This window comes from Colwellia chukchiensis (genome assembly GCF_002104455.1).
Lineage (GTDB): Bacteria > Pseudomonadota > Gammaproteobacteria > Enterobacterales > Alteromonadaceae > Cognaticolwellia > Cognaticolwellia chukchiensis.
The window spans coordinates 115,344-173,014 of sequence record NZ_NBOC01000001.1; the positions used below are offsets into that span (position 1 = coordinate 115,344).

Here is a 57,671-nt window from a genome sequence, read left to right on the forward strand (position 1 = left end):
AAAGCCGAGCTCTTCAAAAAACGTACTAGGGACTACCATGCCTTTTAAGTGCTCTTCTGCACGACTGGCCAGTTCTTTGATTGGTGGTACATTGCTAAGTAAGCGTTTACTACCTTCTCTAAGGCCAGTATATATACTACCCGATAATAACTTCGCTAAATGATTATTTAAGGCTCCAACATTTTCGGAAATTGACATTTCATTGTCATTTAAGACCACCAACATGTCTTTTTTGATATCGCCAGCATGGTTTAAGGCTTCAAAAGCCATGCCAGCGGTCATAGCGCCATCACCTATAACGGCAACAACTTTACGGTTTTTAGCTTCTTGTTCCGCTGCTACCGCTAGCCCTAACGCTGCGGAAATTGAGGTACTTGAATGTCCAACACTGAGCACATCGTATTCGCTTTCTTCGCGCCATGGAAAAGGGTGTAAGCCTTCTTTTTGACGAATGGTGTGTAATTGATCGCGACGGCCAGTGAGTATTTTATGTGGGTAAGCTTGGTGGCCTACATCCCATATTAAATGGTCAAATGGCGTGTTATAAACGTAATGTAAGGCAACGGTTAACTCTATGGTGCCTAAACCCGAGGCAAAGTGGCCGCTACTTTTGCTAACCGAATGCAGTAAGAAATGTCTTAACTCATTGCTGACTTGCGTTAATTGCTTCTGATCTAAGGTGCGTAAATCATCAGGCGAATTGATATTAGCCAGTAACGGGTACTCTGTGAGGTTTATAGTCATATTGTTCTATTAAAATTAATGATTAATGCTTACGACAAACTATGAAAGTCGCAAAGTCAGACAAGTTCTGTGTATTGTAGGGCAAAGTGCTTAAAGCTTGAAGCGCTTGTTGATATAAGTTTTCTGCTTTTTCTCGCGCACCTTGTAAACCTATCAGTGCTGGGTAGGTGCTTTTATTGGCCGCAATATCAGAACCGCTGGGTTTTCCTAGTTCGGCTTCGGTTGATGTTATATCAATTATATCATCACGCACTTGATATGCTAAGCCAATATATTTCGCGTATTGGGCTAATTGTTGTTTATCGTTCTCGCTTGCTTTTGAGCTACACTCTGCCGCCATGATCACGGCTGCTTCAAGGAGTGCACCGGTTTTTAGCGCGTGCAAGTTTTCTAGTTCAGCTAAGCTTATTGGCTGGTTGGTTGCCGCTAAATCTAATGCTTGGCCACCACACATGCCTTGATAGCCCGCGGCATTAACTAAATAACGTAATAAATTTATACGTTTATCTGCCACAGCAGTGGAAAATTCATGATTGGCGATAATATCAAAGGCCAGGGTTTGCAAACTATCGCCGGCAAGGATAGCGGTCGCTTCATCAAACGCTTTGTGGCAAGTAGGCTGGCCGCGACGTAAGTCGTCATCGTCCATAGCGGGTAAGTCATCATGAATTAAAGAATAAGCATGAATACACTCAATGGCGGCGGCAACTCCATCAATGTCACTTTGCTCAGCACCAAGGGCTTCACCGGTCATGTAGGCTAAATAAGGTCGCATACGTTTGCCGCCAATAAGCAAGCCATAACGCATGGCAGCAAGCAGTTTTTCATCATTACTCGCTAAGTTGGCAAGTTTCGCTGTTAGGTAATGGTCAATGCGGGTTTGTATAGCATCTAGATGTGCTAATTTAGTCACTGTGGGTAGTCTCATCGGTATGAAAATTTACTAACTGGCTTTCGCCATTTTTTTCTAACAAAATATTAATTTGTTGCTCGGCGCTTTTAAGCTTACCTTGATTGTGTTTACTGAGCTGAAGACCGCGCTCAAATAGGCTCATGGAGTCTTCCAAGTTTAGCTCACCACGCTCTAGATTTTGCACTATCGTTTCTAATTCAAGCAAAGACTCTTCAAAGCTTAAATTTTCAATTTTTTTTCTCGCCATTGATGTATTTTACCGTGATAGGAACTCTAGGCGCAAACTTACCTTAGCTAGGGCGCTGGGTCAATTAATGTTGATTTTATCGTTAGGGTTAAAAAAATCCTTAACTGATGTTAAGTTATTGACAATATGGACGATAACAGAAGTACCAGCTGAAATATAATTATTCGCCTAAACAATAATATCAGGTATTATCCCTGTAGCGAGTATATCTAAGAATAATATCGGAGGCATTTGTGGATTTAGCAACGCTATTGGGAATACTAGGCGCCATAGGTTTCATTGTAATGGCAATGATCTTAGGTGGCGACATTAATATGTTTATCGATACGCAGTCGATATTGATCGTATTTTGTGGCTCAATATTTGTCGTGCTGTCCAATTACAACTTTGGTCAATTTTTTTCTATAGGCAAAATTGCGGGTAAGGCGTTTTTCTTCAAGATAGAGCAGCCTGATGAGTTAATCGAAAAATCAGTTGAGATGGCGGATGCTGCGCGCAAAGGTGGCTTTTTAGCACTAGAAGAAGCTGAGATATCAAATGCCTTTATGCAAAAGGGCGTGGATATGTTAGTAGACGGTCATGACGCTGATGTGGTGCGTGGCACTTTGCAAAAAGATATCACCTTAACCAGCGAGCGCCATGAAACCGGCATTGGCATGATGACCTCGCTGGCGGATGTTGCCCCTGCGATGGGCATGATAGGTACCTTAATTGGCTTAGTTGCTATGTTATCAAACATGGATGCTCCTAAAGCTATCGGTCCAGCGATGGCGGTAGCACTTTTAACCACGTTATACGGTGCATTTTTAGCTAACGTTATTGCCATTCCCATTGCCAATAAGTTAAAACTGCGTTTAGCGGAAGAAAAACTTAATCAAGAGTTAATTTTAGATGCCGTATTAGGCATTCAAGATGGTCAAAATCCACGCGTGATTGAAGGCTTGTTGAAAAACTATCTGGCTGAAAGTAAGCGCACCATTAGCACAACAGAAGAGTAGCGGGAGTTCATTATGGCAGAAGAATGTAAGTGCCCACCTCCTGGACTACCTGCGTGGATGGGAACATTTGCTGATTTAATGTCCTTGTTAATGTGCTTTTTCGTGTTGCTGTTGTCATTTTCAGAAATGGATGTTTTAAAGTTTAAGCAAATTGCCGGCTCAATGAAGTTTGCCTTTGGGGTGCAAAATAAAATTGAAGTGAAAGACATTCCCAAAGGTACCAGTATTATTGCGCAAGAGTTTCGTCCAGGTAAACCTGAGCCGACGCCTATTGAGGTGATTCAACAACAAACCATGGAAATGACCCAGCAAATGTTAGAGTTTCAAGCGGGAGATGAAACTTCAGCCGGTGGCCGACAACAGCAGCGCGGTACAGAGCGTGGGGGGCAATCACAAAGTACTGCCGATGAAATGTCAGCACAAGCCATGCAAAAAGCGAAGGATGAATTAGAGCAAGCGTCACAGGAACAAGTTAATGAGTTGGTGAAAAAAATAGCCGATCAACTCGAGCAGCAAATTCAAGATGGTGCCATTGAGCTAGAGTCATTAGGTCAACAAGTCATTATTCGTATTCGTGAAAATGGTTCGTTTCCGTCAGGGTCTGCTTTTTTACAACCACAATTTAAGCCGATAATTCGAGAAATAGGTTTGTTGTTAAACACTGTGCCGGGTGAGATCATGATTTCAGGTAATACCGACAACCAAGCGATAAACTCAGAGTTATTCTCCTCTAACTGGGATCTCTCAAGTAAAAGGGCGGTTGCCATTGCCCATGAAATTATCAAGGTGCCAGGTTTTGATCAAACACGCTTGTTGGTGGTTGGGCATGCAGATACGCGACCATTAGTGCCGAATACTAATCGCCTAAACCGTCGACGCAATCGCCGAGTAGAAATTGCCATCAACCAAGGTAAGGCGAAAGAAACCGAGCCAATTAGCATTCAGTAATTGCCTAGAATTTAACAAAAAAGAGCCGATATTCTTGGCTCTTTTTTATAGCTTTAGACTAAGTACTTTATCGCGTTAGCTGCTATGTGCTGAGTCTGAAATTGCATCTTGAACTGTAACGGGTATATAATGCGCGCCATTGTTAATATGGGTGTTAGTGTGAATGAAATTTATTGTTAAGTTACAGGCTGAAATTACGATTAAAAGCCGTCCGGTGCGTAAGCGTTTTACTAAGATCTTAGAGTCTAATGTTAAAAACGTTTTACGTCGTGTGGATGAGCATGTGACCACGCGCATGAACTGGGACAATATTGAAGTTAATACCCGAGATCATTCGTCAGAAAATCGTTTACGACTAATTGAGACGTTAAAATCAATTCCTGGTGTGCCGCAGTTTATTGAAGTGCAACAAAGTCAATTCACTGATCTACATGATATTTATGAGAAAACCTTAGCGGTTCATGCCAAAACGATTGAAAATAAAAGCTTCTGTGTCAGAGTTAAACGTACAGGCAAGCATGATTTTAATTCCATAAAAGTGGAACAATACGTTGGTGGCGGCTTAAACCAACAAGTTGAGTCTGCGCGCGTCAAGCTAAGTAAACCTGACGTAACTGTGCATTTAGAGATCAAAAACGATACTCTATTTATTGTCACCGAGCGTCATAAGGGCATGGGCGGCTTCCCGATAGCAACGCAAGAAGATGTATTATCTTTAATGTCTGGCGGCTTTGATTCAGGCGTTGCCAGTTACCAAATGATCAAAAAAGGGGCGCGTACGCATTATTGTTTCTTCAATCTGGGCGGCGCTGCACATGAAGTTGGCGTTAAACAAGTCAGTCATTATTTATGGAATAAATACGGAGCATCACACCGAGTAAAGTTTATTGCCGTTGACTTTGAACCTGTAGTTGCGCAAATTTTAGAAAACATTGAAAATGGTCAAATGGGCGTGGTGCTTAAGCGTATGATGATGCGAGCAGCAGCCCAAATTGCTGATAAAATGGGTATTCAAGCCTTGGTCACAGGGGAAGCACTCGGACAAGTGTCTAGTCAAACCTTAACAAACTTGAACGTGATAGACCGCGTTACACAGACCTTGATTTTGCGCCCATTAGCTGCCTACGACAAGCAAGATATTATTGATATAGCCCGTAAGATTGGCACTGAAGATTTTGCTAAAACAATTCCTGAGTATTGTGGTGTTATTTCTAAAAAGCCAACTGTCAAAGCCGTATTGTCAAAAGTGGAAGCAGAAGAAGAAAATTTTGATTTCACTGTGCTTGATAACGTGGTGGCCCAAGCGCGTGTCTTTGATATTCGTGATATTGGCAAAGAAAGTGAAGCAGAAATTCATGCGGTTGATACCTTAGATAATATACCTAAAAACGCTGTGGTGCTTGATATTCGTAGCCCAGAGGAAGAAGACGAAAACCCATTGGACATTGACGGTGTTGAAGTTTTGCATTTACCTTTTTATAAATTGGCGACCCAATTTGGTGATTTAGATCGCTCGAAAGACTACCTGCTATATTGCGATCAAGGGGTCATGAGTAAACTACAGGCTTTATATTTACTTGGCGATGGCTTTACTAATGTTAAAGTTTATCGCCCGTAAATCAGCGATATTACTTGCGTCGGCAGGTTAGCGAAACACAACCACAAAGCCCGATCCCTATCACAGGTGTCGGGTTTTTTATTAGCAGCTTAATGGGTCAGTTTATAAACTAGCGTTTAGCTTCGAGCGCTTTGATCTTTTGGTATAACTGTTGATTTTCTGGCACGCTAAGCCGATGTTTATGCGCGACTTTCATTATGTAGCCATTAATAAAGTCTATTTCAGTTTTACGTTGATTCAGAATATCTGCGCGCATTGATGAGCAATTGTCGGCGGTGTTTTTAGCGACGGTTTGTATGCTGGCTTGGAGCTGCTTGAAATCGAAAACAATGTCTTCTGCCGCTGCTACTTTGACAATTTCTGCGATAAGTTTGCTTATGGTGTCATTATAACTGCCAACAAGTAATTGGCCATTGTTGATATTTTCTAGTGCCGTTATCGGGTTGATGACGCAATTAATGGCTAATTTCAGCCATTGTTTTGCTACGATGTCATGGTTAAAGCTTAAAGTGGGTAATGCCTGCGCTAAAGCGGCCGTTATTTGCTGATTTTTTTTGGTGCTAAGTGCACCATGGAGCAAACCTAAATGGTGATGACCAAGGCCGGTGTGCTGGGCATGAAAAGGATTAAGTATTTTACAAGCATGGGTGGTTAATAACGTTAATACCGGCTGTGACAGTGAAGTTATATCGTCTAATGCCCCCATACCGTTATGACAAAATATCAAGACTGTCTCGGGCGCTATTTTATGTTTAAGTGCCGCTAACGCCGCTTGTACTTGGTAAGATTTGACACAAAAAAGCAGGCATTGGGCATCAGCAAAAGCTTTATCATCAGCAATGGTTAAGGTCTGTTGGGTGGTTTGGTTGTTTAGGTGTGTAAAACTATAGTGTCGCGGTATTTGCTGTGCGCTGGTTGAAGCTGACAAACTCACCGAGAGTGCTGGCATCTTGGCTAAATGATGATACCAAAGTAAGCCTATAGCGCCTTGACCAATAACAACAATATTCATAGTGTTGGCCGATTACTTGAGCGATTACGGTACATCAATATTGACCACCTAATGATGCCAAAAAAAGCAATACCGATCAGATCAGAAATAAAGTCACTGAGCTGCGCGCTACGAAAGCCTAAATAATATTGCCCTAATTCAGTAAGCGCGCCATAAAACGCGACAGTCAGCATGGTATTAAAAAGCGGCAGTTTTAAGATACTGTGTAGCACCCAAGTTAAGCAAAAAAAACTGATAATGTGGCCAATTGAGTCGATTTCAGTGCCACGAAAAACCACACGCCGAAAATCGTCTGAGATAAAATAAAGTGCAAAAACTAGCAGCACAATAATGCTGAGAAGGGATAAATGATAACGACTTTTCATTAGGTTGTTGGAAATAACGCTTGTTAACAATATTTGATACTTTGCATCATATCAGGGCTGAATGCGTAAAACTATCTCTGTCCTGTTCTGCAAGAGTGAGAGACGGCAGATCTTAAAACTCAACCGCTAGCGTTGGTATTGCATAAATTACTTGATAAACTAGCATTTATTTTTTTTAGATAGAGAATCATTATGCCTGCAATGGATATCGTCTCCGAAATTAATTTGGAAGAAGTAAAAAACGCTACTGAGAATGCCAATCGCGAATTAGCAACCCGCTATGACTTTCGAGATTGTGACGCAAGTTTTGAATGGAAACGACCAACTGTCACCATGAAAGGAGACTCAGAGCAAAGATTGAAGCAAATGACTGATGTTTTGCGCGGTCAACTAGTTAAGCGAAAAATCGATGCCAAAGCACTGACCCTTGGTAATATAGAAAGCTCAGGACGAAACTTTAAACAAGTTGCCACCTTTAAAGAAGGCATTGAACAACCGGTTGCCAAGAAAGTGGTGAAATTAATTAAAGATAGCAAGCTGAAAGTGCAAGCCGCTATTCAAGGTGAAAAGTTACGAGTAACGGGTAAAAAACGTGATGACTTGCAAGCGGTAATGCAGCTAGTGCGCAGCACTGACTTTGAACAATCATTTCAATTTGAGAACTTTAAAGACTAATACGCTATAGCTTATCAGGCGGCGATTAGCGTTTGTTGTTTGCATGCAGGCACATAGCCATGCAGGCACATAGCATAAGTGCACAGCAATGCAGCCGCCTATATATACTGAACCTTTTCTAAAACTAAAGACACAGTAACTCCCGCCGCTTTGGTATTTTTTAGTGACAGTAATCATGAGTTTTGCCATGTCTACATGGCCAAGCAGTTACGCATTTTGCCAGTAACTAAATCTTTACGATCTTATAGTGGTTAAAAATAAATCGCATTGTGATTTTTATCAATTAAGGCTGTTGTTTTGTTGATACTTTGAGTAAATTACCCTCATTACATAATAATAAAATGGTTTTAAATGGCTACTTCTAGAGGTGGATTCAGTTCTCGTTTAGGTTTTATCATGGCAGCAGCAGGTTCGGCTGTCGGTTTAGGTAATATCTGGGGGTTTCCAACCCAAACGGCAAGCAATGGCGGTGCTGCGTTTGTGTTGGTGTATTTAGTGTTAGCGTTTTGTTTAGCTTATCCAGCATTTATGGCTGAACTACTTATCGGCCGTTACGGACAAGCCAATGCGGTCACGTCATTACAAAAAATCTCTCGTAATTTATTTCACCAGCGTTTTGCTTTTGTGGTTGGCTTTGGCGGCATTGTTTGTGCGGCGTTGATCTTGAGCTTTTATGGTATTTTAGCGGGCTGGATGATGTCATATGCTGTAGAGCCATTTTCTCGCCTACTTGGTTTGCAGGCAACCGCCGACTGGGTTGTTAATCAATCACTGGCGCGTAATTTATTATTTTGTGCTCTTTTTATGTTTTTGACCATTTTCATTATTCGACGTGGTGTTGAAGAAGGTATAGAAAAATGGTCGAAGCGATTGATGCCGCTCTTGATTGTGTTACTGATAATCTTAATTTCCTATGTGATAACTTTAGAGGGCGCTCAAGAAGGTCTTAATGCGTATTTAAACCCAGACTTTAGTCGGGTATTAGAGCCTAACTTGTTAATCAGTGCCTTAGGGCAAGCGTTCTTTTCACTGTCGCTTGGTACCAGTGTTATGGTGATTTACGGCTCGTATATTTCTAAGAAAGAAAATTTAGTGACTTTAGGCGCACAAGTGACCTTAATTGATGTCTCCATTGCGTTCTTAGCCGGCTTGTTAATTATTCCGTCCATGTACGTTGCACAAGCGCAAGGCGTAGCGATTTTTGCTGCTGACGGTAGCTTAATCTCAGGTTCAAGCTTAGTGTTTACTGTGCTACCAAGTTTATTTAATAGTATGGGGAGTATCGGGTTATATGTTGGTTTAGCCTTTTTTATTCTGATGTCGGTTGCCGCCTTAACCTCATCGATTTCTATGCTAGAAGGACCGGTATCTTATGCGGTGGAGCGACACCAAGTAGAACGGAAAAAAGTTACAACTTATATTGGCATAGGGATTTTTATTTTAAGTGCGATTATTATTGCTAATATCAGCTTTATGCTGGATTTTGTGGCTGTGTTAGCCACCCAATATGGCCAGCCGATTATTGCCATGTTGTGCTGTATCTTTGTCGGTTGGATTTGGTTTCGTAATGACATTTTAACTGAGCTGAAACAAGGTAATGATATGGTCGAGCATTCATTGTTTTGGAAGATCTGGCCTTGGTATACGAAATTTGTCTGTCCAACTGCCATTGCGATTGTATTCTGGCACTCGTTGTAAACATAGCACTAAAAGTGGACATCAAAAAAGGAGCAAATTGCTCCTTTTTTGCTGTTAAGTACTCACCTTATCGATCTAAAGCGCTGGCCAGGGCTGCTGCCAAGGTGGCGATAACTGTGTAATAAGTGCAAGTGCTGCTGGGCTGTTAAAGCTTGCTCCTTCAGTGGGGGGTAAGCAATATTGGTAACGCTTGTTATGCAGCGTAAAAGCTAAGGCGAAGGCATGCAGATAGCCTCTATCTGAGCAAGTATGTTTATCACTATAAAGCGGATCACCCAATATCGGCACGCCAATACTGTTGAGTGCAACCCGTATTTGATGGCTTTTGCCTGAGTGTGGTTTTAACAAGTACAGGCGTCTTTTGGGGGCGATGGAAAAAGAAAAAAACTGACTGATGGCCGGATTATCTGTACTTCTAAGTAGCTTCCACATGCCTCGGCGGCTCTTAACCATATCGCCTTTGATCAGCCCTTGTTTTTTTTTCGGCTTGCCATCGGCAATAGCAAGGTAGTACTTTTCTACTTGATGCTGAGCAAACAGTTGTTGAAACGCCCTCGCTGTGGCTTGGTTTTTTGCCATAATGATCAAGCCTGAGGTCATTTTATCGAGTCGGTGCACGGGATATAGTTCGTTTAAACCCGCTTGGGCTCGCAATTGCTGCTTTAATTGTGAAAATAAACCGCTGCCAACTTTTTCTTCATCATGAAAGCTGACGTCTTGGGGCTTATCAATAACAATAAAGTCGTCTTGATCAGCAATGACAGTTAAGTTCGCAGACATACTATAAGCTTAAGCCAATGATAATATAGGCAATTAACGTAATTGCTGCACCAACTAAAGCATAAGGTAATTGCGTTTTTACATGTTGAAAATGATCGCAACCACTGGCGATTGAGGCCACAACTGTAGTATCAGAAATAGGCGAAGCATGATCACCAAAAATGCCTCCACCCAATACCGCGGCAACTAAAAACTCAATTGGTAAGCCACTTTGTTGTGCAATAGGCACGGCAATAGGAATGAGAATTGCGAACGTGCCCCAAGAAGTACCAGTGGCAAACGCCATCACAGCGGCGGCAATAAACAGAATAGGAGCCATGAAAAAGAGTGGCACTTGTACATTAATCAGGCTGCTAACATAGATACCTGTGCCTAGCGCTTTAATTGCACTACCAAAAGCAAATGAAAGGATTAAAATAGCGACAGCCGGCGCCATATATTTTACCCCTGTGATGAGTGCTTTGCCGATGCTAGACCACGACATTTGCTGATGGGCGATTACCAGCAGTATCAGCAAGACTAAAGCACCGACTACAGACCAAAATACCGAAAACGCGCCTGCGCCCCGGCGAATATCACCATCGCCGGTTAGCCAAAGCAATATAAAGGTGCTCAATAATAACGTAAGCATTGGTAACCACATCATATGGGCAGGTGCGACATGCTCAACATGGGGTTGTTGGCTGCTCACGGTTATTGATTCTGCGCTTTTCATCGGGCCGTACACTTTGCCGCTTATTGCGGTGTAATACGCTAACATTACCGCCACAATAGCATAAACGTTATAGCCTATTGTGCCGATAAGTATGCCAACAGGATCGCTAAACGAATACCCATCGAGTAAACCTAAAACATAGGCACCCCAGCCATTGATTAAAAATAAAATACTGACCGGTGCACAGGTTGAATCAACTAAGTAAGCTAGCCGAGCACGGCTGAGTTGATGACGATCAAAAAGTTTCTGACTGGCCATGCCGGCGGTAAACATGCTGAGGTTGGTATCGGTAAATATACTGGTGCCGATAACTGTAGGTAACATACTCGCTTGGCGACTATTTTTAACTAAATTCAGCGATGCTAAGTGATTAATAAAACCATTTACGGCGCCAGATTGATTCATTAACGTAACAAGGGCGCCAATTAACAAGCTAAAGCTAATGATATAAACATTGCCTTGTGAACTAAAGACCTCGCTGATACCCGTAGCCGTGCCGACAATGCCATTAACAACTTGGCCATCAACCAGCATAAAGTGACAAAGTGCCACACCAAAAAACAGCGCAAACAGTGCGTTTTTTCGCCATATAGCAATGATGATAGCAACAAGTGGCGGGAGTAAGCTCAAAGCACTGTCTGACATATATAGCCTTTTTTATTGTTTTCTTAACGATTAGTGCACTTTTAATGAAAAAAGTTATTAGCTGCCAACTTTACGCTAATTTTTCGCGGATAATAAGCATCAATTTAATCCTGCAATTGCAAGGCTCAGTGGCAGTGAGAGTTCACAATCATGACACAGAACAAGCTTAGCTTAAAAAAATTACACCAAGACGGATATAATAAGTTGCAGTGATATACTCATTTTATCAATATAATGAGAATAACATAAAGTGGCTTATTCAGTTTTTATCTCTATTGGCTGAGATTAATGGTTTGATCTTAGCGATATATGGATAATAATGATGACAAGCATTGAAAATTAACATTTCACCCATAAATAGCAGTAACTCACTGGCGTCACGCATCAGGACAAATTTTGACATTATCATTACAGCAATATATCTCGGCATTTGCTCAAAGCAAACATTTATCATCTTTGAGTCAACTGGGTCGAGGTATCGAACGTGAAGCATTGCGCGTGCTGCCACAAGGTCGCTTATCTGAGCGTCCACATAGTGCGCGCTTGGGGGCAGCATTAACCCATCCTAATATCACCACCGACTACTCAGAAACTTTGCTGGAGTTTATAACCCCGGTTAGTTTCAAGCCAGAAACAGCCATTGCCCAGTTAGAAGATGTGCAAAAGTTTACCTTAAGTCAACTTGATGGTGAGCTGCTGTGGCCGATGAGCATGCCTTGTTTTGTCGAGGATGATGATAAAATACCACTAGCCCAGTTTGGCCAATCTAATATTGGACGAATGAAAACCGTTTATCGCCAAGGTTTAAAAAACCGCTACGGCAGTATGATGCAGGTAATATCCGGCATACATTTTAATTTTTCGTTTCCAAAAAGCTTTTTTCAATCCTTGCAGAGTATTGAAGAAAATAGTGCACCATTAGAGCAATATATTGCAGATAAGTATTTTGCATTACTGAGAAACTATAAGCGCTATTGTTGGTTAATCCCTTATTTATATGGGAGCTCTCCGGCGGTATGTGGCTCGTTTTTAAAACATAAGCCAACCAAACTACCGTTTAAGAAAACCGATAAAGGTTATATGTATTTAGAATATGCAACCTCGCTTAGAATGAGTGACTTGGGTTATACCAATAGTGAACAATCGTCGTTAAAAATTTGCTATAACGATCTTGCGGGCTACTTAGATGGTGTGAAAAACGCAATTAATTTGCCCTCAGCTAAATTTGAGAAGATTGGCGTCAAAGTTAATGGTCAATATCAACAGCTTAATAGCAATGTATTACAAATTGAAAATGAATTATACGCGCCTGTGCGACCTAAATGTGTTGCCAAAGCGGGTGAGAAGCCTTCGCAAGCCCTAAAAAATAGAGGGGTTGAATATATTGAAGTCAGAGCACTTGATGTAAACCCGTTTTCAGCAACCGGCATCAGCGTTGAGCAAATTCGCTTTTTAGATATTTTTCTGACATTTTGTATGTTGCAGCCAAGTCCGAAAGGCACCTATCAAGAGCAAGCTATCACGGAAGAAAACATGAATGCTGTGGTTGTTCGTGGTCGTGATCCTAAACTGTTACTGCAAGACAACGACCAACAAAAGTCGGTTGTTCAGTGGGGGGGAGAAATCTTCGCACAAATGACAGCAGTTGCAGATTTACTGGATCAGGCCAATGACAGCCACTTATACCGTGATGCGCTGGCGGTGGAAGCGGCAAAAATTAGTGACCCAAGTTTAACACCTTCAGCAAAAATTTTAGCTGCTGTGGTTAATAATAACGAGTCTTTAACCAAAACCGCACTGCAGCGGGCGGCAGATTATCGCCAACAATTACTCGCCAACGATTATCAAGAGTTTGATGAAGCGTATTTCAAGCGCAGTGTAGCAGATTCTATGGCGCAGCAATTAGAGATAGAGCAAGCTGATACGCAAAGTTTTGATGAGTTCTTGCAAGATTATTTTCAAGACTAATTGTTGCTATCTATGGCACTCGTTCACCGAGTTCGCCAGTATCAACGCTCGTTTTCAAAACCTAGACAAAAAAAAGCGCGTTAGGGTAACGCGCTGAAAATATTAAGAAAGCAGTCCAGGGAGGTTTTGCTTTCAAAAGTTATGACTCTGCTTTGTTCTAAAAGTTCACTTTATTCACTCGTTATTTTTCATACGGATATCAAACTTGATTGCGCGTTAGCTGCCACAGCGCTGTAAGGCATTGTTAGGCCATTATTATTGGGTGTTATTATCAGCTTATCGCGCTAGGGAGCTTAAGACTTCTGAGGTGGCTGATAGTAAGCAAGTGCTCTTAGGCTGACAGTTGCAAGCTGATAACCTGTGACCCGCTTGATGAATTTTATCTAAAAGAACATTTTATTCTGAAAATGGCAAAATATTCTGGCATGATACGGTTAATTAAAATTAAATGACTGTTTTTATGTATTATTTTAAAACACTTATTATTTCAATATTGATTTGTTTAACCTTATCGAGTTGCGCCACTAGCCCACCTAAAAACCCAGAAAACCTTTGTGAAATATTTCGCGAGCATAGGGACTGGTATTTTGCTGCCAAAGATATGCGCGAACGTTGGGGGGTACCTATTCATGTGCCGATGAGCATGATGTATCAAGAAAGCTCTTTTAATGCTGATGCACTGCCACCTAGAGATTACCTGCTGGGCTTTATTCCTTGGGGACGTGTCAGTAGCGCCTATGGTTACTCACAAGCAAAAACCATGACCTGGGATGATTATATTCGAGAAACTAATAACTCGGGTGCTGATCGTGATGACTTCGATGATGCTATCGACTTTATGGGTTGGTTTATTTTTAAAACGCAAAAAATTAATAAAGTGTCGAAATGGGATGGCTATAACCAATATTTAAATTACCACGAAGGTTGGGGCGGCTTTAAGCGCAAAACCTACAAGAAAAAAGCCTGGTTAGTGAAAGTTGCCCGAAAAGTCGATCACCGTGCTAAGCGTTACTCAAGCCAATTAAAAAGTTGTGAAGATGAGTTAAATCATGGCTGGCTATGGCGTTTATTTTTTGGGTGATCGATATTGAATTCGCCAACGTAGCAGACACGCATGGTTAGTCGCTATGCGTTGCTGTGGGCTTTAAGGTTATTAGCCTAGCTCGATAAATTGCCAATGCGCCATTTTTTAAGCTAAAAAGTGGCTTATTTCAAGCGTACCCTTACGCATAAATTATGCGTTTTATCATGACACCATACCTTAATTGCCGTTCATTAATCGAACTGCATTTTTCTTGCCAAAGTGTAAAATATTTGTACTTGAACTTTGCCAAGCTAGTGGCAGTAAGGCATAGAAAACAAAAGAAATTAATTTGAAAAAATCTGCAATTTTTTGCACGAAATAGTTTGCAAAATACAAAGCCCGATGTTTAGTGGCTTTGCATTTGTTATCCACAGAAATTGTGGAAACCTGATCTTAAGATCTAAGCTTGTGTATAACATTGTGATTAACTTTCTCTGTTGATGGTTATATCCACAACTGTAAGCAAAATATCTTTCTCCAGCACGAGACGTCACCGCTGTTTTTCACTCGCAGCTAAGGAGCAATATTAAAGTCGATATTGTCAAGTGCAGGCGCAACGACGAGAGCCTTAAATACGCCTACCGATTACGGGCTTTCTTGGGGGGGGGTTAACTTTCGTCGCTTTCTTCTAGGTAAAAATCGGGTAAAATACGCACGGTTTTAATCATATTGTCTTTTACTTCGATAATTTCCAGTGGATAACCAGCGATCCTTACGCTTAAGTTTGCTTCTGGAATATCTTCTAAGTACTCCAAAATTAAACCATTGAGGGTTTTAGGGCCATCAGTTGGAAAGTGCCATGTCATCTCTTTATTGATATCACGCACGGTAGCACTGCCATCAACTAAATAACTGCCGTCGGGTTGCATGTTAACTTCATCGCTGGTGGTTGGGGTCATGGTTGTGGTGAAGTCGCCGACTATTTCTTCTAGAATATCTTCGAGTGTCACTAAGCCTTGAATATCGCCGTATTCGTCAACGACTAGCCCAATGCGCTCTTTTGCCCGTTGAAATTTTAATAATTGAACATTAAGTGGTGTTCCTTCGGGAATAAAATAAATTTCACGCACGGCGCGTAATAGGGTTGCCTTAGTGAGCTGCTCCTTAGAGACTAGTCGTAGCGCGTCACGCATATGAAAATAGCCGACCACATCGTCGATACTGTCGCGATAAAGTAAAACTCTGGTGTGGTTTGATTGCGTAAGCTGCTTTTGAATGCGCTTCCATTCATCATTAATATCTATACCAACCAATTCATTACGCGGGATCATTATATCTTCAACAGTCACGTTTTCTAAATCGAGAATACCCACCAACATGTCTTGATCGCGAGCTTTCAACAGGGCGCCAGACTCATTAACGACGGTGCGCAGCTCTTCTGAGCTCAAACTGTGTTGTTCGCGCTGCTCCGGGCTAATTCTAAGTAGGGCTAATAAGCCATTGGTGATCCAATTTACCGCGATCACAAAGGGGTACAGCACTTTTAATAATAGGGTGAGAATAAAAGAGCTCGGAAACGCGACTTTTTCTGGATAAAGCGCCGCCAAGGTTTTAGGGGTGATCTCAGCGAAGATTAAAATAACCAAAGTGAGCAATAAGCCGGAATAAAACACCCCAGCATCACCATATAAACGTTGCGCTATGATACCTGTGATTAACGTGGCAAAAATGTTCACTAAGTTGTTGCCGATGAGAATTAAACCAATCAACTTATCAGGCTTAGCGAGCAATTTTCCTACGCGCTTCGCACCACCATGGTTTTGCTTTTCTAAATGTTTAAGTCGATAACGATTGATCGACATCATGCCGGTTTCAGAGCCAGAGAAATATGCTGATATAAAGATGAGAATGCCGAGCACGACAAACAGCACATCAGTTGAGATGTTATCCAATAAAGGTTTCCTATATGAGTAAGTATTTACACGCTATATCACAGTATAAAATTTTATTGTGAAGAAGCTTTAATTTATACCTTAAAATTTATAATAAGAGAAATTCTTTTACAAATCGGCTACCAAAGTAGGCCAAGGTCAGTATGAAGGTGGCAATGACAGTTAATATTAATACCCGTTGACCGCGCCAGCCTTGCTTAAAGTGGCCCCATAACGTCACAAAATACAGCACACAAGCAACCAAAGATAAAATAGTTTTGTGGGCATTTTCTTTAGCTATCATGCCATTTAGAAAAATAAAGCCCAAAATTTCACTTAAAAGTAAACAAGAGCTACCCAATAATAAAATAATAAACAGTTGGCGCTCAACCTGCATTAACGGTGGTAAGTGGCTCACTGCTTGTAAGTTTTTGGTTTTTAATTTCATATTAATATAAGCCACTTGGAATGCGTATAAGGTGGCGATTACGAGCACGCAATAGGCAATAATTGCTAAGGTGATATGGCTTAACATCGCTAGCTTATTAGCGACTATAACCATATTGCCGATGGGAGCAATAAAAATCATACTCAGCTGCCAAAGCCCAGCAAAGCCATAAATTACCGGCAATAGTAGATTAACTTTAAAGCGCAGCGCCACGGTAGAGATGACTAAACTAATAATTAAGCTAACCAGGGATACCACATTGGGCAAAGATAAATTGAGGCTGTTTTGTGTGAATAAAAATTGTGAGCTACTTAAAACATGGAATACTATAGCTAAGCTTGCAAAAATTAGCGTAATAATTAAGTTTGGACCTTTAGGGTGAAATAGTCGCGATAAAATGGACAGGGTCGCGACGCTGTAACATATAAAGGCGGTAAAAGAACTAATAGTTGAGAATTCCACAAAACGCTCCGAAAATATTTAAAACTATACTAGCTATATCATAGCTATAGTTATTATGGCGATTCTAGCAGAATAACCACTAGACACCACGATTAATGTGTATTTTATATCAATAGTTTACGTAAAGGTTTAATTGCTAAAAACGCCAGTAGGCCAGTACAAGTTAAGCCAAGCCAATATGGCAATATTTGATGGCTATGTTGCATTTGTTGGCTAATATCAATCATAAAGTACGTTACAGCCCAATCTAATAATAAGCCAAAGCCGATAGCGGAAACGCTGATGCCGAGTAAATATTTTACTAATACCTTGGTGCCCATTTCATTTTTAATAACGCCTAGCGTTGAAATATTGGTGGCTGGTCCTGCCATCATAAAAACCAAGGCTGTACCAGGAGATATGCCCGCCATAATAAAGCCAGCGGCGATTGGCGTGGACGCTGTGGCACAGATATACATAGGTACCGACAGTGCCATCATCACCAACATAGTGATAACGCCACTGCCATAGCTCACTAAAACAGAACTCGGGATAAAGGTTTTCACCGTTGCCGCGAATAATAAGCCGATAACTAACCAGGTCATTAAGTCGTCAATTAATTGTGTGGCGCTGTAATGGAGCCCTGCGATGATTTTTTTTATGACAGAGTCAGTGGCGTGTGCTGATGCACTGGCGCAACAATTAGGCTTTTTAACTTCAGCAACCGCTTGATGTGAGGTGCAACAATCAGCACTTTTAGGTGTAAGCCCAGCTTCAACGTTGTGCTGAGGCGTTTTTATTGTCGCAACTAGCATGCCGGTAAATATCGCTGATAATATTGCCGTGATCGGGCGGTATACGGCTAAAACTGGTCCTAATAAAGCATACGAGACAGAGACGGAATCAACCCCAGTTTCAGGTGTGGCCACTAAAAATGCTGACGTGGCCGGTGCTGAAGCACCCGAGCGACGCAGTTCAGTGGCAACGGGTATTACACCACATGAACATAATGGCAATGGAGCCCCTATAATGGCCGCTTTTATTATAGCGCCATGCCCTTGTCCTAAATGACGATTAAGCGCTTTGCTGGGTAACCAAGCTTTCATTAAGCCCGCAATAAGCAAGCCAAGAAATAGCCACGGGCTAGCTTCGACACTTAATTGCAAAAAATTTTCAGCAAAAAGTATGGCGGTATTCATACAGGATCCAGATAGAGTTTCTTGTCACAGTTTATCATAAAAATTTTAGTGATTATTGATCTGTATTGTCGCTTTATTATTTTCAAACGTCGCTAACGATATAATGACAAATGCTGAAAAATAGAACTTCTTCTTTCGCTAATTTATCGTACAGGTATAATAGAGAGTAATTTTTTGCGCAAAGTTATTATTTAGGTTATTTATGTTTGAAAATCTTTCCGATCGGTTAACGAAAACACTGAAAAACATCAGTGGCCGAGGTCGCTTAACTGAAGACAATATCAAAGACACTTTACGTGAAGTACGCATGGCGTTATTAGAAGCTGATGTCGCCTTGCCGGTGATCCGTGAATTTATCAGTAAAGTCAAAGCAAGTGCGGTAGGGCAAGACGTTTCTAAAAGTTTAACGCCAGGGCAAGTTTTCGTCAAAATCGTACAGAAAGAATTAGAAGCTGCGATGGGTGAAGTCAATGAAGCACTTGACCTCAAAGCCGCACCACCCGCAGTGGTGTTAATGGCGGGCTTGCAAGGTGCCGGTAAAACCACCTCAGTCGCGAAATTAGCAAAATTTTTAACCGAACGCGAAAAGAAAAAAGTTTTAGTGGTCAGCGCCGATGTTTATCGCCCAGCGGCGATTAAACAACTGGAAACCTTGGCAACTGAGATCAATGTCGGTTTTTTCCCAAGTGACATCACGCAAAAGCCGATAGATATTGCTAATAGTGCTATCGACCATGCCAAGAAAAACTTCTTTGATGTGGTGATTGTCGATACCGCAGGTCGCTTACATATTGATGGCGAAATGATGGCTGAAATTCAAGCCTTACACACCGCCATCAAGCCGATTGAAACCTTGTTTACCGTTGACGCTATGACAGGTCAAGATGCGGCAAATACCGCAAAAGCGTTTAATGATGCGCTACCGTTGACGGGTATTATCTTGACGAAAACTGACGGTGATGCCCGTGGCGGTGCCGCGCTTTCAATTCGTCATATTACCGGTAAGCCAATCAAGTTTATGGGTGTTGGTGAAAAAATTGAAGCCCTAGAGCCTTTCCATCCCGACCGCATTGCCTCGCGTATTCTCGGTATGGGCGATGTGTTGTCGTTAATTGAAGAAGTCGAACAAAAAGTTGATCGCAAACAAGCGGAAAAACTAGCGAAAAAAGTAAAAAGTGGCAAAGGCTTTGATTTAGAAGACTTTCGCGACCAATTGGTGCAAATGAAAAGCATGGGCGGCATGATGGGCTTGATGGATAAATTGCCGGGCATGGGCAATATGTCTGAGCAAATAAAAGGCCAAATGGATGACAAAGTAACCATCCGCATGGAAGCCATGATCAACTCCATGACGCCAGCAGAGCGACAACGCCCTGAAATCATCAAGGGTTCACGCAAGCGTCGTATTGCGGCGGGCTCAGGTACGCAAATACAAGATGTTAACAAGTTGCTGAAACAGTTCACGCAAATGCAAAAAATGATGAAAAAAATGTCAGGCAAAGGCGGCATGAAAAAAATGATGCGCTCGATGAAAGGTATGATGCCACCAGGTGGTGGTATGGGCGGTGGCATGTTTGGTCGCTAGCCGACCAGAGTCAATTTTTAGTAGCCCAGTGTTAAGCGCCTTTACCAAATTAAACGTTTAAAAATGGGCTCAGTTACTCATGCAAAACCATCGCTAGGAACAGCCTATATAGGTTCATAATATTAGTTCCAATAAGCAAATAGCCACCGAAAACCTTGTGTAGTCAATCACCAACATAGGCTGTAGGGTGGCTAATAATTTTATGGTTATATGGCTAAAAGTTGAGTGCCAGGCTGTTATTTATATAACACTAAACGTATTAATTTATTGATATTGTTTTTGCTTAATATCCGATCACCAAGTGCCGTTAACATAGAGCCTAACACCACCACACCAGCACCAATATAAGCAATTAGATTTAAGTGTTGTGCTTGAAAGGCTGTTGGCCAAAGGTATTCGGCGATATTGGCAAACGCTACGGTGAGTAATGGCGTAATAGCCAAAGTGGCACTGACTTTAGCGGTAGGTAAGTATTCAAGCGATTTAGCGAATGTACCATAAGCCACTAATGTATTAGCACAACAGAAAAGTAATAACAGTAATGCGGTTGTATTGAGCGATGTAATTTGCTCTGGGTTTGCTAAAGGTAAAAAGAACACCGCACTTAATAAATAAATGCACCACATCACTTGATTTGAACTGTAGTGACGTAGCATTTTTTTCTGTAATATCGCATACGCTGCCCACGTTATGGCAGCGCCTAACATCAACAGAAAACCCAGTAAGAAATCATCATTACTGATGTTACTGTTACTGTCAAAAAACTGCTGATTGAAAAACAACAACAAACCTGAAATTAATACCGCAGAGCCCACCATTTGACCACGGCTAAAACTTTCTTTAATAAAAATCACACTACCCAACAGCATCATAAACGGCGCCATTTGTATCAGCATTTGTGCGGTTTCAGCAGGAATAAAATGTAAAGAAACGAGATACATTATATAGTTTAAGCTTAAAAATATTGCCGCAAAGAGTAAGCGCTTCATAATGCCAGTGCGTTGCAATATTGAGCTAGGCAACTTGCGCTTAACAGCGAGCAATAAGCCAACAAAAAACGCGGCAAAAATAAAGCGATACCAAGTAATGGTATAGGCATCCATCAATAATAGTACAGACTTAAGCGCTAAAGGTAATATGCCCCACATGATGGCTGTGGTCATGGCTAGCATTAAGCCTTTAGCACTGTTATTTACGAGTTGAGTCATAGTTTTCCACCCAGACAAGGGCTGTTTACAGCGCGACTGAAAAGGCGCTTGGTTTTGCAGGCGCGAATTATACCGCTATATCAGTAGCGGCGGCAATTTATTTGCAAAATAACTCATCTAAGCTGCGCTTTAGGTTGCTTTATCGGCAAAAAAGCGTAAAATACGCGAGCTTTTCTGTCGGTTGGTCGATAGAAATGTCTGGAAAATTCGTTTTAACACTTAAATTATATAGAGGACGATATGGTTACCATTCGTTTAGCTCGTGGCGGCGCAAAGAAGCGTCCATTCTATCAGGTTGTTGTTGCAGATAGCCGTAACTCTCGCGATGGTCGTTTCATCGAGAAAGTAGGTTTCTTCAACCCAACAGCAAAAGGTCAAGCGGAAAAATTACGTTTAGACCTTGACCGTGTCAACCATTGGGTTGCTAACGGTGCAGCTGTATCTGATCGTGTGGCCAAGTTAGTTAAAGATGCCCAAAAAGCAGCTTAAGTTAAATTGGTAGGTTTTAGGAGTTGATTGTGAAAGATATTGGTAAAGAAGTCACTTTAGGTAAGGTAGGCGCAGTCTACGGTATCAAAGGTTGGTTGAAAATTCATTCCTTCACAGATGACCAAGAAGCCATATTAGACTATTTTCCTTGGTCTTTAAAATTAGGAAATAAAACACAATCAGTAGAAATTACCGATTGGCGTAAACATAACAATGGTCTTGTTGTTAAAGTTGCAGGTATTGATGATCGTGACATTGCTCAAAAGCTTGTTGGTTCAGAAATATTTGTTAACGAAGACGCGTTATCAACCTTGCCTGAGGGTGAGTACTATTGGCGCGACCTTATTGGCATGACAGTAGTTACTGATAAAGGCTACGACCTTGGTCAGGTTTCTGATTTAATGGAAACTGGCGCTAACGATGTACTGGTTGTAAAAGCTAACTTGAAAGACGGCTTTGGTAAAAAAGAACGCTTAATCCCGTACTTAATGGACCAAGTTGTACTGTCAGTTAGTACTGAACATAAACAAATTTGTGTTGACTGGGACCCAGGTTTCTAGCTTGAGTAATAGTGTTGTAACAAACGATCTTAGCAATAAGAAAATGTGGATTGGGGTGATCAGCCTTTTTCCCGAGATGTTTGACGCCATTACTGAGTATGGGGTGACAGGCCGAGCGATTCGTAATGGCTTAATTGAGTTTCACACGTGGAACCCAAGAGCGTTTACTCATGATAAGCATCGCACTGTGGACGACCGACCTTATGGTGGCGGCCCAGGGATGTTAATGATGGTACAACCATTACGAGATGCTATCCAAGCAGCAAGAACTGCGGCTGAGCAGGATGGTAAAAAAGCTAAGGTTATTTATTTGTCGCCGCAAGGACGGAAATTGGACCAAGCCGGTGTACGTGAACTAGCCCAACATGACAGGCTGATATTTATTGCCGGACGTTATGAAGGGATAGACGAACGACTTATTGAGTCTGAAGTAGACGAAGAATGGTCGGTCGGTGATTACGTTTTAAGTGGTGGTGAACTCCCCGCAATGAATGTAATAGATGCTGTAGCACGTTTTGTGCCTGGGGTATTAGGACATCAACAATCAGCTGAGCAGGATTCATTTTCTGACGGTTTATTAGATTGTCCACATTACACTAGGCCTGAGGTGATGGATATTTCAGAGCATGAAAGTAAATCTGTGCCGAAAGTGCTGCTAAGTGGTAATCACGAACACATTAGGCAATGGCGCCAATATCAGTCGTTAGCAAGAACGTGGACTAGAAGACCAGAACTATTAACTAACCTAGCTCTGACAGCAGAGCAGCAAAAAATGTTAGCGGCCATTAAGGCTGAACACAAAGCTGCTGATGACTGTGAACCCTAGGAAGAAGGTATTATGAGTAATATTATTAAACAGCTTGAAGCTGAACAAATGAAAAAAGATGTACCAGCGTATAGCCCAGGCGATACGGTTGTTGTACAAGTAAAAGTTACAGAAGGTGACAAATCACGTCTTCAAGCATTTGAAGGTGTTGTTATCGCTGTTAAAAACCGCGGCATCAATTCTGCATTCACTGTGCGTAAAATTTCAAACGGTGTTGGTGTAGAGCGTGTATTCCAGACACATAGCCCAATCGTTGACTCAATTGAAGTCAAACGTCGCGGTGATGTACGTCAAGCTAAACTTTACTACCTTCGTGAGCGTTCAGGTAAGTCTGCACGTATCAAAGAGAAATTGGCCAAGAAATAAGCGCTTTTATACAAGTGCATTATTTGCTAGTTTTTTAGTAAAGCAAGATGATGAAAAAAGCCTGAATAAGCAATTATTCAGGCTTTTTGTTTTAAAGTGCCTTGCTCAATCGCCAGTGGCACAAGACTGAGTTGGCGAGTATAAAACAACCCCATCGCCTTGCTAACCATATTACACCCAGTGATTAAAAGTATTCTGTTGGCTTTTATTTGACATTTCCTTGCTGAAACATCAATATTTTAACCTTTGAAAATTAACACTATTTTTATTTAACCACTCGTCGCGATAGCTTGGTATTTAATGCAATACGGAACTTATCTGCGCTTGTGTTTGTCGTGCGTCTATAGTTTTATGTCGTCTTGTAAGTGCTCGATTCAGTGAGGGAGCTAACCCTGCGCTATGGACTTACTCGTACCACACGTATTGAAGGTTTCAATATTTAGCTGAATTTGTGCCATGCTGCTAACGCACAGTGACGTTAAGGTAGGGAAATCGCAAGTCGTTACCTTAGCAAAAGTCGGCCATTAAAATGTTAAATGGATTTAGTTTAAATAAGGTGAGATAGGACATCACAGATGACATTTATTGTTAAAGTTTTATTTATCGATATTATTTTGGGCTGGGGTAGCGTTATTCTGTTCTGGTTGGCGGCCGTCTATTTTTGCTTTTCTGGCACCAAGTCTTACGCCAATATATGGCAAGAAAAAATGCGGGCGCTCAGTCATTTCTTTATCGGCTTGCCATTTTTTATTTTTTTCTATTTGTTAATTAAAATTAACGGTGTTCCTGAATATATAGTTTACGATCATGTTCAGCCTCATGACTCGAAATATGGCAGCATCTACCCCGCGGTGAAACTTCATCCGATATTTCAGTTTAGCCAATTTGAGCAAGCAGGCGTGATAACCGAAGACTTAAGTAAATTTGTTGCTAGCACTGACGCTTTTGACGACTTTAAGGTTAAACGCATTGAGCATTACCCTTCAATTGCTGGCTATGTTAGCTATGTTAACGAGATTGCCATACTGGGATTGTTTTTCTTGTGGTATGTATTAATAAACCGACTGCATAATTCGCTTGCTACGATTAGTCTCTATCGACGCGCAATAGCGGACCCAAAAATCAGTCACTATCAAGACTACCTTGAGGCATCGCAGCCTGTAAGAATGTTGCAACCATTTAAGCGTAAAAAGGCCAGAAAAGCTTTGGCTAACATTAGTCAAATTTATAACAAACAGTTAACGAATTACCTCGCTTTACTTAATCAAAAAAATCCTCAGCCAATATACGACTCACTGATAGCACAAATAAGAAGGTGTAAATCTTATAACCCAACATTAAATGTTGATGTGGTATTTAAAGACCTAGCTACCAAAGCACAGATAAAACAACTAGATGATGCAATGGATTATGGCTCAGACCATACATTGCCCAGTGCTCAGCGGCTATCTAACGGCTTCTCGAGCATCTTAAGTACAGCATTAAATAACTTTCTCAATGAAGACTATATTGTGCCCTCATCAATAACCGCTGCGGATATTCAAATTAAACTGCCATTGAAGGTCGTTTATCAGAAAGACCCGCTGACCTATATTGTCAATAACGTTGAAAAGACCTTTACTTGGGTGGCTTTTTTTCCTTACCCAAGTGCGGATGCGAACAGTTTTGAGTTTGCAGGTTATATGGAGAATAGGCCTATTCATTCAGGTAAGTTTGGGGTTGATAAGTGGCAAGAAGTTGCGAGCGCTTGTATGGCTAAAACCTTGCTCAAAAAATTTCTTCAAAACGCAGAGAACAGTGAGATATCAAAAGACGCTAAAAGTAAAGATAAGGTAGCCGCAGAGTTAGCGGCAATAGCACAGCAAAAAGACAGTTTATTTGATGATATTTATAAAGAATCACTCAATGCCGCAAAAGGTGAGATGGTGGACCAAGCGATTACTCTTGCTATCCAACAAAACAGTGACAGTTTTGACCAAATATTTGCCAAAACGTATGAGCTAACCATCACTAATATCGATGGTGTTTTTGCTGACCTGCTTAGCTCTGGGCTATTCAGTTTGGCAGACAGTTTAGAAGGAGACGCATAGGGTGTTTAGATTTGCTATTTTAGTCTTGCTGTGGAGCAGTTTCTCAGCCTATTGTGCTACTGACTCCGTCAAGAAGATCATTAAAGAGCAAGTGGTGGCTCAACCAATAGAGTATTCATTTCAGCGCTTGTTTAATTTGGTGAACTTAAATTACTTTTTAACGCTCAAACAAACGAATAGAGTGCATAGTGCTAAACGAGGAAAAGGTGTTGCGTTGAAAATTAAAAATTATCAGCCGAACGTTAAGTTTTCTGTGATACCTATCAAGGCACTTGGCGGGCAAAGAAGTTTGTTTGAAGATAACCGGCTTTTCCCCGGTACCTATAAGCTAGTTGCTAATAAAGGTACCAAATTGGCGCGCATGACTGTTTCGAAAAGCTTTACGCTAGATTATTATCAATTGCTAAGTGTCACTGGGGCAAAAAGTGACTTGAGTTTTGGTCGACTTGAAGTTAACTCAACACCGACAGCGGCAAACATAAAAATTACGAATTATGACCTAAATTATCACAGGGGCATGCGGTTACCCGTTGGAGAATATGATATTTTGGTCGCTAAAAAGGGTTATAGTCCGACACGAAAAAAAATTAAAATATTTAAAAATCAATTAAGTAAACTTGATGTTAGCTTAAGTATATTGACGCCTAAGCCTAAAACTAAACTCAGCGCGACTGTGCCACCAGTTGCTAAAAAGACTGCAGCTAAGAAAAGCTTACCAGTAACGCAAGATAATGACGCTGCTGTTAACATTCAGGAAAAACTCTCTAAGGGCAAAAACGAAACGGCCATTGAGCGTATCACTATCACGGGTCGTTTAATGCCAAGAGAAGCGCTTTTTAATTTTGAAATTAAATCCAGATTAAGAGACCGAATTACGCTCATACTCAGCAATGGCAATGAGCAGCCAATTGAAATATCTCAGAAAACCAAGGCTAAGCGCTTTGACGTGCGTGCTAAAGTTTTACCTGGAAAATATCATGCAACTTTATCCACCAGACGCCATGGTGATTTTGACTTAGGTGAAGTGGAAGTGAAAAACCAAGTTAGCAATATCTTTAAATACTTATTAACTTTAAGGTAGGCAATTATATGGCTGATAAAGGTTACTAGGCAGTGCAAGGCTTTTTTGTTTGCATGGTTAACAATGCTGAATTATTAGTCGTCAGACAGAGAGTGTTAAGCGCTAATTTACACTTAATAGTTTCTTAATATCCGACTTTAGTCGGGTATAACCGTAATAAAACTTAGGCTATGATGTCAGTAATTGAATTTCTAAGCCAGTTGCAGGGCACGTTAACTTTTCCTGCCTGTACGTTATAAAAAATAAAGATATCAAGGATTAAGCATGAAACAACTCAACAGCCGTTATCCCGTATTAGCACAGGCAAAAGCCCATACTCATATTGATGCTGAAAAATATGAGGCCATGTATCGACAGTCTATTGAGCAACCCGATGTATTTTGGGCGGCACAAGCGCAAGAATTTATCGACTGGTATAAACCTTGGGATACGGTCTCAGAAGTGGACATGAAGTCAGCCAATATTAAATGGTTTACGGGGGGGAAACTCAATGCTAGCTATAACTGTATTGATCGTCATTTAGCGACCAAAGCCAATGACGTTGCAATAATTTGGGAAGGTGATGATCCAAGCGAAGATAAAAAGATCACTTACCAAGAGCTCCATGATCATGTGTGTCGCTTTGCTAACTTATTAAAAGCGCGAGGCGTTAAAAAAGGCGATCGCGTGTGTATCTATATGCCGATGATCCCCGAAATTGGCTACGCCATGTTAGCGTGTGCACGCATAGGCGCGGTGCACTCGGTAATTTTTGGTGGTTTTTCTACCGAAGCTATTCGCTCACGGGTTATCGATGCCGACTGTGAAGTTGTTATTACCTCAGATGAAAGTTTGCGTGGCGGACGGGTGATACCGTTAAAAGCGAATGTTGATGCCGCAATAGCTGAATGCCCTAAGGTACACTCGGTCATTGTGGTTGAAAGAACCGGGGGGGATGTTGCTTGGAATGATAAACTTGATGTGAGCTACCAGCAAGAAGTGGGCAACTATCCGGCCGATTGCACCCCTGAAGTGATGGACGCTGAAGATCCCTTATTTATTCTTTATACCTCAGGCTCTACCGGCACCCCCAAAGGCGTGCTCCATACTTGTGGTGGTTATTTGCTCTATGCCGCTATGACCCATAAATATGTTTTTGATTACAAAGACGGTGAAATTTATTGGTGTACGGCGGATGCCGGTTGGATCACTGGGCATTCCTATATTTTTTACGGCCCACTGGCCAATGGTGCTACCACCCTTGTCTTTGAAGGGGTGCCGACTTACCCTGACGCCGGACGCTTTTGGCAGGTTTGTGATAAACATCAAGTGAACATTTTTTACACCGCACCAACGGCGATTCGCGCATTAATGAGTGTTGGGGATAGCTTTGTCGAACAAGCGGATTTATCAAGCCTACGTTTATTAGGCACAGTGGGTGAGCCGATTAACCCAGAAGCCTGGCACTGGTATTATGAAGTGGTCGGCAAAAATAACTGCCCCATTGTTGATACTTGGTGGCAAACTGAAACTGGCGGCATACTAATTACCTCGCTACCAGGTGCTGTTGATATGAAGCCAGGCGCAGCCGGTAAGCCTTTCTTTGGTGTTCAGCCCGCGCTATTTGATAAAGACGGTAATACCCTTGAAGGTGCCAATGAAGGCTTGTTAATGATGACGGGCAGTTGGCCAGGGCAATTACGCAGCGTTTATGGCGATCATGAACGCTTTTATCAAACCTATTTAAATCAATATCCGGGTAACTATTTTACCGGTGATGGTGCTAAACGTGATGAAGATGGCTTTTATTGGATCACTGGCCGTGTTGATGATGTGTTGAATGTTTCCGGGCATCGCTTAGGGACAGCAGAAATTGAAAGTGCTTTAGTATTACACCCTGCAGTTGCTGAGGCGGCTGTGGTGGGCTATCCGCATGACATCAAAGGGCAAGGGGTGTATGCCTATGTGACATTGATGAATACCGCCACAGAGTCGGATGAGCTATTAACCGAGTTAACTGAGTTTGTTGCAGGTGAACTTGGGCGCTTTGCCAAACCTGACTATATTCAATACGCGCCAGGGCTACCGAAAACTCGCTCGGGTAAAATAATGCGGCGTATTTTGCGAAAAATTGCTGAAAATGATCTCGGTACACTAGGCGATACCTCAACATTGGCTGACCCGGCGGTTGTTGATCACTTAGTCAGTAATAGAAAAATGCAAGGCTAAGCAATTAAGTTAAAAAGACTTTTTGTTCACATCCATAAAAAAAGCGCCAACAGGCGCTTTTTTATTGAAAAAAACTTACGCTTAAAGCTGTACCTGAATAAATTATCGTGTAAGATATTTAATACGAAACAAGTAAACATATTTTTACAGAAAGAAATTTACAATAATGCACAAACGTCACTATCGATATTATTACCTCCCATACTTTAGCTAGTCACTCGTCTAGCACTTTGCTTATTGGCAAATTGCTCATTAATTATTCTACTGTAACAATTTAAATTTATAGCTCTATTTCAGGAAAGCCCATGTCAAATAATACCCCTACTGCGTCAACTAACGCTGTAAAGCCAAAAAGCCGATTAAACGATATTCATGTCAACGCTGAGGATGTGTTAATTACACCCGAAGCCCTAAGAGCTGAGCTACCATTGCCTGAAGCCGGTCGTGTTTTTGTCAGAGATGCCCGACAAATAATCGCTAATATTATCCACAAAAAAGATCATCGCTTATTAGTGATTGCGGGCCCGTGTTCTGTGCATGATGTTGACGCAGCTAAAGCTTATGCCCGCCAGTTAAAAGCTTTACATGATCAATACCAAGATAGTTTATACATAGTCATGCGAGTCTATTTTGAAAAGCCACGCACTACAGTCGGGTGGAAAGGACTTATTAACGACCCACATATGGATGGTTCATTTGATGTTGAAAGTGGTTTACGTAAAGCCCGTGAACTCTTAATTTATTTAACTGAGCTTGGCTTGCCACTGGCGACAGAAGCACTGGATCCCATTAGTCCACAATATTTAGCCGAGTTGTTTAGTTGGTCAGCGATAGGGGCCCGCACCACTGAATCTCAAACCCATCGTGAAATGGCCAGCGGCTTGTCAATGCCGATAGGCTTTAAAAACGGCACTAATGGTGGTTTAGGAGTGGCAATAAACGCCTTACAATCTGCGGCGTCTTCACATCGTTTTATGGGCATTAACCGTCAAGGGCAAGTGGCATTGATCAAAACCTCCGGTAACCCTGACGGCCATGTAATTTTACGCGGTGGTAAGCAACCCAATTATGATTCAGTTAATGTCGCTGTATGTGAGCAAGAGCTTGCAAAACAGGGCTTAGAGCCAGGGATAGTCGTTGATTGTTCACATGGTAACTCTAATAAAGACTATCGTCGTCAACCCTTAGTTGCCGACAATGTTTTTAATCAAATATGTGAAGGGAATAAAAGTATTATAGGTATAATGTTAGAGAGTAATATTAATGCGGGTAATCAAAGTGCTGATTTACCTGTTGAGCAACTTGAGTACGGTGTCTCTGTGACCGATGCTTGTATCGATTTTGATACCACAGCAGAGCTGATTGCCACCGCCAACACTAAGCTTGCCCATGCGTTAACACAACGTGTTAATACACCAAGTTAGCAATAAGGAATAAACTATTAGCCATGAGCAATAAATCAAGTTTCCAAGAAAAGCTCTCGTTATTGCGCGATGAGATAGATGATATTGATCATCAGCTTGTGCAGTTATTAGCGAAGCGTCGTGCGGCAACAACTAAAGTGGGTTTACTTAAAAGTGAAGAGGGTATGCCGATTTTTGCACCGGATCGGGAAGCTAAACTGCTCGCTGTCAGGCGTCAGCAAGCGATTGACGTTGGGCTTTCGCCAGAGTTGATTGAAGATATCTTACGACGCTTGATGCAAGACTCTTATATAAGTCAAGATGCCAGTGGCTACCGGTGTGTAAACCCGCGCTGTAATAAAGTGGTGATCATAGGCGGCGACGGTCAATTAGGTCGCATATTTGGCGATTTATTTCATCGCTCGGGTTATCAGGTTGAGACGCTGGGGCCTGATGATTGGCCAAATAGTGGTGCTATTTTAGCCAACGCGAGTGTGGTGTTAGTGGCCGTGCCTATTCGACTAACTACACAAGTTATTCAACAATTAACCGCTTTGCCTGACGATTGTATCTTAGCTGATGTTACCAGTATCAAAGCGGGGCCACTCTATGAAATGATGAAAATTCATGCCGGCCCTGTACTTGGTTTGCATCCCATGTTCGGCCCAGATGTAACGGGCTTAGTCAAACAAACCATAATCGCTTGTGAAGGTCGCTTTCCTGAACGTTATCATTGGCTTTTAGAGCAATTTCAAGTTTGGGGCGCAAAAATTCATCCGGTGGCGGCAGACACGCATGATCAAGCCATGGCAATGGTACAAGTCATGCGTCACTTTTCCACTATTGCCTATGGTTATCATTTAATGACCGAAGGTGCAGATATTGCCCAATTAGTAGAAATGAGCTCGCCTATTTATCGTCTTGAGTTGGTTATGGTTGGGCGACTGTTTGCGCAAAGCCCCGAGTTGTATACTGATATTATTTTTGCTAATCAAGACAATATTGCTATGATGAAGCGCTTTGCCTATCGTTTTCTAGAATTACTTGAAGACGTGCAACTCGGTGATAAAGCGGCATTTACCGAAATGTTTTCTCAGGTAGCGCACTGGTTTGGTGATTATGCTGATATTTTCTTACAAGAAAGCAAGGCGATGTTGATTAAAGCGGATCAGTTAAAGAAACATTAACTCAAAGCAGTAGCGTTGTAGTTTAAGGGCTGTTGATTTATTAGGCTTAAAAATTATTCAATTTAAAAAGGCAGCAGATGAAAGTATTATGGCGGCGTGTATTAGGCGCGTTTTGTTTACCCTTAGCCATTTGCGCTAATAGTCAAGAACTGCACGGTGCAATTGCCATTGGTGAACTAAAACAACAGCATTTATTGACAAAATATCATGCCTTTAGTCAAGGCTACCAAAGTTTTCAATTATCCAAGTCGCAACGTGTTGCCGTCAGTCGCTGGCCTGATAACTTGCATATTGATATATATTTTGCCACTTGGTGTCATGACAGTAAGCGTGAGGTGCCGAAATTTTTAAAAATATTGGCAGAAAACTCACGACTTTCTCATCGTTTGATCGCCCTAGACCGAAATAAGTCTGAGCCCAGCGGCGCGGCGAAACATCAGCAGGTGCAATTTACACCCACCTTTATTGTCTACCGAGAAAATAAAGAAATTGGCCGTATTATCGAACGGCCAACCGATTCGTTAATCACTGATATTTCTAAGATGCTTTAATACGGTTTCAAAAGTGCTAGCTAAGCAAACAGCCGTTGCGCTGATTTTGCTTAGCCGCACTTTGAGTCACCGCAGTTTAAGCAAGTTGCACAGCCGTCAAGTAATAGCACCGCTTTTTGGTGGCACTTTTTGCAACTGAGCGCCGTATCCGGAAAGTTTAGGCTATCGGCTTGCTTGCCTTGTTTACTGGAGGCCATCGCTGCTTGTTTTTTCTGTTGCAAGTAGGCTTGTTGGTGAGCGTCAATTTCATTACTGGGTAACATGTCTAAGGTTTTTAAATGGGTTTCAATGACATGACCAATATCAGCAACAACCGATGGCATAAAAATACCGGTACCTGGTTGGTAATACCCCCCTTTAGGATCAAACACGGCTTTAAGCTCTTCCACCAAAAACGTGCAATCACCACCTTTGCGAAATACCGCTGAAATGACGCGGGTTAGCGCTACTACCCAAGCGTAAAACTCCATATTTTTTGAGTTTACAAATACTTCAAAGGGCCGTCGAACTTCTTTTGCTGTGCCTGGGTTTAGCAAAATATCATTGACGGTAATATATAAAGCATGATCTGAAACCGGCGGTTTGATTTTATACGTTGAGCCGACTAGCATTTCTGGGCGTTGGGTTTTTTCGGTTAAATTGACCGCAACATCACTGTCAGTGGTGTTTTTCTCTGGTGCGGCGCTAGCGATCGGTTTTACTTTTGCCGCGCTAATACGCTGAGTTATTTCTTTCATAGTCGTTACTTCCGTGGTGATCATTTGTTGGTATTAGTTTGTGAGTTATAGCTTGCCGTAGTAGCCTTCTTTTAAGGCGTCGTGCAAGTTAGCGGCACTATGGACCTCGCCGTCATAACGTATTTCTTCATTACCTTTGGCGGTCACTGTGCTGCCATCTTCCAGCGTGAACTCATATTCTACTTTTTCTAGGTCGGTTTCTTTGACCAGCACACCTTGGTGAACCTCGGGATTAAAGCGAAACGTTGTGCAGCCTTTGAGGCCTTTGTCGTAAGCATAAAGGTATATATCTTTAAACTTTTCATAGCAAAAATCGCTGGGAATATTAATGGTTTTTGAGATAGAAGAATCAACCCAATATTGTGCTGCGGCTTGAATATCAACATGGGCTTGTGGGCTGATGGTATCGCTGACAGTAAAGTAGTTGGGCAGTTGATGCTCGCCCTCAGTGGCATAGGCTTGGGCATCGGCATTGATGTAAGCACGATAAGCTAACAACTCATAGCTGACAACAGACACAGACTCTTTTGATTTTTTGCCGGCACGAATAATATTGCGTTGATATTCATGCGCAAAGCTGGGCTCTATGCCATTGGAAACATTATTTCCTAAGCTTAACGCTAAGGTGCCTGTGGGGGCGATAGAGCTGTGATGGGTAAAGCGCGCGCCCACTTTTGCTAATTGCTTGACTAACTCGGGTTGCTCTTGAGCTATTCTTTGCATATAGCGACTGTATTTCGCGTGCAATACCGAGCCTTTAACACTGTCGCCGACTTTAAAGCCATCTTTGACCATTTCAGGTCGCTTGTTTAGCATGGCTTGATCGACATTAAAGCTTTGTTTAAGAATGGGCGCAGGGCCTTTTTCTTTCGCCAGTGCTAGCGCTTCTTGCCAACCGGTAATGGCTAACACTTTTGACACTTGCTCGGTAAAGGCAATGGCCTCGGGGCTGTTATAAGGCAGTTTTAGCATGGTTAGTGCTGAGCCTAAGCCTAAGTAGCCCATGCCGTGGCGGCGTTTGCTGGCAATTTCTTGGCGTTGCTCAGCTAAAGGTAGGCCATTAATTTCCACCACATTATCTAGCATGCGGGTAAATATACGGATCACTTGTTTAAATTTTTCCCAGTCAAAGCTAGCGCTGCTGGTAAATGCTTGTTTAACAAATTTCACTAAATTGATCGAACCCAATAAACAAGCACCATGGGGTGGCAATATTTGTTCGCCACAGGGATTGCTAGCGCGCAATTGCTCACAAAACCAGTTGTTATTCATGTCATTGGCGTGATCAATTAAAATAAAGCCTGGCTCGGCATAGTCGAAGGTATTGGTCATGATCATATCCCAAAGTCGTTGAGCTGGAATATGCTGATAAATTTTACAGGCAATTTGTCCTTGCTGATTCAGTATATAATCGTGTTGTTTAATGAAGTCGTTGGAATAATGATTGTCTTTAAAAATCACTTGGCTGCTGTCGTCTAAGTTTATCTTATCAGCGTTAACTTCAGTCAGGGTTAACGGAAAGGTTAGCGGCCAATCACGGTTACTTTTTACCGCACCAATAAAGTCGTCGCTGATCAATAATGATAAATTAAACTGGCGCAAGCGGCCGTCTTCTCGCTTGGCAAGAATAAAGTCTTTAACATCAGGGTGTGAAATATCAAATACGCCCATTTGCGCGCCGCGTCGTCCACCGGCTGAGCTGACGGTAAAACACATTTTGTCATATATATCCATAAAGGAAAGCGGGCCTGAGGTGGTGGCTCCTGCACCGGCAACATAAGCACCGCTAGGTCTTAAGGTGGAAAATTCATAGCCAATACCACAGCCAGCTTTTAAGGTCAGCCCGGCCTGATGAACTCGGTGCAAAATGCCGGTCATGGAGTCTTCAATGGTACCCGAAACCGTGCAATTGATGGTGGAAGTTGCGGGTTTAAACTGCTCAGCACCAGCATTGGAAATAATACGACCAGCTGGATAGGCACCAGATTCCATGGCCCAAAGAAACTTGTCTTGCCATTGTGATTGATCTTTTGTCTCAATGGCGGCTAGCGCTTTGGCAACGCGTTTGAAGCTGGCGCGCACTGAGTCTTCTTGGCTAGTGCCATGTTTATCTTTTAAGCGATATTTTTTATTCCAAATATCGTAGGACGCCGCTTGTAGAGGCAATTGATGCTGTGTGTTATCTTGCTGTGTATTGTCGCAGGCAGTACTAATATCTTCTGTGGTCATAATAGGCTTATTGTTATTATCGAGTTAGTGATGCGTTTATGATAGGAAAAACCTAGATGCACACAAGTAGATAATCAATATGTGCCGATCTAGATCAAGTTAAGGCACAATATATAGTGTTTTGTGGGCTTGGCTATTGTAAGTGATTTTTGTCATCAGCGGGTTGGTGTCGTTATTTTCTGGGTTGCTTGCCCGCTGTTGCAGCAGAGCCTAGACAGTTGCGCAATAATGCTTTAGTGGGTGGCCAGTCTTTAATGACTTTTATCAGTTTAGCGCTCTAAATGGCAGAAAATTGCGCTGATAAACGTTGGGCATTTACAGCAGATTAATGCACAGGTTTGTGCTCTTAGATACCGGATCGTGTATTAGCAAAATTGACTTGATTAAGATTAACATAGCGCCATCAAGCACAGTGCCATAAGCTTGATAGCGCATCTGGCTAAGTGCGATCAGTTCGCACTTAGTTAAGGCGGGTTATTTATTTGGCGCAATAAAGGTGCTGGCAACATTAGAAATATCATTAACGCTGCGGGCAAGTACCAGCATTTCTTTATTCACCAAATCGGTTTGCGTCCAAGTACGTTCAATGGCCTGTTGCACTTCTTGAACATGCTCATTAATACTACCAGAGGTTAGATTTTGCTGTTCGGTTGCGGTGGCAATTTGATTTGCAGCACTGGCCACTCTTTGCACGCGGTCAACAACCTCAGCAATTTTTTGATTAGAACTTTCTGCAATGTCTACACATTGTTGTGCTTCGCCCTTATTTTTTAACATCACACTGACCCATTGCTCTATGGTTTCTATCATAACCGACAACCGTTGATGTATTTTTTCTGCAGCGTCTTGTGTGCGCGATGAAAGGCTGCGTACTTCATCAGCTACTACGGCAAAGCCTCGCCCATGTTCACCAGCCCGCGCTGCTTCAATCGCCGCATTTAGTGCCAATAAGTTAGTTTGATCTGCTATCGATTGTATTTCTTCCATTAAGCTACTAACGTTATTAGCTGACTGCGTTAAGCTATCGGCAGACGTTGATGCTTGGTCAATGTCATTGGCAAGCGCTTTAATTTTATCTGAGGTTGCAAAAATGCCTTGTTGTGCTTGTTCACATTGACCAAAGGTATTATCTAAATCACCAGCTGCGGTTGCCACATTAGCAGAAATATCTGTGGTGGTGGTTTGCATTTCGTGCATGGCCTGACTTAATTGTGCAACAGCTTCTTGTTGGCTCGTTAAGTTGGTGCGCGTGGACTCAATACCTGAGCTCACGTTGTTCATGACTGTACTAATCGGTTTCGCCGTATCTAAGGTGCGCTCGATAATGGCCCGAAGCTTTGCTTTTAACATGGCAAAGTTAAAGTCGAATATACTTGCAGTACCTGTGCCAAAATAGACTTTACGAGACGGTGAATCATAATAAGACTGCATACGCTGAGCGCGCCTAGCAGTGGGGATAATGTCTTGCCAAAATACGGCAATAGGCGTGGCAGCACATAAAGCAGCCACGATTGAATGGTAGATACCAAAGCGGCTGAATATAAAATATTGGACAATGGCACTGATCAAAAGTAAAAAAGCAAATTTATGATTTTTTGTGATCTCAAGGTTTGCCCAAAAATTACCATTATTGAGCGCTTGATAAACGGCTTCAGCGCGAGCAATCAGTTTGCTTGATGCTGGGGTCGCAACCGCTTGGTGACCATTAATTTTACCGTCTTGATATTGTGGTGTTATAAAAGTATCAAGCCAAATATTATCATTATGTTTGCTTTTATATCTGATCAGACCTTGCCAAGATAAGCCCTTATTTAGGGTGGCGGCAATTTCGTCAATAATGCACTGTGGCATTTCAGGGTGAAAATAGTCCTGCTGATAAATATCACTGTTCAGTGCCGGCGCAATTGTTAATACCTCGGCAAAGGCGTTATTAATATAGTTATACCGACCGTCAATATCGGTTATAGAAATTAGTTGTTGTGCTGGCGAAGCCATAACATTCCTCGGTCAAATCAGTGGGCTGCATAATATTTTTACGCGCTGCCAATGTTACTGTAGTTAGCTAAAACGTAGGTGAGCAGTTAGTATTTTATCGCTATACCGAGCGTAATGGCGCTATCAAACCACAATGAATTATCAAAAGCAGCATGACAAACATCTTGTTGGCAAAACATGGCATCATCGTTATCAACTAAAGTGGCATAGGCACGCAATTCGGTGACTATGGCGACATTCTGCGCGACTTCATAACGGGTGCCAAAGGCGATACTGGCTGAAGGATAAAGTTCTTGATTTCCTTGCTCGCTATCAAAATAAGCTCCACCGAGTCCCAAGCTCATGGTGGTGACATAGTTTTGTTGTCGAAACAGTGCTACACCATTGAAGTGGGCATAGGTAATGTCAATAGCGCCCTTGCTATTATCTTCACCGCTAAAGTCATGGCTGACACGGTTGAGCAGTATTTGTCCTTGACCATTGTGATTTTTTTGCCATGCAACGCCAAGCGCAATATTGGTTCCTGAGTCAACACTGATACTACTGTCGTCACTCGCTAAGAGATCAGAGCTGTACATTTGACCAAGCATGGCACTAATTTCAAATTGATAAGCCAGGGCACTACTAGACGACAACAAAGTGCCGATAATGATGAGAGGTTTTAATCGACTAATGACTTTCATGACAAAGTGTCCTTTGATTATTATTTTAATGACAGCGCCAACACAGTAACTGGCTTATATTTTTTATTAGCCAACTTTACAGTTAACCAAATAACTCAGTTAATTTCTTTTTCGCTTTTTCTTTTAGTTTATCTTTTGCTTCATCGGTTAATTTTTGTTTTTGTGTCGCTTTCGCTTGTTGCCAAATTTTAGCCAGCGCTTGCTTAACAATGGCGCTGCCTAATTGGCTCGCAGGTAAACCCGCCTCGCCACCGATATTTGTTAAGCTGATATCGGCTAGGGTAGCACTATGGGCTTTATTGCCAAAGGCACTTAAATCAATCGTTAATGCGGTGCCGGCTAAAATAAGTTTGCTAACGCGTATCTTAGGTTCTTCTGCGTTATTGCTGTTATCGGCAATTTGTTGATCGGCTTTAGGGCTATTGCGCTCAATGGCATCTAAAATATCTTGAATATTTGAACCACCGGCTTGGGTAAATTGCACAAAGGCTTGTGGCGACTTAATGACAATGGCATCAATGATGATAGGCGATGAGGTTAAACTTTGTAGGTTGATGTCGAGGGTAATTTCGTCTAAAACGAAGGCGTGTTTTTGGCTGTAAGTACTAGGGTTAGTTAAATTAACCCCTAAAATACTACCGGCACCGCTGCTCAATTTGATATCAACCGCTTTTACAGAAACGCTTTGTTCAGTAATTCGGCTACCTTGGCTTTCAATTTGGCTTTTAACATAGTCATTCAGTGAGCCACCGGCCAAAAACCAAAGTGCACCACCAGAAAGTATTAATAAAATCACGATAATTGCTGCAATAATTTTCACAAGTTCAATCCTTAAAAAGTAAAAATGAAGAGATATCTAAGCCGAGATACTGTATCACTTTGTGGGTGTTTAGCTAAATTATATTTTAATAATCACCACGTTAATTATGGTTATCATTTGCGACCAAAGTCACAAATCATACGCTAAGTTGTATCGAGCCTAAAAACTAACTAGGTTATAGTTATACCCTATAATTTTGATAATTTAGAGAGTTTTTTATGCCCGTCGCTATAAGTCGCCGTTTACCCTTATTTATCCTTGTAAGTTTATTAGTCGCTTTAATCGTCTATTTACAGTGGCCACAAGCAATAACAGCGCAAGAGAAAAGGCAGCGTATAGTTTCAGTAAAAACAGTGAAAATTGCCTTAGCTGAGTTTAAAGATGCGGTAGAAGCCATAGGAACCTCTCGCGCTAATGAGCAAGTATTTATTACCAGCAAGTACTCTGACTTGGTAGATGAAATCTCATTTCAAGATGGTCAATCGGTAAAAAAAGGCGATATTTTAGTGCGCCTTAATAGCGAAGAAGAAGCGGCAAAAGTTAAAGAGCTACAAGCAAATCTAGCGGAATCAGTAGCGCAGCTTAATCGCTTTCAAGATTTATATGCGAAAAAAGCCACCTCCAAGTCTTTAGTTGACCAACAAGATGCAAAAACCAAAGCTATTGCGGCGCAACTGCTGATGGCAAAAATAAAATACGATGAATTTATTATTAAAGCGCCTTTTGCCGGCGTATTAGGCTTTCGGGAAATTAGCCTAGGTGCATTTGTTAATGTCGGTGATGTGATTACCAGTTTAGATGATCTGAGCGTTATCAAAGTTGATTTTTCGGTACCTGAACGTTACCTAACGACTGTAGCTGTAGGTCAAACCATTGAAGCAACAAATACCGCTTATGCCAAGCAAGTCTTTATTGGTAAAATTACCTCAATAGACTCTCGTATTGATGCCATGACTCGGACCCTAAAAGTTCGTGCAGAAATTCCAAATGCAGAGCTTAAGCTGCGTGCAGGTATGTTGTTAAACTTGCAGGTTGTGCGCAATATAGAACAAATAATGCAATTACCAGAAAGTGCCGTCATCCCAATTGAAGATAAGCATTTTGTCTTTGTAATTGAGCAAGAAAAAGCATTGCAAAAAGAAATTGAAATCGGTCGTCGCCATCTAGGCTTTGTTGAAGTACTTAGTGGTGTTGACGTGGGCACTGAAGTGGTGGTTGAAGGGGCGTTGAAATTGCGCGATGGCACAGCAGTTAACGTGCTAGGAGAGTAACCGTGATATTATCCGATCTTTCCGTCAAACGTCCGGTATTCGCAACTGTTATTAACTTACTGTTAATCACCTTCGGAATCGTTGCCTTTTTAACGTTGCCATTGCGTGAGTACCCGGATATAGATCCCCCCGTGGTAAGTATCAATACCTCTTATCCGGGTGCGTCGGCAGCAATAGTTGAAAGTAAAGTGACGCAACTGCTAGAAGATAGAATAAGCGGCATTGAAGGCGTTAAATCCATCAACTCAACGAGTCGTGTCGGACGCTCCAATATCTCTATTGAGTTTGAACTTGACCGCGACATTGACGCGGCCACTAATGATGTTAGAGATCGGGTTTCGCGGGCGTTAAATAACCTACCCGAGCAAGCTGATCCGCCAGAAGTCTTTAAAGCCAACGATGATGAGAATGCCATTGCTTGGTTTGTGTTACAAAGTGACACTATGACAACACTACAATTAACAGACTACGCCGAACGTTATATTGTTGACCGATTTTCTGTGGTCGACGGCGTGGCACGAGTGCGTGTTGGTGGCGGTAGAACTTATGCCATGAAGGTACTGTTAAACCGTCAAGCTATGGCAGCACGCGGTGTAACGGTGAATGACATTGAGCGCACGCTGCGGGCTGAGAATGTTGAGTTACCCGCAGGTAAAGTCGAGTCAATCGACCGAGATTTTTCGATTCGCGTTGAGCGTAGTTACTTAACCGAAAACGACTTTGCGACTATGGTAATCGCGCGTAATGATGATAAATCACTGGTTTACCTAGGTGATGTTGCAAAAGTTGCCATGACAGCCGAAGATGAAGAAAACCTCTTTCGCGGTAATGGTAAAAACATGGTGGGGCTTGGCATAATCAAGCAATCAAAAGCCAATACCTTAGAAGTGGTCAGGTCAGCTCGCAAAGAAATGATGGCTATTCGCAGTGGCTTACCTCAAGGGACAACTATCACCAATAGTTATGACTCGTCAGTATTTATTCAAGGCTCGATAGATGAAGTTTATAACACCTTAGGTATAGCCATGTTGATGGTGGTGTTAGTGATCTTCTTGTTTTTAGGCAATGTCAGAGCAACGCTAATACCTGCGGTGACAGTACCGGTTGCTTTGATTGGCTCTATGATGGTGCTGTCTTGGTTTGGTTTTTCTATTAACTTACTCACCTTGTTGGCTTTGGTTTTAGCCATAGGTTTGGTAGTTGATGATGCGATTGTGGTATTAGAAAATATTTATCGTCGCATTGAGCGTGGTCAAACGCCATTGTTAGCCGCCTATGAAGGTGGTCGCGAAGTTGCCTTTGCTGTGATCGCCACCACCTTAGTTTTAGTGGCGGTATTTGTGCCGTTAATCTTCTTATCAGGTAATGTCGGTCGTTTATTTACCGAGTTTGCCATTGCTATTGCCGCGGCCGTTATTTTCTCAAGTTTAACGGCCTTGTCGCTCACGCCTATGATGTGTTCAAAATTATTAAGGCATAAAAAGCGCGGCTCATCATTTGGTCAAAAACTAGATAAAGGCTTTGCCAAATTAGAAGCAGCCTATGCCAACGCCTTAAAGCACAGTATTCATCAGCCAATTATGTTGGTGCTCGTTATCGCGTTATCACTGTTTTCAGTTTACGGCTTATTTAATCAGCTACCGTCTGAATATACGCCCAAGGAAGATCGCGGTAATTTCTTTGTCATGATGCGTGGTGCTGAAGGCGCGAGTTATGAAAATAACGTCAAAAACATGCAACAAATTGAAGAAAAATTATTAGCTTATCAAGCAGAAGGTGAGCTAGAGCGAGTATTAGTGCGTGTGCCAGGTTTTGGTGGTGCCGGCGGTATTGCCATTGTGGGAATGCCGGCTTGGAAAGATCGCATCATAGATACCTTTGCCTTTATTGATAAAATTAATGCCGACTTCTCGAAAGTAACTGACGTTAGAGCATTTGCCATGATGCGTCGTGGTTTAAGTGGTGGTGGCTCTGCCTCTCCGGTGGCGTTTGTTTTACAAGGTAATACCTACGAAGAGTTGGCTAAATGGCGTGATATTATAATTGCTAAAGCGCAAGAAAACCCCAACCTGCACAGTATTGATAGTGACTATAAAGAAACTTACCCGCAACTGTTAGTCAAAATCGATCATAGCCGCGCCTTTGACCTTGGGGTTAGTGTCGGTGATATCGGCCGAACATTAGAAACCATGCTAGGTCAGCGCCGGGTGACGAACTTTGTCGAACGTGGTGAAGAATATTATGTGGTGGTGCGTGGCGAAAAAAGTGACTTTACCAACCCTAAAGATATCGATAACATTTTTGTCCGCTCAACCGTTAGCGGCCAGTTAGTGGCACTATCAAATTTAATCACCATTGAAGAAAACGCGACGTCGTCACAACTAAATCGTTTTAATCGATTACGCAGTATCACAATTACCGCGAGTTTAGCCAATGGTTATGCACTGGGCGATGCCTTAGATTTCTTAAACACTGCGGTAACGGAAAACTTACCGGAAGAGGCCCAAGTTGCCTACAAAGGGCAATCTCAATTACTGCAAGAGTCTGGTAACTCGATTGCCTTTATTTTTGCGTTGGCGTTAGTGATCACGTTTTTGGTGTTGTCAGCACAATTTGAAAGCTTTATTCATCCTTTTGTTATTATGTTAACCGTGCCGCTAGCATTGGTTGGGGCGTTAGTGGGCCTTAACTTTATGGGGATGAGTCTTAATATCTATAGCCAAATTGGCATTGTGATGTTAATTGGCCTGGCCGCTAAAAACGGCATTTTGATTGTTGAGTTTGCCAACCAATTGCGAGATAAAGGTCATAGTTTTGAAGAAGCATTAATTGCCGCTGCCCGCCAGCGTTTAAGACCAATTGTGATGACCACATTTACAACGGTAACCAGTGCTATACCTCTGGTATTAGCAGTGGGCCCTGGCGCTGAAAGTCGGATGGTAATTGGTGTGGTAATTTTTGCTGGCGTATCGATTGCCAGTATCTTTACGTTGTTTATTGTGCCGGGTGCATACTATTGGTTGTGTCGCCATACCGGCTCACCGCAACGCATTAGTCAAGAAATTGCTCGACAACAAGAACAAGCCGCATTAAAGAACCGGTAACAAATTGCCTCATCAAGAAGAGCTAGGGCGGTCAGCGTTATTGCAGTATACCTAGCTCGTCTTAACGCTCGGCATGGTTAGCGCAGTGTATTAATAGTGGAAAAGATGATCTGAAATAATATCTAAGGGGATAAAAGCTGTTTTACTGGCATTGATAATTTTACCTTGGTTTGGATTGCAGGAATATGAATAAATTTGGCCAAATTAGCTTGTTGATATTAGCGAGTTTCTTTTTATTTGTTGGCGTTAAAAGTGCATTTAATAATAAGCCGTTTGCTGAATTAACGGATATTCAACGTTTTGAAGGCATGATTTATAAATTACATTGCCCACACAAAGGTGCGGCTGCATTATCCTTAGATAACTCAACATATACCTTTAACTTGAGTGTAAAATTTCGAGCAGATTATTGTAACGGTAACGACTCGCAAGCGTTGTTGGGTAAGCAAGTTAGCTTATTGGCGCGCCCTGTTAATGGTGAGTTTTATCAAAGCTATGAAATAAAAAGTGCGACAGAAACCCTGTTAACACCCGAAGATATTGCCGCCGATCAAGGGGGGTCTACTTTTGGTATGTTTCTATTGGCATTGCTAACCTTTGGTTTTGTGGCGTATAAAAGCCGTAAACGCGTTAACACTTAAGCAAATAAACACAGAACAAATTCTTGCTCTGTGTTAACGCGGTTTTTAAGCGTCTGCTAATGCGCTACTTGGCACATTGGTGGGGCTGATGTGCTCGATTGGGTAGCAACCTAGAATTTTAATAAAGTGCGTTTGCTCGGTGATTTCAGTGATCGCTTCTTGTAATGCCAAATGCTTTAAGTTGGCTTCTACATCGATATAAAACATTTCTTCCCATGGTCGGCCTTGAATTGGGCGCGACTCAAGCTTGCACATGTTAATGCCTTTATTCTTTAATACCATTAAACACTCAACTAGCGCGCCAGGCTTGTGACCTGTAGCAATAATTAATGTGGTTTTTGCAGGTATTTGCTCCGCAACATCAATCGGCTTGCGCGCCACTAAAATAAAGCGGCTATGGTTTTCAACTTGGTTGGCAATCGATTTTTCAAGGGCGTGCAATTGATATAAGCTACCGCCTTCCTCACTGCCAATAACAGCCACACTGTCATCTTGTAATTGGTAGACTTTTGCCATGGCATCGGCAGTGCTTTCACAGTATTCTATACGAATATTTTTTTGCTTGTCGAGGAAGTTGCTACATTGTGCAAACGGCTGGCCATGGGCGTAAATAGTGCGTATTTTGCTTAATTGGCTATTCACGGCCGTTAACAAGCAATGCTCAATTGGCTGAGTTATTTCACCCACGATGGACAAGTTTGTATGTTGTAAAATGTCATAAACTTCATTGATACTGCCAGAGCTGGTGTTTTCAATGGGCAGCATGCCATAGTCAACCATGCCCGACTCCACTTGCTGCATAATGTCATAAAAACTTTGGCAGCCATGTTCGATGATTTTCTCGGCCCGTCGAGAAAAATAACGGTGGCTGGCTAAATAGCTATAGGAGCCTTTAGCACCGAGAAACGCAACGCTGACCGTTGGCTCTTGCATGTTTGGATTGGCTAAGGTTTGCAAATAGGCCTGTTGATTGAGCACTGAGTCTTCAATGATGGTTTGGAAGATGCAGGTAACATAGTGTGCGTCTAACCCTAAAGCCTTGCCTTTGTTGATCAGGCTGATCAACAGCTCTTGCTCTCGTTGTTGGTCTCGTACCGGACGCACTTGCTGCGCTTTGCTTTTTGCAACATTTAACGTTAAGGCGCGACGTTCTGCAAACAATGTCAGTAGTTGTTGGTCGAGTTCGGTAATTTTTTCGCGTATTTTATTGAGATCTAATGCTTGGTTCACCGTGGTTTCCTAGTCAATTATCATGTGTGTATTGCGTGCAAGTACCGTGTTTCAATAACGATATTGAAACCACTAACACTAAAAAACCTCCGAAAAGGAGGTTTTTTAGTGAATGCCAAAACCCAAAGCGCGCTCAAAAAATAGCGAGAAAAAAAGAGATAAAAATAAAAGAGGGCTTGATCGTTTGCATGCCTTTACTTTATCGAGCCTGACGCAAGAGTTCAACCGTTTATTTGCGGCTTTATTGTGATGGTAGCCGCTAAGCAGGCCCTAAAGACAGAGCACAAAAATACTAAACGCGCTGATCATACCTAACGCCCAAATAAAGGAGCGAAACAAGGCCCAGTCGAGTATGTAGGCAACATGGTAAAGTAAGCGCGCAATGACGTGGCTAATGGCGAGCTGCTCGATCATTATGCCGGTGTTATTAGTGGCGATTGCTAGCAAAACAGCGGGGGCAAAAATAGCGAGCGATTCAAAGGCATTTTGGTGTGCTGCTAACGCGCGTGCGCCTATCCCGGTTAATTTTGCTTGCTGTGCTCTTGGATGATGATTATCGTAACCAGAAAGCCTGTGCATGCTCATTGCCACAGGGACTTTTGCCAGTATGGGTAATAAGGTGGCGATAAATAGGCAAACGATTAAAGTGGTCATATTGCACTCCTAGTAATTTAATAAGGTTAATTGGTATTTACTTTCACCTGGTAGGAAGGGCGAGGCTTGTCCGGTCAGCCAGTTTTCATGCCCGGCCCGGTAATATGGGCTCCAAGGATGGCCTGATTGGCTCGTGGGCATATGAAATATACCCCGTTCTTCATGGCCGGGCGACACCACCATACGTTGTGAGGCGCCAAATGCCGGTCCTTGCACTCTTGGCATGTAACTGTCGCCGGCTAACTCAACCGCTGGCATATCAAGCCAGTAGCCAATAAAAGGGATCGCTTTACTTAACGGGTGTTGAATTTTACTGACATTTTGTTTACCCCAAGTGGCGTTTGCTAAACTATCGTTTTTTGTCATTTGCGCTAAGGTGGTATTTAAGCTCGCGCTTAATAAGGCTGGCCAACTATCATGGCCGCGCCAGAGAAAGTTATCGGGTTGTTGATTGACCAACTGCCATAAAGGCGTCTCTAATTGGTGGCTGATACTGTTATAGTTGTAGCTTGGGTCAAGCTTAGCCATATGTTCATTAAAAATATCGAACACCTGCTGCTTAACATTGAGACGGAAGTTTCGCACTAAGCGATAAGCGACCGAGTCAGTACTGGCGGTTAGCTGCTTATCATAAAGCAGTTCTTTTACCTCTTGCCAATGGGGGTTTTGCGCTAGCAGGTCATCAGTGAGTAACTGTGTTAGCAGCAAGTCTTGCCAACGGCTTAAAAACTGCGCGCGATCATCCAGTGCAATCTCGAGTAGTGCTGGTTCATCAAATGTTGGCTTGGCATACAAACTTTGCTTGATTTGCGTGGCACGGGCGCCAATGGCGTAGCCTCCATTACCAATTTTCGCTAACATTTTGCCACCTACCACACGCGAATTTGCGGTCCACAAGCGCGCATTTTTAGGGTTAATAGCTTTTGGGTATTGTGCTGGGGGTAATAGCCCAAGCCATTGGTGTTCTCCATTAGCCCATGATGTTGGAACATCGCCAAACGAAGCGCTGCGCACGGGTATAGGCCCCATAATGCTCCAGCCAATATTGCCTTGCTTATCACCCACTACTAAGTTTTGTGCTGGCATACCTGCGCGTGGCGCGATGGCGATGGCTTGTTCAACACTGGTTGCGGTTTCAAACTCGCTAATCACCATATTCACCGCCGCTTGTTCATGCGCTATCCAACGAAAGGCGAGTAGGTTACCTTGATTATCTTTTCCTATCACAGGTCCCCAAATGGTTTCTTTGACGCTAATGTTTACCGCGTCTTGATCTTTAACGGCAATGATTTGTTTGCGTTCGATAAAGCTTTGATAACCACTTGGCGTTAAATATTGACTGTTGTCGGCGTTGGTTGTTAAGACAATCACATCACTCCAATCACCGTAGCTATTGGTAAAGCCCCAAGCAATATTGCCATTACTGCCGACAATAATATTGGGCGTTCCCGGTAATGTCGCACCTGTGACTTTGACAGGCTGTTGCTGGTTTTGATATTCAAAAGAGGCTCTAAACCAAGTATTTGGCACTCGAATGCCTAAATGCATGTCATTGGCCACGATAGCGCTGCCGGTTGTACTGATATTACCGGCAACCGCCCAGTTATTTGAACCGGGAAAGTCTGTTGGGGTAGCTAAGTTTGCTGAGGTGCTCTGGTTAGCGGCTGTTTTGACCAAGGCGCTTGCGGTAATATCTGCACCGGCCGCAGCAGGCCAAGCCGCTTTTGGCATTGGTGCTGGCGAAAATGTGCTGTCATCTATGGCCGCATCCCATCGACTGCCTTTTGGGTTGAGAAACGCAAATACTTCTGGGCTCAACAGAGCATGTAATAAACCTAAACTTCGCTCGCGTCTGCCGTCTTGATGTTGCAGGTCAATGTACATGCTAAATACGGCTAATATGGTGTCTTCTTCTTGCCACTCCACCGGCTCGTGCCGCAGTAATAAGTATTCAAATGGTGCAGCTTTTAAGTATTTTAAGCCTTGGTTTACTCCGCGCGTATAGGCTTTTAATAGTGCAGCATCAGCGGGAGGGAGTTTTTTGACTATGGTGCTAGCACGATCTCGAAAGCGGTGACGACGTATATCAGTGTCGTATTGGATTGCCGCGGCGCCAAATAAGCTCGCCAGCTCTCCTGCTGCATTACGACGTAATAAATCCATTTGAAAAAAACGCTCTTGTGCATGAACAAAGCCTGTTGCTACGGCAACATCTAAACGGTTATCTGCCTTGATGGTGGCGATGCCATGTTGGTCGCGGGTTACCGTAGCGCTGTTGGATAAGCCGTAAATTGTTCGCATGCCTTCTAGTTGTGGCAAGGCACTGTCAATTTGACTATATAGCCAAGTAAAAAACGTGGCAAGGATAAAAAGCAGAATAAAAAATAAACTCAGTAGCGTACGTTTTAGGTGTCTCATAAGTGTGTAATATCATCATAGCGATATGCTAGAGTACCTGAAAAATATTCAATTTTGAATGGTGATTAATCAGATAGACTACGTCTTTACGTTTGGGAATTATTTCTTTGTATCAGTACCGTATTCTTTTTAGCTTTTCTTAGTTAAACAATTGTCATACTTGATTAAGATAGTTGATCAGCTCAGCGTTGAACACGTTGAAAGTCGCTAAAGGCGAGCGCTGCAAGCTGCTTAGGGTTTTAATTTTTTGCGAGCGCTAAAGTAACATGAAAAATGCTATTTTCATCGACTTGTGATCTTGCTTTGACAATGAAGACCAAAATAGCGCAAGCTAAAATTGGGGCAGTAAAGCGCACAACAGAGAGATTTTGATGGCCATTTATCAGCAAGAAGAACTTGCCATTATCGTGCTTGCCGCAGGACAGTCAGCGCGGTTAGGGCAAATGAAACAATTAGTTACCATTAATGGTAAAACCTTAGTTGCCCGCCAACTCGAGCAGGCGTTATCGTTAACGAGCGCTGTGTATTGTGTGTTAGGGTTTCAAGCACAGCAGGTACAAGCGCAAATTGACCATTTGCCAATTCAGACTATTATTAATAGCCAATGGTCAAGCGGTATGGCGTCATCGATAGCCAAAGGGGTTGCAGCGTTAGCGCCCAACAGTGCAGCAGTTATGTTAGTGTTAGTGGATCAATGGCAACTAACAAGCGCCGATCTTCTGGCTCAGGCCCGATATTGGCAACAGTGCCCGTCGACTATTATTGTTGCGCAAGATATTAACGCCAGTACTGATCAGCAAAGCATAGGGCCGCCGGTCATTTTTCCACGGCAATACTTTGCACAACTACAACAATTACAGGGGCATCAAGGGGCGAAACGATTACTGAAAAAGTATCAAAATAGATTATTAAAAGTGCCACTAGCCCATGCCTTTATCGATTTAGATACACCAGAACAACTAAATGAATTACATAAAATAATCGGTAATAGCACGGCGCTATAACTGGAATCACTTTAACATGACTTAGAGGGAAGCAATACCATGATCACCTTATCGGTTAATGGCAAACAACATCAATTTGACGATGACGGCGACATGCCATTATTGTGGGCATTGAGAGATATTTTAAAATATACCGGTACCAAATATGGCTGTGGTAAGGGCTTATGTGGTGCTTGTACTGTGCATTTAGATGGTCAACCCATTCGCTCTTGTGTCACGCCAGTGTCGGCTGTAGGGCAGCAAAATATCACCACCGTTGAAGGATTGTCAGCGCAAGGTGAGCATGTGGTACAACAAGCTTGGCAACGCTTAAATGTGCCACAATGTGGTTATTGTCAGTCAGGGCAAATTATGTCGGCGGTGGCATTGCTAGCGCGCAATGCACAACCTAGCGACCAAGATATAGAGCAAGCCATGAGCGGCAATATTTGTCGCTGTGGTACTTATCAAAGAATCAAGGCCGCTATTCATCATGCCGCAGATTTAGCCACAGAAATCAAAGGAAGCTGAAGATGAAATATATTGAAAATGTCAGCCGCCGAGGCTTTTTAAAAAAACTGGGCATCAGCTCAAGCGCCTTGGTGTTAGGCGTGCAATTACCGTCTATGCTCACTATCCCGAAGGCATTAGCAGCGGTGACCAACACTGGCCAGTTTGCCCCTAATGTCTATGTGCAAATTGGTAGCGACAACATTGTTAGCATTGTTGTGCATCGCTCTGAAATGGGCCAAGGGATCAGAACCAGTATTCCCATGATAGTAGCCGACGAACTTGGCGCCGACTGGCAGCAAATAAAAGTTGTACAAGGGCTAGGGGATAAAAAGTATGGCAGTCAAAACACAGATGGTTCGCGCTCTGTCAGGCGTTTTTATCAACCGTTACGAGAAGCCGGCGCTGCGGCGCGCATGATGTTACAACAAGCAGCGGCCCAGCAATGGCAAGTGGATGTCAGTGAAACCTATGCGAAAAATAACACCATAGTGCATAAAAATACCGGCCAAACCATAGCATTTTCTGCTTTAGTGGCCCGTGCCAGTCAGCTCGCCGTTCCTGAAACCGCCAGTTTAGTACTGAAAGCGAAAAAAGATTTCAATTTTATCGGCAAATCCAACGTTGCCTTAGTCGATGGTAAAAATATTGCCACAGGTGCCACCACTTATGGCTTTGATGTTGAACTCGACAATATGCAATATGCCGTGATCGCCAGACCGCCAGTGCTAGGGGCAACAGTTAAGTCGTACAATGCTCAAGCGGCTAAAGCTATTACTGGGGTTATTGATGTGGTGCAAATGCCTGATTTAGTCGAGCCAGCTGTATTTAAGCCTTTAGGAGGTGTTGCTGTGATCGCAAAAAACACTTGGGCGGCAATGCAGGGGCGTGCTGCTTTAGCGATAGAGTGGACTGACAGTGTCCATAGTGGCTATAACAGTGCGAGTTATAAAATAGCCTTGGCTGAAAGTTGCGACAAGCCGGCAAAAATTATTCGTCGCAAAGGTGATGTTGGGAAAGCCTTAGCTGAAGCTAAACAAGTGATAACTAGCGCTTATTATGTACCTGAGCTGATTCATGTTCCTATGGAGCCACCGGCGGCTGCAGCGCACTTTCATGATGGTGTGTTTGATATTTGGGCCTGCACGCAAACCCCGCAATCGGCACAAGCGACTGTCGCGCAAATAACTGGCGTCGCCCCAGAGCAGGTCAATATAAATGTCACCTTACTAGGTGGTGGCTTTGGTCGAAAATCTAAACCTGATTTTATTGTGGAAGCAGCCTTGTTATCAAAGCAATTACAGGTGCCGATCCGAGTAATGTGGAGTCGCGAAGATGAAATTCAAAACGGCTATTATCATGCGGTGAGTTACCAAAAGCTGGTTGCCGGTATTGACGAGAACAACCAAGTATCTGCTTGGCAGCACCACGCTGCCGAGCCGCCAATTGCGTCAACCTTTAGTCAGGGCGCTGATTTAATTGGCTCAGAAGCCGACCTAGGCTTGATCGATATGCCCTATGATATTGCCAATGTCAGTTGTGGTATTGGTAAAGCGCCAGCACATACCCGTATTGGCTGGATGCGCTCAGTAACCAATATCAATCACGCCTTTGCCCTGTGTTCATTTGTTGACGAACTTGCCAATGCCAGAGGCATGGATAGTAAAGACAACCTCATTGCCATGCTTGGTGCGGATCGGAAAATTGATTTATCACAGCAACAGGCCCAATACGGTAATTACGGCGAAAGTTTAGCGCAGTTCCCGATTGATACTGCCCGCATGAAAGCGGTGATTGAAAAAGTTGCCACCATGGCCAACTGGCAGCGTAAGCGAGCAAAAGGTCATGGTTTAGGTATCGCCATGCATCGAAGCTTTGTCAGTTATGTTGCTTGTGTTGTGGAAGTGGTGGAAGACAGCGCAGGCAAAATTAAAGTGACTGATGTTTGGATCGCCGTAGATTGTGGTTTAGCGGTTAATCCAGAGCGCATTCGTTCACAAATGGAGGGCGCAGCTATCTTTGGCTTATCATTAGCTTTTTACAGTGAGTTAAGTGCGAAAGATGGGGCAATAGAGCAAAGTAACTTTGATAATTATCAAATCGCGCGTTATGCTGACACGCCAACCACGCATGTCGAGATTATCGACAGTGACGCACCACCAGGGGGCGTAGGCGAGCCTGGTGTACCACCGATAGCACCCGCTATCACTAATGCCATTTTTAATGCCACAGGCAAACGTTATCGAGAGCTACCCTTGAAACAATATGGTATTGTTTAAGTTATTAAATAAAAAAATTAATATTTAATGCGGATACCCTGATAGACTGAATAAAAAAGTAGCTATGATAGCTACTTTTTTAATGGCTACTGTAATCTCAGTAATGACCTGATAAAATAGCGACCATATCTCATTTTAGTCAATAGGATTTAACATGGCCTCGTTACAAGAGCAGTTGCTAAAAGCCGGTTTAACCACTAAACAAAAAGCGCGACAAGCCAATACTGACAAACGCAAAAGCTCCAAGCAAAAGCGTAGTGGCGTAAAAGTAGCAGCGAGTTTACAAGAGCAGGTAAAACAAGAGCTTGAGCTAGCCAAACAAGAAAAGTTAGCGCGTGATACTGCGTTAAATAATGAAAAAAAACAAGCGTTACAAGCCAAAGAGCAACGCTTGAGAATTTTGCAAATATTACAACACCATCAAGTGACGAATGTCAGCGGTGATACCGAGTACAACTATACTTTCAACAATAAAATTAAAAAGCTGTTACTTGATGAGGTGAGTCATAAAGCGCTCGTCAATGGCCGTTTAGCGTTATGCGGTATGGATGATACGACCTATATAGTTACCGCTGAAACCGCCGATAAAGTTGCCAGTTTAGATACCCGTGTGGTGTTAGTGCAAAATACCAAAGTCGACGACGAATCCCTTGCCGATGACGACCCTTACGCTGAGTTTCAAATACCTGATGATTTAATGTGGTAATGCGTAGCTAACAAGCCTGTTGCTCGTTAGCTATTAGCAGAAATTTTTTAACACAAATCACTTAACACAAATCACTTAACACAAATCACTTAACAGAGAGTTACTTTTTACTATGTTTTTAATTCGTTGGCCAATTGGTCGTTTAATATTATTGTTAAATTTTATCTTTTCTCCACGCGCACCAAAACGCTCAGCACAGCAACAACAAGCCGTTGATGCCAGCACAGCACATTTAAGTTTATATCAACTACCCGCCTGCCCGTTTTGTGTGAAAACACGCCGAGCGATAAAACGTTTTGGTTTAAATATTGAATTACGCAATATCAATCAACAGCCCGAATATAGAGAAGAACTGATCCGTGAAGGGGGCAAAAGAACCGTGCCTTGCTTAAAAATTTGCCATGAAGACCAAAGTGTTACTTGGCTTTATGAGTCAAATGATATTATTGATTATTTAGCGAAGTTTGCCCCGAAAAGCTGAACCCTCGCAGATTAATTTGAAGTTTTTTACCTCTAAAGGGGTCTATCTATCACAAGATAGGGTGATCACTTAGAGGTAAAAATGTTAATTAAGCACATAAAAAGCAGCACATTGTCTGAACATGAGGTTACCGATGAGGCGACTTACCTCAACAGACGTCAACTTTTAAAGCAATTTGGCTATTTAGGCGCAGCAAGTTTATTAGCGCAATCGATGCCAGCGCAAAGCTTGGATTTTTTTAGTAACCCAAAAACTCACTTTCAACGCCATGACTTAGCTTATCAACAGGCCGCTGATACTCAGCAAGTACTGACCCCCGAAGCGAAAATTATTTCCCATAACAACTTTTACGAGTTTGGCACCAGCAAAAGCGATCCTATGGACAATAGTCAAACATTTAAGGTTAATCCATGGCAGCTAAGCATCTCTGGAGCGGTAGATAAACCTTATGTTCTCGATTACGATCAGCTATTTCGGCAATTTCCGTTAGAAGAGCGTATATATCGCTTACGCTGTGTTGAAGCTTGGTCTATGGTTATTCCTTGGCTTGGATTTCCATTGGCACAGCTAATAAAAAAAGCCGCACCTACCTCACGGGCCAAATTTGTTGCCTTTGAAACCTTATATGATCCCAAGCAAATGCCAGGTCAAGCCAGTCGGCGTATTGGTGGTGGTATCGATTACCCTTACCGCGAGGGGCTGCGCATTGATGAAGCCATGCATCCCTTAACTTTTCTCGCGGTTGGCTTATACGGCAAAACGCTGCCGCCACAAAATGGTGCGCCAATTCGCTTGGTGGTGCCCTGGAAATACGGCTTTAAAAGCATTAAGTCGATTGTTGGCATTAAGTTGGTTGAGCGGCAACCGCCAACCACATGGAATATGCTTGCAGCTCATGAATACGGCTTTTATGCCAATGTGAACCCTGAGGTAGATCATCCACGTTGGAGCCAAGCGAGTGAGCGCCGACTGACCACAGGGGGCTTATTAGCGCGCAATCGTATCGCGACCTTGCCGTTTAATGGTTATGGTGAAGAAGTTGCCAAGCTATATAAAAATATGGATTTAAGGAAGTATTTCTAGTGTCAAGTGATGCCAAGAACACTGCAATCTTCACCGTTAAAGCACAGCGGTTACGCCGGCGGGTTTGGCTGCTTAAACTTGTGATTCATTGCGCTGCTTTGCTGCCGTTACTGGCAATATATAGCTTAGCCTTTGCTGATCAATTAGGGGCGGATCCGGTGAAAGCAGTGATGCACTTTACCGGCATTGGCGGTTTTAATTTATTGCTGTTGACGTTGACAGTGACACCGTTGGCGAAAACATTTCGTGCCGGCTATTTACTGAAAGTTAGGCGTTTACTCGGCTTGTACAGCTTTAGTTATGGTTTGTGCCATGTGCTGAGTTTTTTAGCGTTTGAAGTGCAATTTGACTGGCGGTTATTTGTTGCAGAAATTATCGATAGGCCCTATATCACGATCGGCATGACAGCTTTCACAATACTACTCGCCTTAGCTATTACTTCGGTCAGCGCTTTACAGAACAAGTTAGGGAAAAACTGGCAAAAGTTACATAATTTTGTTTATGTAGCGGCGCTGCTAATCGCATGGCATTTTTATTGGTCCGTCAAAAGCAATATAGTCGAGCCACTCATTTATTTGCTGATGGTACTGGTGTTGTTGAGCTTGCGTAAACAGAAGATTAGTCGCTGGTTGCGTTAAAGAGCTCATAACTTAAGCCGTGATAAACAAGCGCGTCATACTCTTGCTGCGCGCTTGCCTTGTTCTTTAATAGGTATTTATTCGCTACGCGCTGTGACTTCCACGAGATGATAGCCAAATTGCGTTTTCACCGGTCCTTGTACTTGATTAAGCGCCGCTGAGAACACGACTTCATCAAACTCTTGCACCATTTGACCACGACCAAAAGATCCTAATGCGCCACCTTGTGCTTTCGATGGGCAATTAGAATGGGCTTTAGCGATGCTTGCAAAATCTTCACCAGCGGCTATTTGTTGTTTTAATGTTAGACATTGCTCTTCAGTGTCGACCAAAATATGACGTGCTGACGCTCTTAACATTGTGTTTCCTCTATTATTTTACGGTGTAAAGTTGCAAAACCTTACCTTAATTCATAATCAAAAAAAACTGGCATCGTGCTTTTTTGCTGCCAAAAGCAGCGTAATTATTTTAATTACAGTGCTCGTTAACTTACATAAGCGTGGAAAAATAGGCTATCGCATTATCGTGAGTATGCCAGTGGTAAAAGGCTATTAATATTATTGATTGTATAGTGATTCATTAATAGGTTAAGTTAATTGAAATCAAGGCACTTCTTTACATCATGAGCGAATGAGGCTGGCATGTATTTACCGAACTTAAAGCATCTACGTTATTTAGTGGCTCTGCACCAACATCAGCACTTTCATAAAGCGGCGCAAGCATGCTTTGTTAGCCAATCAACCTTAAGTAGCGCAATATTAAAGCTAGAGCAACAATTAAATTGCCAACTGATAGAGCGTGATAATAAGTCGTTTTTATTTACCAACCAAGGCAACGCCTTTGTCGAGAAAGCGCGTAAATTGCTGGTAGATGCCAATGATTTAGTTAGCTTTGCCAAGCAGCAAGGGCAAGCAGATGGCGGAGTATTTAATATCGGCTGTATTCCTACCATTGCCCCTTATTTGTTAACCGACTTAGTGCCCGTTTGCCAACAAGCGTTAAAAAACTTGCTCATTTATTTTCGAGAAGATACTACAGACCAGCTTTTACACTTGCTAAAACAAGGCGAGCTAGATGCGGTAATCTTGGCGTTACCTATTGTCGACAGTGGTTTTGAAAGCCAAGTGGTTGGTAAGGACCACTTTTATGCGGCCGGCGCTCCTCAAGCTATGGCGAAGTTTCGTTTAGGGCAACACTATCAAAGTCTGCCTGAGCACAGTGTATTTTTACTGTCTAATGAACACTGTTTAACGCGCCATGCCATCGCCGCGTGCAACTTGGCTGATACTAGCCGAATCAACCCTTTTTCCGCGACGAGTTTGTCGACTTTAGTGCAGATGACCGCCTATCACCAAGGCTTTACTTTTTTACCAGAAATGGCGGTGAACAAAGGTTTAGGGAGGGCAGAAGGGCTAATAGTTGAGCCATTAGCCAGTAAAGTCTACCGAGAAATTGCCTTACTGCGGCGAGCAACAAGTGCTAAAACCTCGGTATATCAAACACTTTCAGAAATTTTGCAAAATTTATTAAAATAAAGTGCTAATTTTCAAACTTTATTTGATCTTAATGCGACATTAACTATAACAGAGTCACTGACATCATTTAGCAATAAGAAACTAACGCTTGGCGAATATTTCTTAGAACGCTAGGGATTAACTAACAATAATAGGACATTGCGTGTTTGAGCGAAGCGATGAAACGCTAGTAAAGCAAGCGCTGAAAGGCAAAAAGTCAGCTTGGATCACCTTAGTTAAGCGGTATGAGAAAAACTTATACAACTATAGTTTACGCATGGTAAATAACCCTGATGATGCGATGGATTTAATGCAAGATGTATTTCTTGCGGTGTTTCGTAATCTCGCGGCGTTTCGCGGTGATAGCCCGTTTAAAGGCTGGCTCTTTAAAATTGCCCATTATCGTTGTATTGAGTTTTATCGGCGCAGAAAGCCAACCCAATCTATCGATGATGCGCCAGAGCAAGCCGAGACAGCAAGTGACGCCTGCCCTGTGGGAGATTTGTGGTCACATCAGCAGGCAAATATTTTAAACTCAGCCCTGCAAATCTTACCACTGAGCCAAAAATTAGTGGTGGAGTTAAAGTTTTTTCAGCACTGTACTTTTGATGACATTGCCCAGCAATTGGGGATCTCAGTCAATACAGCTAAGTCTCGTTTGTATAGTGCATTAGATAAGTTAAAACATCATTTGGAGATAGATCATGTCAAATAAAGAACAGTTAGCGCAAGAGCAAGCGTTTGCCGACTGGCTTGATGGTAAATCAGATGATAGTCAAATTAACGCAGAGCCCGAGTGGCAACAGCGAAAAAATACCGTCAACACCCTAAAGGAGCATGTTGCTATGACAGCAGATGCAGACGTGCCAAGTTGGGATCGCGGCCGTGCCTTTGTCGGCAATAAAGTGCCTTTTTGGTCATGGCGCGGTTTACCCGCTTTGTCGATGGCGTTTTCTGTTTTTGCGTTGGTGTTAGTGTTATTTAAAGTGGAGCTAGTCGTACATGAACAAGGGCTGCTATTAAGTTTTGCCGGCAGCTCGACGCAAGTAACAGATGATAAATTGGCAAAACTCGTTGATGCTAAGCTACAAGGCTTTGCTCAGAGGCAGGAGCGAATACTCGCCAGTTATGCTGCTGAAATTAAAGAAAAACAGCAAGCAAGTAACTTAGAGTTGGCAAGCTATATATTGTCGGCTTCGCGACAAGAGCGCCAAGAAGATATCAGTGATTTTATGCACTATATTACTGCGCAACGACAAGATGAATTACTCGAGCAAAACTTAAAGTTTCAAGCGCTTGAACAAGCAATTAAATATAACCAAGCTTATCAAAGACAAAATGTGACAGGCTTTGGCTTAAATCATGGTGATGTCAATCGCACACCTGCTAATTGGACTGCTGAGGAGTAGAAAATGAAGAAATTAAAAAACTTTACCACCAAGATGATATTACCTTGTTTACTCGTTTCAGGGTTCGTAACTGCAGCAGAGCAAGAATATTCAGTGATGCGTCAACAACTATCGATCATGAGCGATATTTTTAAATCCTCGATGGCTGATCAATCAGCAGCTCATGGCATGAAAATAAACCGTATTGATAGCACTTACCTGCGCGGCCAAGGGGTGGTATTTACCATTAGCTCAGGGGCTATGGGTCGGCAGTGGCATGAATATAATTTTAACTTTACCTTGCCTGAATTACCCAAGATGCCAGATATACCTGCTGCGCCGATAGCACCAGAGGTTAATCAAGAGTTTCATGAAATGTTTGAT

Annotated in this window: 54 protein-coding genes (2 of these 54 cut by a window edge); 33 read left to right on the forward strand and 21 right to left on the reverse strand. The window is 42.5% G+C overall.

Going from position 1 to position 57,671, the window contains the following annotated elements:
* The 3 genes in view from dxs to xseB are tightly spaced (at most 22 nt apart) and all read right to left on the reverse strand, a layout consistent with a single transcriptional unit that may run on beyond the window.
* Window positions 1-744 carry the start of a 1-deoxy-D-xylulose-5-phosphate synthase gene (gene dxs / locus B6K83_RS00575; protein ID WP_085282194.1) on the reverse strand. The gene continues 1,140 nt to the left of window position 1, outside the view, so the window shows 744 of its 1,884 coding nt (coding positions 1-744); its start codon is at window positions 742-744; its stop codon lies beyond the left edge, outside the window.
* Window positions 745-766: 22 nt separating this feature from the next.
* Window positions 767-1,657 (reverse strand): (2E,6E)-farnesyl diphosphate synthase, encoded by an 891-nt coding sequence (gene ispA, locus B6K83_RS00580; protein ID WP_233143764.1) that lies wholly within the window; start codon window positions 1,655-1,657, stop codon window positions 767-769.
* Window positions 1,650-1,904 carry an exodeoxyribonuclease VII small subunit gene (gene xseB / locus B6K83_RS00585; protein WP_085282198.1) on the reverse strand — a complete coding sequence of 85 codons (255 nt, stop codon included), beginning with the start codon at window positions 1,902-1,904 and terminating at the stop codon, window positions 1,650-1,652. The genes ispA and xseB overlap by 8 nt, the downstream gene beginning before the upstream one ends.
* 233 nt (window positions 1,905-2,137) lie before the next feature.
* Between xseB and pomA the strand changes: the two genes are divergently transcribed.
* From pomA to thiI, 3 genes are all read left to right on the forward strand, one after another.
* Complete coding sequence (pomA, locus tag B6K83_RS00590; RefSeq protein WP_085282200.1) at window positions 2,138-2,902, forward strand: flagellar motor protein PomA; 765 nt, start codon at window positions 2,138-2,140, stop codon at window positions 2,900-2,902.
* 9 nt (window positions 2,903-2,911) lie between these two features.
* Window positions 2,912-3,850: a flagellar motor protein MotB gene (locus B6K83_RS00595; RefSeq protein ID WP_092251224.1), complete on the forward strand. Its 939-nt coding sequence runs from the start codon at window positions 2,912-2,914 to the stop codon at window positions 3,848-3,850.
* 163 nt (window positions 3,851-4,013) lie between these two features.
* Window positions 4,014-5,468 carry a tRNA uracil 4-sulfurtransferase ThiI gene (thiI, locus tag B6K83_RS00600; RefSeq protein ID WP_085282204.1) on the forward strand — a complete coding sequence of 485 codons (1,455 nt, stop codon included), beginning with the start codon at window positions 4,014-4,016 and terminating at the stop codon, window positions 5,466-5,468.
* Between the two features lie 109 nt (window positions 5,469-5,577).
* Here the strand turns inward: thiI and B6K83_RS00605 are convergent, their stop codons facing one another.
* On the reverse strand, window positions 5,578-6,480 hold the full coding sequence (locus B6K83_RS00605) for a ketopantoate reductase family protein (protein ID WP_085282206.1): 903 nt from the start codon (window positions 6,478-6,480) through the stop codon (window positions 5,578-5,580).
* On the reverse strand, window positions 6,477-6,845 hold the full coding sequence (locus tag B6K83_RS00610; RefSeq protein ID WP_085282208.1) for a VanZ family protein: 369 nt from the start codon (window positions 6,843-6,845) through the stop codon (window positions 6,477-6,479). Before B6K83_RS00610 ends, B6K83_RS00605 begins: the two co-directional genes overlap by 4 nt.
* Before the next feature lie 192 nt (window positions 6,846-7,037).
* On the opposite strand from B6K83_RS00610, the gene B6K83_RS00615 reads away from it, so the two are divergent.
* Together B6K83_RS00615 and B6K83_RS00620 are read left to right on the forward strand one after the other, a co-directional pair.
* Window positions 7,038-7,520 (forward strand): YajQ family cyclic di-GMP-binding protein, encoded by a 483-nt coding sequence (locus tag B6K83_RS00615; RefSeq protein WP_085282210.1) that lies wholly within the window; start codon window positions 7,038-7,040, stop codon window positions 7,518-7,520.
* 351 nt (window positions 7,521-7,871) lie between these two features.
* Entirely contained in the window at window positions 7,872-9,218 is a 1,347-nt protein-coding gene (locus tag B6K83_RS00620; RefSeq protein ID WP_085282212.1) for a sodium-dependent transporter, read from the forward strand.
* A gap of 75 nt (window positions 9,219-9,293) precedes the next feature.
* On the opposite strand, the gene B6K83_RS00625 is transcribed toward B6K83_RS00620, so the two are convergent.
* From B6K83_RS00625 to B6K83_RS18260, 3 genes are all read right to left on the reverse strand, one after another.
* Entirely contained in the window at window positions 9,294-9,998 is a 705-nt protein-coding gene (locus B6K83_RS00625) for a TIGR01621 family pseudouridine synthase (protein WP_085282214.1), read from the reverse strand.
* A gap of 1 nt (window position 9,999) precedes the next feature.
* Window positions 10,000-11,358, reverse strand: coding sequence for a Na+/H+ antiporter NhaC family protein (locus B6K83_RS00630; protein WP_085282216.1), 1,359 nt, complete (start codon window positions 11,356-11,358; stop codon window positions 10,000-10,002).
* Between the two features lie 259 nt (window positions 11,359-11,617).
* A complete protein-coding gene (locus B6K83_RS18260) occupies window positions 11,618-11,761 on the reverse strand; it encodes a hypothetical protein (protein ID WP_158088298.1) in 144 nt (47 codons plus the stop codon).
* On the opposite strand from B6K83_RS18260, the gene gshA reads away from it, so the two are divergent.
* Together gshA and B6K83_RS00640 are read left to right on the forward strand one after the other, a co-directional pair.
* Entirely contained in the window at window positions 11,755-13,326 is a 1,572-nt protein-coding gene (gene gshA, locus B6K83_RS00635) for a glutamate--cysteine ligase (protein WP_085282218.1), read from the forward strand. The two genes, B6K83_RS18260 and gshA, sit on opposite strands and share 7 nt — an antisense overlap.
* A 460-nt stretch (window positions 13,327-13,786) precedes the next feature.
* Window positions 13,787-14,407, forward strand: coding sequence for a transglycosylase SLT domain-containing protein (locus B6K83_RS00640; RefSeq protein ID WP_175474805.1), 621 nt, complete (start codon window positions 13,787-13,789; stop codon window positions 14,405-14,407).
* 611 nt (window positions 14,408-15,018) lie between these two features.
* Here B6K83_RS00640 and B6K83_RS00650 read toward each other — a convergent pair.
* The 3 genes from B6K83_RS00650 to B6K83_RS00660 all read right to left on the reverse strand — a co-directional run bounded on the left by B6K83_RS00650 (window position 15,019) and on the right by B6K83_RS00660 (window position 18,369).
* A complete protein-coding gene (locus B6K83_RS00650) occupies window positions 15,019-16,302 on the reverse strand; it encodes an HlyC/CorC family transporter (protein ID WP_085282224.1) in 1,284 nt (427 codons plus the stop codon).
* Window positions 16,303-16,390: 88 nt separating this feature from the next.
* Entirely contained in the window at window positions 16,391-17,191 is an 801-nt protein-coding gene (locus B6K83_RS00655; protein ID WP_085282226.1) for a cytochrome C assembly family protein, read from the reverse strand.
* Window positions 17,192-17,295: 104 nt separating this feature from the next.
* The gene (locus B6K83_RS00660; protein ID WP_085282228.1) at window positions 17,296-18,369 is read right to left on the reverse strand and encodes an SO_0444 family Cu/Zn efflux transporter; all 1,074 of its coding nucleotides are present in this window, start codon (window positions 18,367-18,369) and stop codon (window positions 17,296-17,298) included.
* A 202-nt stretch (window positions 18,370-18,571) separates the two neighbouring features.
* On the opposite strand from B6K83_RS00660, the gene ffh reads away from it, so the two are divergent.
* A complete protein-coding gene (gene ffh / locus B6K83_RS00665) occupies window positions 18,572-19,954 on the forward strand; it encodes a signal recognition particle protein (RefSeq protein WP_085282230.1) in 1,383 nt (460 codons plus the stop codon).
* A 236-nt stretch (window positions 19,955-20,190) separates the two neighbouring features.
* On the opposite strand, the gene B6K83_RS00670 is transcribed toward ffh, so the two are convergent.
* Window positions 20,191-21,162 (reverse strand): DMT family transporter, encoded by a 972-nt coding sequence (locus B6K83_RS00670; protein ID WP_085282232.1) that lies wholly within the window; start codon window positions 21,160-21,162, stop codon window positions 20,191-20,193.
* 240 nt (window positions 21,163-21,402) lie between these two features.
* Between B6K83_RS00670 and rpsP the strand changes: the two genes are divergently transcribed.
* The 10 genes from rpsP (at window position 21,403) to B6K83_RS00720 (ending at window position 31,923) form a co-directional block, all read left to right on the forward strand.
* Window positions 21,403-21,651, forward strand: coding sequence for a 30S ribosomal protein S16 (gene rpsP / locus B6K83_RS00675; protein ID WP_085282234.1), 249 nt, complete (start codon window positions 21,403-21,405; stop codon window positions 21,649-21,651).
* A gap of 29 nt (window positions 21,652-21,680) precedes the next feature.
* Complete coding sequence (gene rimM / locus B6K83_RS00680; RefSeq protein ID WP_408607154.1) at window positions 21,681-22,211, forward strand: ribosome maturation factor RimM; 531 nt, start codon at window positions 21,681-21,683, stop codon at window positions 22,209-22,211.
* 43 nt (window positions 22,212-22,254) lie between these two features.
* The gene (gene trmD / locus B6K83_RS00685) at window positions 22,255-23,037 is read left to right on the forward strand and encodes a tRNA (guanosine(37)-N1)-methyltransferase TrmD (protein ID WP_085282236.1); all 783 of its coding nucleotides are present in this window, start codon (window positions 22,255-22,257) and stop codon (window positions 23,035-23,037) included.
* A 12-nt stretch (window positions 23,038-23,049) separates the two neighbouring features.
* Window positions 23,050-23,403 (forward strand): 50S ribosomal protein L19, encoded by a 354-nt coding sequence (rplS, locus tag B6K83_RS00690; RefSeq protein ID WP_085282238.1) that lies wholly within the window; start codon window positions 23,050-23,052, stop codon window positions 23,401-23,403.
* Between the two features lie 575 nt (window positions 23,404-23,978).
* Complete coding sequence (locus B6K83_RS00695) at window positions 23,979-25,493, forward strand: hypothetical protein (RefSeq protein WP_085282239.1); 1,515 nt, start codon at window positions 23,979-23,981, stop codon at window positions 25,491-25,493.
* A 1-nt stretch (window position 25,494) separates the two neighbouring features.
* A complete protein-coding gene (locus B6K83_RS00700) occupies window positions 25,495-26,574 on the forward strand; it encodes a peptidase associated/transthyretin-like domain-containing protein (protein ID WP_085282241.1) in 1,080 nt (359 codons plus the stop codon).
* 264 nt (window positions 26,575-26,838) lie between these two features.
* Window positions 26,839-28,782, forward strand: coding sequence for an acetate--CoA ligase (gene acs / locus B6K83_RS00705; RefSeq protein WP_085282243.1), 1,944 nt, complete (start codon window positions 26,839-26,841; stop codon window positions 28,780-28,782).
* Window positions 28,783-29,087: 305 nt separating this feature from the next.
* Window positions 29,088-30,206: a 3-deoxy-7-phosphoheptulonate synthase gene (locus tag B6K83_RS00710; protein WP_085282245.1), complete on the forward strand. Its 1,119-nt coding sequence runs from the start codon at window positions 29,088-29,090 to the stop codon at window positions 30,204-30,206.
* A 23-nt stretch (window positions 30,207-30,229) separates the two neighbouring features.
* Complete coding sequence (gene tyrA, locus B6K83_RS00715; protein WP_085282247.1) at window positions 30,230-31,372, forward strand: bifunctional chorismate mutase/prephenate dehydrogenase; 1,143 nt, start codon at window positions 30,230-30,232, stop codon at window positions 31,370-31,372.
* Between the two features lie 77 nt (window positions 31,373-31,449).
* Window positions 31,450-31,923 carry a thioredoxin family protein gene (locus tag B6K83_RS00720; RefSeq protein WP_085282249.1) on the forward strand — a complete coding sequence of 158 codons (474 nt, stop codon included), beginning with the start codon at window positions 31,450-31,452 and terminating at the stop codon, window positions 31,921-31,923.
* A 50-nt stretch (window positions 31,924-31,973) separates the two neighbouring features.
* On the opposite strand, the gene B6K83_RS00725 is transcribed toward B6K83_RS00720, so the two are convergent.
* The 5 genes from B6K83_RS00725 to B6K83_RS00745 all read right to left on the reverse strand — a co-directional run bounded on the left by B6K83_RS00725 (window position 31,974) and on the right by B6K83_RS00745 (window position 38,387).
* Window positions 31,974-32,660 (reverse strand): TSCPD domain-containing protein, encoded by a 687-nt coding sequence (locus B6K83_RS00725; RefSeq protein ID WP_085282251.1) that lies wholly within the window; start codon window positions 32,658-32,660, stop codon window positions 31,974-31,976.
* A 45-nt stretch (window positions 32,661-32,705) separates the two neighbouring features.
* A complete protein-coding gene (locus B6K83_RS00730) occupies window positions 32,706-34,889 on the reverse strand; it encodes an adenosylcobalamin-dependent ribonucleoside-diphosphate reductase (RefSeq protein WP_085282253.1) in 2,184 nt (727 codons plus the stop codon).
* A 474-nt stretch (window positions 34,890-35,363) separates the two neighbouring features.
* Window positions 35,364-36,884, reverse strand: coding sequence for a methyl-accepting chemotaxis protein (locus B6K83_RS00735; RefSeq protein WP_085282255.1), 1,521 nt, complete (start codon window positions 36,882-36,884; stop codon window positions 35,364-35,366).
* 86 nt (window positions 36,885-36,970) lie between these two features.
* On the reverse strand, window positions 36,971-37,567 hold the full coding sequence (locus B6K83_RS00740; protein ID WP_085282257.1) for a hypothetical protein: 597 nt from the start codon (window positions 37,565-37,567) through the stop codon (window positions 36,971-36,973).
* 82 nt (window positions 37,568-37,649) lie between these two features.
* Window positions 37,650-38,387 (reverse strand): DUF748 domain-containing protein, encoded by a 738-nt coding sequence (locus B6K83_RS00745; RefSeq protein WP_085282259.1) that lies wholly within the window; start codon window positions 38,385-38,387, stop codon window positions 37,650-37,652.
* A gap of 218 nt (window positions 38,388-38,605) precedes the next feature.
* Here B6K83_RS00745 and B6K83_RS00750 point away from each other — a divergent pair, with 218 nt between their 5' ends.
* From B6K83_RS00750 to B6K83_RS00760, 3 genes are all read left to right on the forward strand, one after another.
* Window positions 38,606-39,658 carry an efflux RND transporter periplasmic adaptor subunit gene (locus B6K83_RS00750; RefSeq protein ID WP_085282261.1) on the forward strand — a complete coding sequence of 351 codons (1,053 nt, stop codon included), beginning with the start codon at window positions 38,606-38,608 and terminating at the stop codon, window positions 39,656-39,658.
* Between the two features lie 2 nt (window positions 39,659-39,660).
* On the forward strand, window positions 39,661-42,762 hold the full coding sequence (locus B6K83_RS00755) for an efflux RND transporter permease subunit (protein ID WP_085282263.1): 3,102 nt from the start codon (window positions 39,661-39,663) through the stop codon (window positions 42,760-42,762).
* A 185-nt stretch (window positions 42,763-42,947) separates the two neighbouring features.
* Window positions 42,948-43,403 carry a hypothetical protein gene (locus B6K83_RS00760; RefSeq protein WP_085282265.1) on the forward strand — a complete coding sequence of 152 codons (456 nt, stop codon included), beginning with the start codon at window positions 42,948-42,950 and terminating at the stop codon, window positions 43,401-43,403.
* Between the two features lie 45 nt (window positions 43,404-43,448).
* Here B6K83_RS00760 and pheA read toward each other — a convergent pair whose 3' ends face one another.
* A complete protein-coding gene (pheA, locus tag B6K83_RS00765; protein ID WP_085282267.1) occupies window positions 43,449-44,633 on the reverse strand; it encodes a prephenate dehydratase in 1,185 nt (394 codons plus the stop codon).
* A 112-nt stretch (window positions 44,634-44,745) separates the two neighbouring features.
* Here pheA and B6K83_RS18265 point away from each other — a divergent pair, with 112 nt between their 5' ends.
* Window positions 44,746-44,883 (forward strand): hypothetical protein, encoded by a 138-nt coding sequence (locus B6K83_RS18265; protein WP_158088299.1) that lies wholly within the window; start codon window positions 44,746-44,748, stop codon window positions 44,881-44,883.
* A 20-nt stretch (window positions 44,884-44,903) separates the two neighbouring features.
* Here the strand turns inward: B6K83_RS18265 and B6K83_RS00770 are convergent, their stop codons facing one another.
* On the reverse strand, window positions 44,904-45,287 hold the full coding sequence (locus B6K83_RS00770; protein ID WP_085282269.1) for an MAPEG family protein: 384 nt from the start codon (window positions 45,285-45,287) through the stop codon (window positions 44,904-44,906).
* A 9-nt stretch (window positions 45,288-45,296) separates the two neighbouring features.
* Entirely contained in the window at window positions 45,297-47,705 is a 2,409-nt protein-coding gene (locus tag B6K83_RS00775; protein ID WP_085282271.1) for a penicillin acylase family protein, read from the reverse strand.
* Window positions 47,706-48,076: 371 nt separating this feature from the next.
* Between B6K83_RS00775 and B6K83_RS00780 the strand changes: the two genes are divergently transcribed.
* From B6K83_RS00780 to msrQ, 7 genes are all read left to right on the forward strand, one after another.
* Window positions 48,077-48,709 (forward strand): nucleotidyltransferase family protein, encoded by a 633-nt coding sequence (locus B6K83_RS00780; protein WP_085282273.1) that lies wholly within the window; start codon window positions 48,077-48,079, stop codon window positions 48,707-48,709.
* A 39-nt stretch (window positions 48,710-48,748) separates the two neighbouring features.
* Window positions 48,749-49,219, forward strand: coding sequence for a (2Fe-2S)-binding protein (locus tag B6K83_RS00785; RefSeq protein WP_085282275.1), 471 nt, complete (start codon window positions 48,749-48,751; stop codon window positions 49,217-49,219).
* Window positions 49,220-49,221: 2 nt separating this feature from the next.
* Window positions 49,222-51,477, forward strand: coding sequence for a xanthine dehydrogenase family protein molybdopterin-binding subunit (locus tag B6K83_RS00790; protein WP_085282277.1), 2,256 nt, complete (start codon window positions 49,222-49,224; stop codon window positions 51,475-51,477).
* 154 nt (window positions 51,478-51,631) lie between these two features.
* A complete protein-coding gene (locus tag B6K83_RS00795) occupies window positions 51,632-52,183 on the forward strand; it encodes a DUF2058 domain-containing protein (protein ID WP_085282279.1) in 552 nt (183 codons plus the stop codon).
* A 112-nt stretch (window positions 52,184-52,295) separates the two neighbouring features.
* Complete coding sequence (locus B6K83_RS00800; RefSeq protein ID WP_085282281.1) at window positions 52,296-52,664, forward strand: glutaredoxin family protein; 369 nt, start codon at window positions 52,296-52,298, stop codon at window positions 52,662-52,664.
* 81 nt (window positions 52,665-52,745) lie between these two features.
* Window positions 52,746-53,747: a protein-methionine-sulfoxide reductase catalytic subunit MsrP gene (msrP, locus tag B6K83_RS00805; protein ID WP_085282283.1), complete on the forward strand. Its 1,002-nt coding sequence runs from the start codon at window positions 52,746-52,748 to the stop codon at window positions 53,745-53,747.
* Window positions 53,747-54,385: a protein-methionine-sulfoxide reductase heme-binding subunit MsrQ gene (gene msrQ, locus B6K83_RS00810; RefSeq protein ID WP_233143765.1), complete on the forward strand. Its 639-nt coding sequence runs from the start codon at window positions 53,747-53,749 to the stop codon at window positions 54,383-54,385. Before msrP ends, msrQ begins: the two co-directional genes overlap by 1 nt.
* Before the next feature lie 77 nt (window positions 54,386-54,462).
* Here msrQ and B6K83_RS00815 read toward each other — a convergent pair whose 3' ends face one another.
* On the reverse strand, window positions 54,463-54,744 hold the full coding sequence (locus B6K83_RS00815) for a peptidylprolyl isomerase (RefSeq protein ID WP_085282285.1): 282 nt from the start codon (window positions 54,742-54,744) through the stop codon (window positions 54,463-54,465).
* 282 nt (window positions 54,745-55,026) lie between these two features.
* On the opposite strand from B6K83_RS00815, the gene B6K83_RS00825 reads away from it, so the two are divergent.
* The 4 genes from B6K83_RS00825 to B6K83_RS00840 all read left to right on the forward strand — a co-directional run.
* The gene (locus tag B6K83_RS00825; protein WP_085282289.1) at window positions 55,027-55,920 is read left to right on the forward strand and encodes a hydrogen peroxide-inducible genes activator; all 894 of its coding nucleotides are present in this window, start codon (window positions 55,027-55,029) and stop codon (window positions 55,918-55,920) included.
* 142 nt (window positions 55,921-56,062) lie between these two features.
* A complete protein-coding gene (locus B6K83_RS00830) occupies window positions 56,063-56,614 on the forward strand; it encodes an RNA polymerase sigma factor (RefSeq protein WP_085282291.1) in 552 nt (183 codons plus the stop codon).
* Window positions 56,604-57,308, forward strand: coding sequence for a hypothetical protein (locus tag B6K83_RS00835; protein ID WP_085282293.1), 705 nt, complete (start codon window positions 56,604-56,606; stop codon window positions 57,306-57,308). Before B6K83_RS00830 ends, B6K83_RS00835 begins: the two co-directional genes overlap by 11 nt.
* Before the next feature lie 3 nt (window positions 57,309-57,311).
* A protein-coding gene (locus tag B6K83_RS00840; protein ID WP_085282295.1) for an AAA family ATPase crosses the window boundary here: on the forward strand, window positions 57,312-57,671 show its start. Its footprint extends 585 nt past the window's final position; 360 of the gene's 945 nt are visible here — the first part of the coding sequence; the start codon lies at window positions 57,312-57,314; its stop codon lies off the right edge, out of view.

Bases quoted from the DNA above. Each gene is read 5' to 3' on its own strand.
- tyrA (WP_085282247.1), top strand. From the start codon at position 30,230: ATGAGCAATAAATCAAGTTTCCAAGAAAAGCTCTCGTTATTGCGCGAT.
- B6K83_RS00750 (WP_085282261.1), top strand. From the start codon at position 38,606: ATGCCCGTCGCTATAAGTCGCCGTTTACCCTTATTTATCCTTGTAAGT.
- B6K83_RS00725 (WP_085282251.1), bottom strand. From the start codon at position 32,660: ATGAAAGAAATAACTCAGCGTATTAGCGCGGCAAAAGTAAAACCGATC.
- B6K83_RS00785 (WP_085282275.1), top strand. From the start codon at position 48,749: ATGATCACCTTATCGGTTAATGGCAAACAACATCAATTTGACGATGAC.
- xseB (WP_085282198.1), bottom strand. From the start codon at position 1,904: ATGGCGAGAAAAAAAATTGAAAATTTAAGCTTTGAAGAGTCTTTGCTT.
- ffh (WP_085282230.1), top strand. From the start codon at position 18,572: ATGTTTGAAAATCTTTCCGATCGGTTAACGAAAACACTGAAAAACATC.
- rpsP (WP_085282234.1), top strand. From the start codon at position 21,403: ATGGTTACCATTCGTTTAGCTCGTGGCGGCGCAAAGAAGCGTCCATTC.
- B6K83_RS00720 (WP_085282249.1), top strand. From the start codon at position 31,450: ATGAAAGTATTATGGCGGCGTGTATTAGGCGCGTTTTGTTTACCCTTA.
- acs (WP_085282243.1), top strand. From the start codon at position 26,839: ATGAAACAACTCAACAGCCGTTATCCCGTATTAGCACAGGCAAAAGCC.
- B6K83_RS00795 (WP_085282279.1), top strand. From the start codon at position 51,632: ATGGCCTCGTTACAAGAGCAGTTGCTAAAAGCCGGTTTAACCACTAAA.
- B6K83_RS00605 (WP_085282206.1), bottom strand. From the start codon at position 6,480: ATGAATATTGTTGTTATTGGTCAAGGCGCTATAGGCTTACTTTGGTAT.
- B6K83_RS00710 (WP_085282245.1), top strand. From the start codon at position 29,088: ATGTCAAATAATACCCCTACTGCGTCAACTAACGCTGTAAAGCCAAAA.
- B6K83_RS00670 (WP_085282232.1), bottom strand. From the start codon at position 21,162: ATGACTCAACTCGTAAATAACAGTGCTAAAGGCTTAATGCTAGCCATG.
- B6K83_RS00775 (WP_085282271.1), bottom strand. From the start codon at position 47,705: ATGAGACACCTAAAACGTACGCTACTGAGTTTATTTTTTATTCTGCTT.
- B6K83_RS00815 (WP_085282285.1), bottom strand. From the start codon at position 54,744: ATGTTAAGAGCGTCAGCACGTCATATTTTGGTCGACACTGAAGAGCAA.
- B6K83_RS00835 (WP_085282293.1), top strand. From the start codon at position 56,604: ATGTCAAATAAAGAACAGTTAGCGCAAGAGCAAGCGTTTGCCGACTGG.
- B6K83_RS00790 (WP_085282277.1), top strand. From the start codon at position 49,222: ATGAAATATATTGAAAATGTCAGCCGCCGAGGCTTTTTAAAAAAACTG.
- B6K83_RS00625 (WP_085282214.1), bottom strand. From the start codon at position 9,998: ATGTCTGCGAACTTAACTGTCATTGCTGATCAAGACGACTTTATTGTT.
- B6K83_RS00800 (WP_085282281.1), top strand. From the start codon at position 52,296: ATGTTTTTAATTCGTTGGCCAATTGGTCGTTTAATATTATTGTTAAAT.
- B6K83_RS00730 (WP_085282253.1), bottom strand. From the start codon at position 34,889: ATGACCACAGAAGATATTAGTACTGCCTGCGACAATACACAGCAAGAT.
- B6K83_RS00770 (WP_085282269.1), bottom strand. From the start codon at position 45,287: ATGACCACTTTAATCGTTTGCCTATTTATCGCCACCTTATTACCCATA.
- msrP (WP_085282283.1), top strand. From the start codon at position 52,746: ATGTTAATTAAGCACATAAAAAGCAGCACATTGTCTGAACATGAGGTT.
- B6K83_RS00660 (WP_085282228.1), bottom strand. From the start codon at position 18,369: ATGAATACCGCCATACTTTTTGCTGAAAATTTTTTGCAATTAAGTGTC.
- thiI (WP_085282204.1), top strand. From the start codon at position 4,014: ATGAAATTTATTGTTAAGTTACAGGCTGAAATTACGATTAAAAGCCGT.
- B6K83_RS00610 (WP_085282208.1), bottom strand. From the start codon at position 6,845: ATGAAAAGTCGTTATCATTTATCCCTTCTCAGCATTATTGTGCTGCTA.
- B6K83_RS00615 (WP_085282210.1), top strand. From the start codon at position 7,038: ATGCCTGCAATGGATATCGTCTCCGAAATTAATTTGGAAGAAGTAAAA.
- B6K83_RS00630 (WP_085282216.1), bottom strand. From the start codon at position 11,358: ATGTCAGACAGTGCTTTGAGCTTACTCCCGCCACTTGTTGCTATCATC.
- B6K83_RS00740 (WP_085282257.1), bottom strand. From the start codon at position 37,567: ATGAAAGTCATTAGTCGATTAAAACCTCTCATCATTATCGGCACTTTG.
- B6K83_RS00760 (WP_085282265.1), top strand. From the start codon at position 42,948: ATGAATAAATTTGGCCAAATTAGCTTGTTGATATTAGCGAGTTTCTTT.
- B6K83_RS18260 (WP_158088298.1), bottom strand. From the start codon at position 11,761: ATGTCAAAATTTGTCCTGATGCGTGACGCCAGTGAGTTACTGCTATTT.
- B6K83_RS00640 (WP_175474805.1), top strand. From the start codon at position 13,787: ATGTATTATTTTAAAACACTTATTATTTCAATATTGATTTGTTTAACC.
- B6K83_RS00735 (WP_085282255.1), bottom strand. From the start codon at position 36,884: ATGGCTTCGCCAGCACAACAACTAATTTCTATAACCGATATTGACGGT.
- B6K83_RS00825 (WP_085282289.1), top strand. From the start codon at position 55,027: ATGTATTTACCGAACTTAAAGCATCTACGTTATTTAGTGGCTCTGCAC.
- rplS (WP_085282238.1), top strand. From the start codon at position 23,050: ATGAGTAATATTATTAAACAGCTTGAAGCTGAACAAATGAAAAAAGAT.
- trmD (WP_085282236.1), top strand. From the start codon at position 22,255: ATGTGGATTGGGGTGATCAGCCTTTTTCCCGAGATGTTTGACGCCATT.
- B6K83_RS18265 (WP_158088299.1), top strand. From the start codon at position 44,746: ATGCCAAAACCCAAAGCGCGCTCAAAAAATAGCGAGAAAAAAAGAGAT.
- B6K83_RS00780 (WP_085282273.1), top strand. From the start codon at position 48,077: ATGGCCATTTATCAGCAAGAAGAACTTGCCATTATCGTGCTTGCCGCA.
- B6K83_RS00620 (WP_085282212.1), top strand. From the start codon at position 7,872: ATGGCTACTTCTAGAGGTGGATTCAGTTCTCGTTTAGGTTTTATCATG.
- B6K83_RS00695 (WP_085282239.1), top strand. From the start codon at position 23,979: ATGACATTTATTGTTAAAGTTTTATTTATCGATATTATTTTGGGCTGG.